Source organism: Marnyiella aurantia (assembly GCF_014041915.1).
Taxonomy (GTDB): Bacteria; Bacteroidota; Bacteroidia; order Flavobacteriales; family Weeksellaceae; genus Marnyiella; species Marnyiella aurantia.
In genome coordinates this window covers 2,420,460-2,478,130 of record NZ_CP059472.1, presented here as the reverse complement: position 1 = coordinate 2,478,130, position 57,671 = coordinate 2,420,460, and the positions used below count along the sequence as shown (strand labels likewise).

Genomic DNA, 57,671 nt, shown 5'->3' with positions numbered 1-57,671 from the left:
ATATAAATTTCTGGAAGAAGACTGGATTTTGCTGGTAAGGAAAGAATGATTACTTTTGCCCACGAATTCGGGATGTAGCGCAGCCTGGTAGCGTACTTGCATGGGGTGCAAGGGGTCGCTGGTTCGAATCCAGTCATCCCGACTGATAAAAAAGAGCAGTTCTTATCACTGCTCTTTTTCTGTTTACTGAGTTGAACGTTTCAGGCATAAAAAAGGACTGAAAATTCAGTCCGATATTTCTATTCGCCTTCGTTTACCAAACGTATTTTATCTTCGAGGATTTCAATCTTCTTGTCGCGGTAAAGTCCACCAATGGCTTTCTTAAAATTCTTTTTACTCATCTGAAGTTCCTGCTTAATTTCCTCAGGCTCAGATTTGTCTGAAAGATACAAAAGACCATAATTGCTTTCCAGCTTTTCCAGGATGACCTGCTGGAATTCATCGATATTATCATAACCTTCGGGCTGAAGGGAAACATCAATCTTACCGTCTTCGCGGATGGTTTTAATATAACCCACCTCATCAGACAGCGGGAAAAGCCTCTTATAAACATCGGACGTATAAATGAGCCCGATATATTTTCTGTTGATGATCACGTTCCAGCCCAGTTCACTCTCCCCCATGATGATAAGATTCACCTTATCTCCTTTGCGGAAAGGCAGATCCTCATACTGCGGATTCCTTTTGAACTTGGTAGTGCCGGTAATAAGACCCATTTTTTCATCCACATAAACATAGACAAGATAGCGCTTACCTTCAAGGATTTTTAGCTTCTGCTCCTGATAGGGAATGAAGAGATCCTTAATGATACCCCAGTCCATGAAAGCACCGCTGGGCAGCGCCTGTACACAGGTCATTACCGCAAACTCCCCTATCTCGGCGGTTGGTTTTTCTGTTGTAGCTTTCAGTTTATCATCGTCCTGATATACGAAAACTTCCATCTCGCTGCCAACTTCAGCATCTTCTGAAGCAAAAATTTTAGGAAGGAAGGCTCTTTCCCCGTTTTCATCTTCCAGGAAAAGTCCGGAATAATTTTTTTCTGCGATCTTAAGAAGTTGCGTTTGCCCTATGTTCATATATTCAATAATAAGCAGCAAAGGTATGAAATCTAAAGGAACAGATATTGCACCACACGCAATATGCCTTCGTCAGTCATCAGTAAATATTATTACAAGCCGGAACTCCGGATCCTGACCATCGTTTATATTTCCGGTGCCGTGTACGACTATTTGGACGTTCCCCAGGAGGTTTTCGACGAATTCCGCTCGGCCTACTCCAAAGGAGTATACCTGAACACGGAAATCAAACCGAGATTTGCTTTTAACAAAAGGGAATAACCAGTCAGCTTCCGGCAACTTCCAAAACTGCTGCGCTATACTGATCCTATTTGCTAGTACGACAGGGAAATTCCTGCGTTAAAGTACAGATTAGGCGTTCCCGGGTAACCGGTTTGATGCTGAAATTCCTTACTTATTGCGTACAGTGCTGCAAAACTGGTAAAGATCCTCAGATTTGTTTTTGCAGTAATCGGACTGTAAAAATTCAGGCCGAACTGCGGACCTAACTTCGTGGCTGAATCATAAGCGTAATCGGGCGCAATCACATTATTGAACATCAGGTCACTGGACGAGGCAGGTGTATAGTTCAGGCTTTGGGAAACCGGGATATAGGAGTTCAGCCCGGCTTCAAGATTAAGTTTAAAACCCGGTGAATAAAGCAGATCGCGGTTGGCTGTCAGATTTAATTCAATAGATTTGACGTACTTATAAGTAATACCCAGCAAATCGATGGCTGAAAAGTCTGTGTACGATGCACTCGTATTTAAACCAAGAATCACCCGCTTGCTGTCCTTCCACACCACCGCATTGGAAAATCCGGCCTGGTCTAATGTCATCCGGAAATTCTGCCCTTGTTCCGGCACACTGTAATTGTCACCCGTAATGCTTTTAAAATGTGCTGAGGAAATAATATCCTTTTCAGCTCCGCTGTGCAGCCAGTTGGCCTGTGCGTAAAAATTTCTAAGCCTGTATTTCATATTTTCCAGACTTTCGTCGAAATAGACGGCTCCGCCGGCATCTTTTGTAAATAAAGTTTCAATCGATTTTGAGTAGTCCGAATTAAGAGTTATCAAATCACGCTCACCGCGGAACGCATAACCGGCGCCATAGCCTCTGCTAAAAGTTTTATAGACAAAATCACTGTAAGACGGGAAGTTGATTATCCGGCCATATCCGGCCGAAAATCTTACGAATGTATCCGGGAACGACGGAGCGCTAATATATTCGTTGACCGAAATTATATCATGCTCTTCTGTCTTGCGGCCTAAATGTCCAAAAAACGAGATTTGATGTTTTCCCAAATTAAAACCTACAAAAGCTTTCCCCGAATAATCGGCTGAGGAGATGCCGGGGCGGGGATCAGTATCCCGGAAGGAGCTGCGGTTTTCGTAGTTAACGGCAGCACCAAAGTCAAAAAATGAAAGCCTGTAACTTGCGCCTCCGATAACGTTGTACTCCTGCGTTTCCCAGTTTCCGGCTTTTGGTACCAGCAGATAGTTGGGGTTCAGTATGAAATTTTCCTCAGTTCGCTGGGCAGTCAGGTTATAGGCCAGATCTTTTTCCGTTCTGAAACCGTAATTGAAGCTGCCAAAAAGCCGCAGTTTTTCGCTGATGTTATAAATACCGTCAGTTGCAAAACCATATTCGGTGATTTGCCCTGCAGTTTGAGCGCGTTTCATATTAAGATCCCGGCTTTCGAACTGCAGGGTGGTTTCTGTGAAATCGGCTAGCGGCAAAGTCACATACTGAACAGGATTTGATTTCAGATTCTCAAAATGCTGCCTGTAAATCTGGTTCTGCATCAAATCCAGGCTGTCCTGTTCCTGTGCGTGCAGAATGATACACGACAGTGTGAAACTTATTGTTAATGCTGCTTTAAACTTTATCATTGTGCAAAGCCACGAGGATTGGCCATTGAAAGTTTAACAAAATCATTAGCAGAATTATTGGTGTCTTCCAAAATGCGGCGGCCATCGGGCAAAACGGTTTTTGTTTTTCTGATGACAGACTGGGAATTAAACGCTGCATCTGTATTGATGAACGAAGCATCCACCGCAGAACCGAGCATCTTCGGTCTCTGGGAATTGGGATTAAAATGCTGAAGTTCCACTCCGTCTATAATTAAAGAGACCGGAATCTGCTTATAGAACTTAGTGTTAAAACCAATTACCGACACAGTTGGGTCTGAATAGTCCGGTAACGTATCAAAATCATTCATCCTGAATATTGCGAAGCTGTCCCTTCCTAAATTGTCTATGAGGAAATCATTATTGCTGTTCCAATAGCCTGTTCTGCCCCAGTAAGCAATGGTAAGATCTTTAACAGCAGGGTTCTGAAGATCGTATTTATAGACCGTATCTCCGATGGAGAGTTTGAAATCACCCAGATAGGCTTCAAAATCCGCTGTACTTAAATCCACAGTGAGCGAAGGATTCAGAACAGTAACCGGCACTCCCGTATTATCTACAAGCGGCGCCTTGTGATTGGAACCGTTTTGTGCAATTACCAGCGACTGTCCGGGCTGAATCGGATATTGCGTACCGCTGCCCGGAATCTGCAGTACATAATCTGCATATACGTAATCAGTATTAGCAGCACTTCCGGCAGTCATACCCAGAGATTTGCTCCAGTCGAACTGCCCGTTTGCAAGCGAAGTGGCGTTTACGGTCATATTGTTCTTCCCGTAGAGTTGCGCAATATAAAGCCCGTCGGCATAAATCACTTCATTGGAATTGTTATAAATTTCGATGAACTGGTCACGAAAGGAGGCACCCTGGGTGGCGTGTGAACCGGCATAAAATACCTGTTTGATCACAAGATCGCCCAATCGGGCCGATTTAATCTCAATAGTGGTTGCAGTCACATTCGCATTAACAATCACATTTTCCTGAACACCATTAAAATGTACGTCAGGCACCGGAGAAGCATAGCCAAAAGCTGCCAGGAATTCTGCAGCCTGCATTGTTTTGGAAACCGTGGCCTTATACGTACCCGGTATAACAGTTGCAAAAACTGCGGCACCGTTATCTCCCGTGGTTTGTGTATACGTATCACCCGAACTGTTATTTACAAGAGTTACCACGGCATTTTTAGACTGTGCATTGCCGAAGTTGCTGTCGTATTTTACCTGAACTGTAAAAGCAACCGGTGCAAGCATACCGCCACCGTTTCCGGAGCCAAAATCATCACTCCTGCAGGAGAACAGCATCAGGATTATGGCAAAAAAAGTTATAATCTGTTTCATATTCACAATGTTAAAATTCGTATTCTATCTTGGCACCAAAAGACAGATCCAACAAACCACCTTTAGGTCGTACTTTATAGACACCGGACTCAAAGTAGGTCTCAGTTTGTTTAAGGTCCAGGAAATTATTTGCGTAAAAGGAAAACTTAAACCCATTCCGGAAATCCTTGGAAATCTTAAGATTCATATTGTGGTATACCTTATCCAGGCTGGTATCTACCTCATCCACATTACCGGACTTGATATGAGCAAATTGGGAAGGGTCATCGATCTGCTGTTGGTTAAGTTCAACCCTGTTAAGATTGGCATCGATATAGGCGTACAGAAGACGGGGATTACGGATAAAGGCATCATCAACAATAAAATGCTGGGTGCGCAGCGTAACCAAAAGTCCGGCACCCGGCAAATGGTAATTCAGTGCGGCGCCAAACATCATCTGGCGGTATTTACTTGTAAAAGGCCGGTACAGACCGTAGATTTCATCTTGAGTAAGGTCTGTTGTTTTGAAGTATTTATCGGTTCCGGAATTGTTCGTGGTTTCCACATAACTTCCGCTCAGATCCAGTGAAAGATTACTTACAGGTAAGCGGTTGAACCCTATCATAAATTCCAGACCTTTATCGGTAGAGGTAAGTGCATTTACGATACGGTTCTGCAGAAAGAAGTAGTCTTCATAACCTGTAATCTGAAAATCGGGCGTATTGGTGCCGTCCGGCTGTACAGTAACAAGGGCTAAATCTCTTTTGGCCGCGAAGCTTTCGCTGGTGAAGCCATCTTCCAGTTTATTATAATAAGCTGTAAGACTTATATTTCCGAAAGGCAACCGGTAATCCACACCTACTTCCGAGCGGTTACTTCTTGTAGGCTTCAGATCTCTGTTATCGGAATAATCGATAAACGTTTGCACGATTCCAAAGTTATAAACTCCCGGTACCCGAACATCAGCCAAAATCATATCAAAATAGCGTGGACCTGTATAAATCATGTTGATACCGGGTGCTTTCGAGGCAATACCAAAGCCTCCCCGCAATTTCAGATTTTTCCAAAGCAGATAAGAATTGACCCTGGGCTGCAGAATAGTGCTTCCAGCCTGACGGTCGAGCCTGGCACCCGCGTTCAGGTTGAAAACAAATTCACCGAACTTTTTAAACATATTATCTTCGGCAAAAAGAGATAACTGATATTCCGCCTTTACATTTTCGCCAAAATTATAAGGCCTGAAAGCCTGACCGCCGCCCTGGAAAGGGGCAATAATCGTCTCAGGACTGCCCAAACGTCCGGCTCCCCGGTTATCACTGCCGCGTGCCGAAGTACCGACAAGAAAATTATGGATCCAGCCTTTATCGGTTTTCAGATTTTTCTTTATATCAGCGGAAAAAAACATGGAAATAGGTTTTCCTTCCACTTCTTTTGTCTGTCTGTATACTACCGGCGAATAGGTACCGAGGTAAACGCCTTCCACAAGACTGGTACCCACAACTTCACCACCCGAGTTGTAAATGCTGGATTCATGGGTATTCTGGTAGCCACGGGAATAACTTGCACTGATATTCAGGTTATCAATTACTGTATTTTTAAAACGCCAGTTGAAGCGGTTGGAGATCACGAAATCCCGTTTCCTGTTGTAAACGATCTTCTGGTTCTGGTCCTCAGCTTCGAAATTGGCGTCATCCAGATTATTGCTGTAATTTACCGAAAGAGAGTTGCTTATATTACGGTTACGACCGTAAACCGTCCATAACAGACTGCTGCCCAGCCTCTGATATTTGTTGAATTTGGTACGCGGATCTGAATTGGAACTAAGGTAGTTGAGGTTTACGTTCAGGAATCCCAGACGTTCGGTTAATTTAAAACCTTTGTTCAAATTATACTCCTGGGTTCCTTCGCGAACTGCCAGATAGGCGCGGTAAGGTGTACTGCCGCTTTTCTGGTGAATATGAACAAGGCCCGAAGTAAGGTCGCCGTAGCGTGCAGAAGGAATACCCTGCACAACTTCCACGCTTTCAATATTTTCCACCGGAATTTCACGAAGATCTGCACCGAAATTAGTATTTGAAAAATAACCGTTATAGCCGTTGGCAACCCCAAAGCCAATTGTATTAGGAGAAAATACAGATCCCTGATTCAGGAATGAGTTTGAATTGGGGGCGTAATTTCCCACATAGCTCTGCATGTTCTCGTTATTGGACACCGGTATACCGTCTACAACCACCGCCGTTCCGAAAGACTTATTTCCAAAACCTTCCATTCCGTTAGTGGCAATCGCGTTAGGATTTACCGACCGAAAAACAATGGGTTTGAATTCATTCAGTCTCAAGTCCTGAAGTTTCTGTCCCGGCAGCTGCTCCAGCACGTCACTTATAGAAAATGCCTGAATGTTTTTCAGTGCTTCTTCCCTGATTTCAATTTCAGAATAATGTTTCTTCCTCGCGGTAAGTGTCACTTCCTTGATGCGCACGGAAGCTACCTGCATTTCCACCGTCACCCTCTCCGGAGAATCCTGCGCGAAAGTTCTCTTTTCCTCCATCATTCCAACACGCGAGAAAACCACAGTCTCACCGTTACTGTACTTAATCTCGAACGCACCGGAATTGTTAGTCACAGTCCACACACCTGTATTTTCAACCATAACCCGTACACCACCAACAGGCTTGCGGGTATCGGACTCCACAACCACTCCGCTTAACTGTGCCAGCAATGTAGCCGGGAACAGGACAGGCAATAAAATGAAAAATATATTTTTGGTAAACCTCACAACGCAGGATTCGAGTTAGTCAATGAGTATAAACTACCTGCTGCAAACGTGGGTGAGACCCAATTGAGAGCAATGCTTCCTCCAGTAGGAAAAGGCCGGCGCGATAAGCTTGTATTGACGTATTCATAATGTTGAGATTCTGTCATAAGTCAGGTCATTTAAAGACGCTGCAAATGTAAAATTTTTTCTCTTATTTTTAATAATTCTAAATAAAAATTTGAAAACAAAAAAAAGAGGCAAAAAGCCTCTTAAATCCTGAATGGAATATTTTATCTTAGAATGGGTATCCGATTGCAATATTCAGAATCAGGTTATCCCGGCGCCAGGCACTGCTACCGAAGTTGATCCGGTCTAAAGCCCAACGCTCGTCCTCAGCATAATATGGTACCCTCAGCGGCATGGCCAGATCCAGTCTCAGAATCAGTATGGAAAAGTCTAAACGCAAACCGACGCCCGCGCCCACTGCAATTTCCTTCATGAAATCGCCGGAGAATTTACCGCCCGGTCTTTCCGGGTCTTCATTTACGAGCCAAACATTTCCGGCATCTGCAAAAACCGCAGCATTAAGAAATTTGTAAAGATTTGCCCGGTATTCCAGATTCATTTCCAGTTTAATATCCCCGGACTGATCAAAGAAGAATGAAGCATTCTGCGTGGTTGGGTCGTAACTGCCCGGACCCAGAGTCCTGGCACGGAAGGCCCGAATACTGTTGCTTCCCCCCACGAAAAACTGTTTAACATAAGGAATTGTGGTGCTGTTGCCATAGGGATAACCCAGACCTGCGATTACGCGGGAAGCGATTGAGGATTTGTCGCCCACTTTCCTATAATAACGGAAATCATGCTCCATCTTCGCATACTGGCTGAAAGGGATGCCGAACAGTTCCTTTTGCCTGCCTTCTTTAGCATTGGCACCGGTTACTAGACCGGCAATATTACCGGCGAGGTCCAGGAGTCCTTTATAATACATCGTATTTTTTTTGGGCAGCATGGTGTTCGTATAGGTATACGTATAAGTAGGTCCGAAGATTAACTGCTTGTCTATCACCCGTTGCAGCGATGGGTTTGCGGGAATTCCGGCAGCGGGATTACCTTCAATCTGCTCGCGGTATTTATCGCTGATATTCTGAGGGGCCACCAGGGTTACATCCAGAACTTTCAGATTATGCTCTTTTCTTTCATTTTCTTTCCACAAATAGCCGAAAGACGTATTAAAGTTATGCAGCGTATAGAGGCCTGTACGGCTCAGGTATTCATAGCCTAACTCAACATTGGTTCTGGGTACAAACGCGCTGGAAGATTCAAATCTGAACGGCGCCACAATCCTTGGGATTGAAAGCTGTGCATTGGCACCCACCCTGATGATATTATTTGCATCTTTCGGGCCTCCTACCTGTACATCAAAAGCACCGTAAACAGCACCCTTCAGCTGTTCGGCGCCACGGAAAAAGTTTCGGTGTGTCCAGTTCAGGTTCACCTCGCCACCCGTATAATTGGCAGAGCTTGTCTTACCTAAAGTTTCAAGTCTCAGGGATTGGAAAGGCCGTGGAGTAAGCAGATAATAAGCATCAAATTTATGATTGAGGGAATCGGACACGATGAATTCGTTTTTCACAAATTTGAAAACACCCAGACTGATCAGCCGGTTTAAAGAAAGGTTATGGTCCTTACGGTTGTAAAGGTCGCCACGGTCAAAATACAGTGCACGGTCAAATATTTTCGGCTTGAATTTATTCTCAGGATCAATGATATAAAGATCGTTTATCACCTCAACTGAATCCGTATTGTAGGGAATCCCATATTTTCCGACCTTGGCATCAGCAATATTGTAGTCCGGGAAAACGATGGTCTTGTCTATTGTAAACTGCTCTTTAGCCAGTTGTGGAGTGTTGTCTTTCAACTTAACAATAAGCTCCACTTTCGGATCCTTAGTTACAGTACTGTCGGCCTGCACCACAATGTTATCGGCACCGAAATAATAGAAACCTTTATTTTTAAGATGCTCGTCTATTCGCTCGCGCTCTGCTTTTATAACATCAAGATCAAATGGATTTCCAGCTTTGAGGAATGATTTGTCTTTTATAGACTGAATTTCTGCATTAACAATTGTGGAGTCCTCAGGATAAGTGACATTGCTGATCAAATATCTGGCCCCGGGCCTTACCGTGTAAGCCACTTTTGCTCTTTTGTTTTTTGAAATAGTATCTGAAGAAGCCCGCGCATTAAAAAAGCCTTTATTTTCCGAATAATTAACAAGGATTTTCTCATTAAACTCACGGTCTACATCCCCCAGAAGCACGGGTTTTTCACCGATTTTATACTTTAGCCAGTTCCTGAGACCTTTTTCCTTCTTTGGTTCTTTGGTTATATTGTAAATGTACAACTGAGGACGCAAACCCAGAAAAGAGGAGTTGGGTTTTGGCCGCAACTGGTCCTTCAGCGCATCTTTCAGATTCGATTTTTCCCTTTTGCTAAGGGTATCGTTCACGATGTCGATGGTGGCGCCTGTGTAGAGGGTTTCACCTTCTTTCAGAAAGCGCGTATTACTGCACGATGAAACTGCCAGGGCTAAGGCAACTGCCGCTACAGGCGAATAAGTTATTCTGGATTTCTTCATTATTTTGTAGTCGTGTTTTCGGTTTTAGTTTTTCTTTCTCTCTGCTTGCGGCTTCTTTCGAATATTTCCCTGAATTTATCGTAATCCAAAGTAATAATGAAGCCTACGCCAGTCTCGATAACCTGACCCTGCAGGGCTACCTGATAATCATTCTTGCGGTAAGCACGAAGCATATACCTGCCGTCTTTGGACAGGCTATAGTCCAGGGTTACATCGCCGGCAATATTGGTAGTCTGTTCATTCTGGCGGGTATCTCCCAAGATGCCGAAGTTATTTCCTACTGTTACTTTAAGTCTGTCATCGAATAATCTCTTGCTGAGATCCACATTAAGGTCAGTCCTTTCGTTACGGCTGCCGCTGGAATAATCTTCAGTAGATTCCAGGTCAAAGTTAAGTTCTACACCTCCAACCAGATCTGCTGCCAAGTTGTTAAGCTGTTCCGAAAGTATTCGGCTTACACTTTGTTTTGCCAGTGTTGAAGCCGATAGTCCGGTTTCGCTCTGGAACGGGTTTTCGCCGATAAAACGGTTAAGCAACAGAAGCGCGAAAACCTGTTTGTTCATTTCCGCTTCCTCACGTCTAAGCTGATCCAGTTTCGCTCTGGTATTGTCCAGCACCGTAGCCGAAACTGAACTGTTTTCCTCATCCGTTGTAATATCAAAAGTAATAACAGGTTTCATTAGCTCACCCCTCATGATCAGCAGAGTATTAAAAGGTATGCGTTGTTTATACTGATTAAGCTCGTTGCCGGTAACACCTGTGAGCTGCTGCTGCAGAAGGTCCAGCGGAGCCGCATCTGTTTTGTAGACGGCGGTAACATCCAGATTGGCGGTGGTTGGTTCGCCGGTCCAGGTTATTGTACTCCCCTTCTGGATTTCGAACTTCCTCCTCAGCAGACTAACCGACATCTCATAAGCGCCCTGGTCTACCTCATAAACTCCTACAAGCGTTGTCTTTCCTGATGGATCTATCCCGCCCGTGAGCTGTGCTTCGCCCTGAAGAGCCACAAAATCTCCGTTGGCCTTGTCAATAAGCAGCGATATCTTTGCTTCCTTAGTCACTTCAATGTTCACATTTACGTCCAGGCCTTTTATATCGCTCTGATTGGTAAGTGAATCTGCGGTTACTGTTTCGCGTAGCGCAATCTGGTCCTGGTCTATGAACTCTACTATTCCTTCCCTGTCTTCCAATGCTGGTGAGGACTGAGGCAGAACGAAGGTGAAGTCAGTAACATCTGTTACCGCTATGCTGCCATCTACACGCGGTAAATCCAGGTCGCCGCGGATACGAAGGCCGGCATCAACTGCAAGTACGCCGTACATAAGTTTGTCATTGTCTTTTTTGGAATCTACAACTTTAAAATCGTCTGCATCAACATCAAGATTAAATGCAAAATCGCGGTAGCTTTCTGTTAAAACCGATCCGTCAATTGTTATTGCGTTACCGCTTTCATCTTTAATTTGGAAGTCATCAAAATCAATCCCGCGAGTTGTAAAGTTGATCTCATCATTAATATTACTGAACTTACTACCGAGCTGGGTGATACCGAGACCTACATCATTAAATTTAACATCACCGAGAATAGAAGGCGCATCCAGATTACCCGCAATTTTCAGATCGCCCGAAAGATAGCCCTCCGCATTTTCAATGGCGTTAAGCGACAGCCCCTGAACCGTCTGCATCTGCAGCCTGTTCATGTCCAGATTCATATCAAGGTTTCCGGAGGAAGTATTGTAGGTACCCAGAAGCTGAACATCATTATCATTTCCGGAAATCTGCACATCGGCTCTCAGCAACTGAGAACTTTCGCTGTTCACCTTTACATCAACATTACCCACGGGGTTACCGTATACAAAAAGGTCTGTTACAGCCAAATCAGAAGTAAAGGTCATATTGTTCTTCAGGTCCCGCAACTGTGCAGTTCCGTTTATGTTTCCCTTTGCCAGAAGCGAGTCCTTTTTTAAGATTTCCGTAATGGATTCTATCTTAAAATCACGAATGGTCACATTTAGCGGACTGTTAGGAACATTAGTTTCGGACTGAAGACGTATTTCGCTGCCTGCGTTTGATACCGCAAAGTTATTGGCCACAATACCACGACTTCCAATCTGGAGTGAATTTTCTGCAGCGACCTGCCAGTTGGTATAATCCAGGATGAGTCCGTCTGGATTAAGGCTTATTTCAGTTAGATCACCTATTTTTTCCGCAGTACCTGCCAGGAGGAATTTGGTAGCATCCTTTTCGTCTTTTGTAGAAGCATTATAAGTGATCAGATTGTCCCTTACGTTACCGTTCAGGTTTACCTTCATCAACGCAATACTTTCATTTTTAAACTCGTCCAGACTCACATCATATACCAATGCATCGTCTGCGTTGCTTACGGTGATCACCCCGCCCCGTATATTGTTCTTTCCGTAAGTAACCTGCGGAATCTGTCCGTTTACCTGAAGCTGGCGCGTATCTGCCACATAATTCCCCGTAAGTACAACTGGTTCAAAGGATGTTAATTGCGGTACAAAACGTCGAAGCAAATCATCATCTTTTACTTTGGCATTAAAGGAAAAATACTGATTAGGATCAACACTGGCGGTCGCCGTACCTGGACTCTGGAACTGGTAATACTGGTTTACAGTCTGCATAAGTGAGCCGAAAATCTGTGTAAGTTTATATTTACCGGTAAGATCTACATCTGCAATCTGAGACTGCAGACTGATACTGTTACTGTCAGCTGTGGATCGTGCTGTAAGCGCTACTTCCTGCAGAGGAAATACATCTTTAGTATCTGAAACAGCAAAGTTGCGCAGGTACAGATATCCGTTTGGTGCGTCAGGATCCAGACTGGTAAAATCGCCATCCAGCTCACCGGCAAGAATCATCTGATCCTTATAAAAGCCGAGTTTATTAAGATCCAGTTTCTGAATATTGCCGTTCACCTTAATACTTGGATTTTTTTCGCTGAATACACCTGAAGCGCGGAGTTTTAAGTTGGCATTCGGATCTTTGGAATCCAGGTTAACGATGTAAGCTCCGCGGTTTACTGTGCCTGCAAGGTTCATGTTCCTGTAGGTATAGCCGTTATAATGGACTGAGGAAATATTTCCTTTCAGATTGGCAATAGCACGGTTCGGATCAAAACCTTGCCCTTTAACAGCAATCTGACCGGTGACGGAACGCAGATCTTTGTTCTGTATAATTGTTCCGATCTGAAGATTTTGCAGGTTCGCCAGGATATCATAACGTTCCTGATTTTTACGCCTCATATCAACAGAGGCCCGGATGGCGGCATTTCCAAGAGTTGTAGTTAACTTCAAATTGGTATTTACAACTTGTGTACTGCCTTTGGCAAGTCCTGATATCCGGAAAAAAGAAGGTAAAGTGATGTTGGACGGAAGCGTATTTTCAGGCAGCAGATTCTGCACGGTGCGCGCATCAGATGAAAGTTCGCGAATGTTGAGATCATAAAGCAGATTGTCCGGATTCATCGCATTCTTTACATTTCCCGACGCATTCACTTTGAGCCTGTCAATCCCTGAAAGTTGCAGATGCTGGATCTGTAGGTCATTCAGGCTGCCTTTGAGTCTTGTGTTTACATTTACAACGGCATTTGGGTATTTGTTAAAGGGAACAGTACTGCTTAACGACGGTACCAGCATCAGTATATCTGAGAAACCCACTTTGGAATTCTGCAGGTTAGCAGATATACGTGCAGCACCCGGATTCGCAGACAGCTGCTCAGGAGAGTTGTAGTTCAAGACAAGTTCGTCGCGCAGAAGTGTCTTTGAAGTTTGCAGATAAAGGTCCTTCAGATAAGCCTGTTTCTCACCGTAAACAAAATCGGTTTCGAAACGCCTGATATCCAGTCCGCGGCCTTCCCTAACCACCGCTGAATTTACAGTACCGGCAAAAGTTCCGTCTTTCATCTGAAAGTTACGGACTTCCAGATCAAGTTCAGAGAAGTTAAGATGGTTAAAATCCATACCGCGCCTCGTAACCGGTATTGCCGTATTGTCGTACACTACGCGCACATCGTCAAATGTTAATCTGTTAAGCTGAAGTGCGAGAGACTTATCCGTGTTCTGATTATTTGTCTCAGTGTTATCATTGGTTGCAGCGTCACCGGAAGCCGGCATAAAGAGTTTCGCATTGATGTCTGCACCTTTCAGGGTTACATTATCAACAACAAAATCACTGTTCTGAAGATCAAGTTTATTTACTTTAGAACTGAGTTCAGCAAACTTTACCTTCCCGAAGGTCTTTGTATTATCGTCACCATAATCTATGTCGAAATTGGTCAGCTTAATTCTGTTGAGTCCCAACTGCATGGGCTTGCGCTGATTCAGAGAATCTACGGTCTGCTCCACTTCTTCTGCCACTTCTTCCAATAAATCCTGCTTCAGGCGGAGCCGGAGCCCGTCCATTATAATATCATTTACGGCGTAGGAATTATTCTGAAGGTCAAAAGTGCGTACTCTTGTATCAAAGGACTTGAAATACATTTTCACATCGTTGCGCGCCTGCAGATCTTCAAAGCTGACGCCGATGTCATTAAGTTTTATCCTGTCCAGTGAAATTATAAAAGGCTTGGATTCGCTTTCCTCTGCATCTTTTGTGGCAAAGGCTTCAAGTATATAATCAAAATTAAAACTTCCGTCCTGCCTGCGCACGACGTTCGCCCGTACGCCTGCGAGGTCAACAGAGGTAAGGTCGGCGGTGCTTTTAAGAAGCTTGGGGATATTTAAGCCCACATCCATCTTGCGGGCAAAAAGTAAGGTATCCTTTTTTTGATCCTGCAGATAAAGGTTTTCCATTACAAGACTGTTCGGGAAGGCAACGAAGACACGGTCCAGCGTTACCTTAGTGTGGATCTTCTCTTCAAGATAATTTACAAGTTTACCTTTAACGAAATTCTGTACGGTGGGTAACTGCAGGCTCAGCACGGCCAATACAATTAACAGGATAAGCGATCCTATAGCTATACCTGCGTACTTTACGACTTTCTTGAAATTTTTCATGGAATATCAAACATTTAGCAACAGTCGTGATGACAGCTATATCAAAGATATCCTAAAAAAATTACAATTAATTCTCTGTTACACTTTTATGAAACAATTTATTTCAAAAAAGTTATTATAAAACAACCAGACACACACTCACGAAAAAAGCTGAAGCGTGCGCCTGGTTTAAGCAAAAAAGTAAGTCGGTAATTTTTTTATCATATCTTCAATTGTGACAAGCATGAAAACATCAGACCAAAATGGTCAGGAAGTGCGATAAAATCACGAATTTTTTAACATTTCAGCGGGCTGTAACCCGTGCTTATATTAAAAATATTAATGCTTCTTGTGCATTTAAATCAGTTAATGTTAAATTATCCGATCTATCAGCGCCAGAACTCATCTTTATAACCATCGGTTTGAGGTTGATGAATAAGGTCCAGCTGTTTGCCTACTTCCGCGAGTTCGGGTTCAGTGAGAATAGTTTCAAAATGAGGAAACAAAACCCTCTCCTCAAAACGGATGTGCTCCTGAAGAAGTTCCGAAAATTCCATCAGGAGAGTTTCCCGGGGATCATCCGTAATACGGTTTACCAGGTGTTCAATTTGCCTGTGCTCATCCAAAGCCTTCATTGTAAGCGCATCTTCTCTTTTAATGAAAAGCACTTCCTCCTCCTCCTTAAAATGAGTTTTGAGGTGAGTGTTCCAAAAATAATCCAGATAAACGGAAATGCGCTTTGGGTCAATCTTTTTGCTTAGTCCCTGACGGATTTTCCAGCTGCACAGGAGACCGAAATGATGATCACGGGACAGCGGGACGATATTGGAATTTCTTTTCATTTTTATTTTCTTTAATTCGGTACAGTCATCAGCAGAACGGCTTAACAGGTCATTTTAGAACTGACTCAACATTTTTTGCCAAAGTTTTGAAACGGACCCCACTATCCTGTACAACAGTAATTGTTAACTGACCTGTTTTACTGACATTGGAATCCTGCACACTACCGGATTTCCCCTTATGTGTACCTCCGGTCACCCGGCACTGATCGCCGTTCTTTATAATTGAAGGTTCTGTTGAGTTCATTTCAGTCTTGCTTTCAGTAAATCTAAGGAAAATTCTGATTCTAAATGAAATCAGATTTATACAGCGTTCACAAGGAAGCAATACATATTGTACGGCGTCCCGTTAAACGCTGGTAGTATTGTCAATATTTCAATAAATTTGCAAAAAATATTCTTGAAAGATCTTCTCTTAATCACTCCCCCTTTTACCCAGCTGAACACGCCTTACCCCGCCACAGCCTATCTGAAGGGATTCCTGAACACAAAAAACATCTGCTCATTTCAGATGGACTTGGGTATAGAGGTGATTCTTGAGCTTTTTTCAAAGGACGGACTGGCGAAAGTGTTTGAAGGTGTTAGTGATGTATCCGCTCTCTCAGAAAACAGCAGTCGGATTTTTGCGATGCGCGATGAGTATGTTAATACTATCGATCAGGTGATTCTTTTTCTTCAAAACAGCAATCCTACACTCGCCAGACAAATCTGCACAATGAATTTCCTGCCGGAGGCGTTCCGTTTCAATCAGCTGGATGATCTGGAATATGCCTTCGGGAACATGGGTTTACAGGACAAAGCGAAACATCTGGCCACGCTCTATCTGGAGGATCTTTCCGACTATATCGTTGAAAACATTGACCCTGATTTTGGTTTCAGCCGCTACGCAGAAAGGATCGGACAAAGTGCAAACTCATTTGATGAACTTTATGCGAAGCTGCAGGATGCTCCAACTTTCACAGACCACTTTACCTTAAAAATTCTTCAGGAGAAAATCGAAGCCGTAAAGCCAAAACTGGTATGCTTTTCTGTGCCGTTTCCGGGAAACCTGTATTCGGCATTCCGGGCAGCAAAATTCATCAGACAATACTATCCCCATATTAAGACCGCAATGGGTGGCGGCTTCCCCAATACTGAACTCCGCGAACTGAAAGATGCCAGAGTATTTGAATTCTTTGACTTTATTACACTGGACGACGGCGAACTGCCCGTTGAGCTGCTTCATGCCCAGGTTTACGGAGAGAACCATGATTCTGAACCGGAACTTAAAAGGACATTTTTAATGAGGAACGGCGAAGTGGTGTACCTGAATAACTCGCCGCGCCCGGATTATAAAATGGCATTTACCGGCACACCTGACTATAGTGACCTGCTGCTGGAAAGATATATTTCAGTCATTGAAGTAGCTAACCCGATGCACAGCCTGTGGAGTGACGGGCGGTGGAATAAACTTACAATGGCACACGGCTGTTACTGGGGCAAATGTACCTTCTGCGATATTTCACTGGATTATATAAAGACCTACGAGCCTGTTTCAGCGAAAATCCTGGTAGACCGTATGGAAACCCTTATTTCGGAGACCGGGGAATCGGGCTTTCATTTTGTTGATGAAGCTGCTCCACCGGCACTTATGCGGGAAGTAGCGCTGGAAATCCTGAGACGGAAACTGGTTGTAACCTGGTGGACCAACATCAGGTTTGAGAAAAGTTTCACTTCTGACCTTTGTTATCTGCTGAAACTTTCAGGCTGCATTGCCGTTTCCGGAGGTTTGGAAGTAGCCAGCGACCGCCTGCTGAAACTTATAGATAAAGGAGTTTCGGTAGAACAGGTAGCGAAGGTGACGCGAAACTTCACCGAAGCCGGAATTATGGTTCATTCCTACCTTATGTACGGCTACCCAACACAAACCATACAGGAAACTGTTGACTCGCTTGAAATGGTTCGTCAGCTGTTTGAAATGGGCATTGTACAGAGTGGGTTCTGGCATCAGTTCGCCATGACAGCACATTCGCCGGTGGGCCAAAATCCAGAAGAATTTGGTGTACGGCCTATTATTGCAGACATACAGTTTGCGAACAATGATGTTCAGTTCACTGACAGTACAGGTATAGACCACAGCCGTTTCAGTGCGGGACTGAAAAAATCACTTTTCAACTACATGCACGGAATTAATTTCGACATTCCGCTTCGTGAATGGTTCGGTTTTAAGATTCCGAACACAACCATCTCCCCCAACTACATTCACGACTGCCTTGTGCAGGAGGAGAATTTTATATTTAAAGGTAATTCAAAGGTGGTTTTCTCTATCAAAAATTTTGTTTCAGAATATTTCGTCAAAACAAAAAAAGGAAATTCAACCTCATTCACGCAGCTCACTTTCCATTTGAAAACCAATATTGTTAAAATTGAACTGGAAACCGAAAAAGCGGACTGGCTGACGAAGATCATTGGCGAATATTCCATTGAAAATGCACGCAAGACAACATTGGCGGAACTGAAAAACAGTTTTGAAATGGAATTTGAGGATTTTGAACTGTTCTGGTTTTCAAAGCCTATTCAAAAGCTAAAACAAAACGGTATTATTTTGCAGCTATAACCAGTTTGCCTACTCGAGATCTTAAATGTTAAATGCTGTCTGGTTCACGCTGATTCACGCAGATATTTATTTATTATTCCGCAGATATCGCTGTTTAAGCAGATTTTTCTGTGAACTGTATATTTCACGCAGATTATCGCAGATCTATCTTCCGGATTCCCGCAGATAGTACTGATTAGGCAGCTTTTCATCTGTGTAAATCTGTATAATTTGTGAGCTGCATATTGCACGCAGATTATCGCAGATCTATTCTTCCGGATTCCCGCAGATAGCACTGATTACGCAGATTTTCATCTGTGTACATCTGTATAATCTGTGAGCTGTATATTTCACACAGATTATCGCAGATCTATTGTTCCCGCAGATAGCACGGATTAAGCAGATACGTATTTGTAGGTCTAAAATTCATTAATCTAAAAGAAAAATCTGCCTCAATAAAGTATTGAGACAGATTTACTTATTTTATTACCGACTGATCAGCCTACGATTACATGTGGATGGCAATTTTTGCCGTAGCATCCAGTGCCGCTTCCTTAATGGCTTCAGCAAATGTTGGGTGCGCGTGAGACATTCTTGCAATATCTTCAGCACTTGCGCGGTATTCCATGGCAGTTACAGCAGCAGCGATCATGTCAGCCGCTCTGGCACCAATCATATGAACTCCCAGAACCTCATCTGTCTTTTCGTCCGCAATGATTTTAACAAAACCATCAATATCGCCAGAAGCACGGCTTCTACCCAAAGCACGCATTGGGAAATTACCTACCTTAACAGCTACACCTTCTTCTTTAAGCTGCTCCTCAGTCTTACCAACTGCGGCAACTTCCGGCCAGGTATAAACTACGCCAGGAATGAGGTTATAGTTAATGTGCGGTTTCTGTCCGGCAATCTGCTCGGCTACAAGTACACCTTCTTCAGATGCTTTATGGGCCAGCATGGCTCCGGCAACTACATCACCGATTGCGTAAATATTGGAAACGTTGGTCTGCAGGTGCTCATTCGTCTTCACGCGGCCTCTTTCGTCCATATCAACACCGGCTTTCTCCAGTGCAAGACCGTCGGTATAAGGTCTTCTGCCCACGGAAACCAAAACGTAATCGCCTTCCACAACAACCTCGGCACCTTTCTTATCTTTAGCAGTCACTTTTACAGTGTCACCATTTCTTTCAACAGCCTGTACCGCAGTGGAAAGCATGAATTTCATACCCTGCTTCCTTAGTACTTTGTTAAGCTCCTTGGACAAAGCTCCATCCATTGTAGGGATAATCTTATCCATAAACTCCACAACAGTAACTTCTGAGCCTAATCTCTTATAAACAGAACCCAGTTCCAGTCCGATTACACCGCCACCGATTACCACAAGGTGTTTCGGAATTTCCTTCAGTTCCAAAGCTTCTGTAGAAGTGATTACTCTTTCCTTATCCAAAGTGATAAACGGAAGTGAACTTGGCTTGGAACCGGTTGCAATGATTGTATATTTTGAGTCGACGGTTTCTGACGAACCGTCATTCTTGGTAATTTTGATCTGAGTCGCGGATTCAAAACTTCCCACACCTTCAAATACGGTGATTTTGTTTTTGTCCATCAGGAAGTTGATTCCTTTGGTTGTTTGCTCCACTACTTCATTTTTTCTCTCGATCATCCTTGCAAGATCAGCTTTAGGCTCATCGATGATGATTCCGTGGGATGCAAAATTATGTTTTGCGTTTTCAAAATGTTCTGAACTGTCCAGGAGCGCTTTGGAAGGAATACATCCTACGTTAAGGCAGGTACCGCCCATAGTTGGATATTTCTCAATGATCGCGGTTTTAAAACCCAATTGTGCGCAACGGATTGCCGCAACATAACCACCGGGACCTGAACCGATAACGGTAACATCAAATTGACTCATTTTATTTTGATTTGATAATTAAAAATTAAGTGGCACAAAATTACGAAAATTTTGAAGCAAAACTGTACGGTTACGCACAATTAACAAATGCAGGAGATGCTAATTCAAAAGTAAAAAATTCCGGCAGCCATGGGATACCGGAATAAATTTTTTGTCTTCCACTGGAAGCCGCGCACATTAATTGGCTACATCAGATATAAACTTGATGCGGAGGATGCGAACCTCATCGTCACTGAGGTCATCACCAAATTCATTCAGCAAAACCTTCATACTGTCGCTTTCGGAACCTTTCATAAAATCCATGAATTCCTCCACGATATCCTCATCAAAATTCTCGTCGATATAATAGTCAATCTTAAGTTTGGTACCCTGATAAACGATGCTTTCCATTTCCTTCAGCAGGTCGTGCATACTGAGGTTCTTGGCTTTGGCAATATCTTCCAGATCAATTTTCTTATCAGTACTCTGGATGATGAACACTTTATGTGAGGACTTATTGGCCACTTGCTTGATCACCATGTCCTGAGTGCGCTCAATGTTATTTTCCTCTACATAACGGCTGATGAAATCAGCGAACTCTTTTCCGTATTTTTTAGCCTTGCCCTCGCCTACACCGTAAATCTTACCTATTTCCTCAATCTTTACAGGATACTGCACGGTCATATCTTCCAGACTGGGATCCATGAATACCGTGTAAGGTGGAATTCCGTGTTTTTTTGCGACTGTTTTACGCAGATCCTTGAGCTGGGCGAACAGGTTCTGATCCAAGCCGCCGCTCTGCTGACCCTGCATCTGGTCTGAGTCAGCTTTGGTCTGCGCCAGGTCGTACTGCCGGTCTTCGGCGATGTGGAAGGGTTCGGTATCCTTACCTTCTATCATGTTCAGTCCTTTCAATGTCACCTTCAGTACACCGTAGGTTTCAATATCTTTCTGAAGATAATTCTGCACCGTAGCCTGACGGATGATGGATTTCCAGAAATTCTCCGGTCTGTCCTTACCTAAGCCGAAATGACTGACAGACTCCAGTTTATAGGATTTTGTTACCGAATTCTCCTTACCTACAATAACGGAGATAAGGTCTTTGGTCTTAAATTTTTCATCAAGTTCCTTTACCATTTCAAGAACCATGTTCAACTCAGCTGTGGCATCCACCAGCTTGGGTGGATTTACGGAATTATCGCACATTTGCGCTCCGTCGCCGTTTATGGGGTCAAATTTTTCGCCGAAATAATGAAGTATGTACTGGCGGCGGCTCATGGATGTTTCTACATAGCCTACGACCTCATTCAGCAGCTGCAGACCGATCTCACGTTCTGAAACAGGTTTTTGCGCCAGGAATTTTTCAAGTTTCTCAATATCTTTGGGATCGTAGAAAGCAAGGCAGATTCCCTCGCCACCGTCCCGTCCGGCACGTCCGGTTTCCTGATAATAACTCTCCAGCGACTTTGGAATATCGTAATGAATCACGAAGCGCACGTCCGGTTTGTCTATACCCATTCCGAATGCAATGGTAGCCACGATGACGTCGGCCTCCTCCATCAGGAACTTATCCTGATTGGCAACCCTGGTTTTCTGGTCCAGACCTGCATGATATGGGAGGGCATTGATGCCGTTTACCTGAAGCAACTGTGCAAACTCCTCCACTTTACGTCGGCTGAGACAGTAAACGATACCGGATTTTCCTTTATGCTGGTTAATAAAGCGAACGATCTCCTTGTCAATGTTAACCTTTGGGCGTACTTCATAAAAGAGATTAGGTCTGTTGAAGCTTTCTTTATATACTTTGGCGTCATTCATACCCAGAGTTTTCTGGATATCGTCCTGTACCTTAGGTGTGGCGGTAGCAGTAAGTGCAATTACCGGTACATCGGCGATTTTATCGATGATAAGCTTCAGATTGCGGTATTCAGGCCGGAAATCATGTCCCCATTCGGAAATACAGTGAGCCTCATCAATTGCTACGAAGGAAATCTTAACCTGTTTCAGGAAATCAAGATATTCTTCCTTGATGAGCGATTCCGGCGCCACATATAATAATTTGGTGCGCCCGGCAGTGATATCGTCAAAGACCTGCTTGGTCTGGGTCTTGTTCAGTGAAGAATTCAGGACATGTGCTACACCCGGATCAGAAGAAAGCCCGTTCACGGCATCTACCTGATTTTTCATTAATGCGATCAGTGGTGAAACTACAATTGCAGTCCCCTCTGAAATAAGGGCGGGCAGTTGGTAGCAAAGGGATTTCCCACCACCCGTAGGCATGAGCACAAAAACATCATTTCCACCAAGTAAGGTAGTAATGATCTCTTTCTGCTGGCCTTTAAATTTTGAAAAGCCGAAATATTTTTTAAGCTCGCCTGATAATTCGGCGGAAGTTGTTTTCATCTTATAATTCATTTTAAGACCGCAGTGAAGTTCAATTTCTGCGGGTCTTTCTACATCCGCCTGTATCTGGCCGGAGTAATTCGTCTAAAGTTTTCTAAATTTGCAATTAAGCCAAAGTTAACAAATTAAAATCACAAACTCCCTTATAAGGTTTGTTTTTAAAAACTGCTGGTAACAATTTTTAAATGATATTTATCATATAACATCTTCAATCTAATTTCTGAAAATGAATCCGGAAAAAATCCTCGACATTGCCAAAGCAGCAGTATCCACTGAAATACAGGAACTCGAAAATCTTAAAAACCGTCTGGACCAACAATTCCTTAAGGCTGTGGAGATTATAAACTCTGCTACAGGCAAACTTATTGTGGTAGGAATAGGAAAATCTGCACATGTAGGAAATAAAATTGTGGCTACACTTAATTCCACAGGCACGCCGGCTCAGTTTCTTCATGCTTCGGAAGCCATACACGGCGATCTGGGCGTTATCCAGAAAAGCGACGTGGTATTATGCATTTCCAACAGTGGAAATTCACCTGAAATCGTGAACCTTTTGCCGTTCCTTAAAGAATATGCGGCCTCACTCATTGGCATGACCGGTAACCTAAATTCCAAACTTGCAGAGTTTTCCGAGGTTATCCTCGATTCTTCGGTAGAAAAGGAAGCCTGCCCGATAAAACTCGCTCCTACAAGCTCCACTACAGTACAGATGGCTCTTGGTGATGCCCTTGCCGTTTGCCTTATGGAAATCAGCGGCTTCCGCGAACAGGATTTTGCCAAATTCCATCCCGGCGGCAGCCTGGGGAAAAACCTTACGGCGCGGGTAAAGCAATTCCTGTCGCCTCAGAAACCCCAGGTTAGTGAGGATTCTAACATCCGCGAAATCATTATATCTGTAAGTGGTTCCTCACACGGTATTACCGTGGTTACCCAGGGGGAAGAAATTGTAGGTGTCATCACTGACGGTGACCTGCGCCGCATGCTGATGCGTGAAGAAGATGTCTCAAAAGTCACTGCCAAAGAAATCATGAGCCACAACCCAAAAAGCGTCGACAAAGAAGAACTTGCCCGCATGGCCATGGCCATCCTGAAAGAGCGGAATATAGGCCAGCTTATCGTCACAGATAACGGTCAGTACTTCGGAATCATCGACATTCACAGACTTCTTGATGAAGGCATAAACTAGACTCAGGATTCACGGGCTCCAGCCTCCGATTATAGCGCAGAAATCAGTATTTTTGCAGCTTCCGATTTTACCTATTGCAAACCGGAACATAAAAAATGAGCGAAGGAAAAGACATGTCCTTTATGGGACACATTGGCGAACTGCGTGGGCACCTCATCAGATGCATCATTGCCATTGCCATTGGTGCATTTATCGTAGGATTCAATATTGAATGGATTATGGACCAGGTATTTTTTGGTCCGGTGCGAAACGATTTCCCTACTTTCAAAGTTATCAATTCATTGTCCAGACAATTCAGTGGCGTTGATGCCATGGTACTCCCGGATGATTTCCCAGTCCGTGTACAGAAGCTCTACCAGCAGTTTAATGTCATGATGTCCGTTTCATTTCTGGGCGGCGTAGTGTTGGCCTTCCCCTATATCGTGTGGGAACTTTGGCGCTTTATATCGCCGGCACTCAGACCACAGGAAAAGAACAATTCGCTGATGCTGATTAACTCGGTGTGGATTCTGTTTCTTACCGGAATCCTTTGCGGATACTATCTTATACTGCCCTTCGCCATTAATTTCGCGGTCCTCTTTAAGATTTCAGATATCATTGAGCCGCTTTACGACCTTTCTGATTACACCGCGCTGTTTTTTCAGATTGTACTAGGCATGGGAATCGTGTTCCTGTTCCCGGTAATCGTTTATTTCCTGACAACAATTGGAATCCTAACACCCAAATTCCTAAGGACTTACAGGCGACATGCCATAGTGCTCATCATGGTGATTGCAGCTGTTATTACTCCGGCAGATGTCATCAGCATGATGATGGCCGCGATACCGCTTCTGATACTTTTTGAATTCAGCATTGGACTGAGCGCCCGTACCTACAGGCGTATTCAGAAAGCTGAAATTACAGCGAAAAAGGCTGACTAAGCTTTACAGGCTGATATCAGCACCACAGAAATAGTATATTTACAAGAAATTATATAGAAAATGAATCCTTTTATTGAAGAACTGAAATGGCGTGGCCTTTACGCAGATATGATGCCCGGAACTGATGAACAGTTGAACAAGGAAGTTACGTCTGCATATATAGGTTTTGACCCCACAGCGGATTCACTGCATATAGGAAGTCTTATTCCGATAAAGGTTCTGGCCCATTTCCAGCAGCACGGCCATAAGCCTATCGCTCTTGTTGGTGGTGCTACCGGTATGATTGGTGATCCTTCCGGCAAATCAAGCGAGAGGAACCTACTGGACGAGGAAACACTGAACCATTATGTGAGCTGCATCAAGGCACAGCTTTCGAAATTCCTGGATTTTGAAGGCGAAGAAGCCAACAGAGCCGAATTGGTGAACAATTACGACTGGATGAAGGAATTCAGTTTCCTGGATTTTGTACGGGACATCGGCAAGAACCTCACCGTAAATTATATGATGGCCAAAGAATCCGTGAAGAAGCGGATTACAGGTGAAAACGGTGCGGAGGGAATGAGTTTTACCGAATTTACCTATCAGCTGCTGCAGGGTTATGATTTCCTGCACCTTTATAAAAATAATAACGTGAAGCTACAGATGGGCGGTTCGGACCAGTGGGGAAACATTACCACCGGAACAGAGCTTATCCGCAGAAAAGTGCAGGGCGAAGCCTTTGCCTTAACGGTTCCGCTTATTACAAAGGCTGACGGTTCCAAATTCGGAAAGTCTGAAAGCGGCGAGAATTACTGGCTGGATCCAAAAAGAACTTCTCCCTACCGTTTCTACCAGTTTTGGGTGAATGCAACCGATGAGGATGCTGAACGATTTATAAAATTCTACACCTTCCTGAGCAAAGAAGAAATTGAAAGTCTGGTAGAAGAGCACAAACAGGCTCCTCATGAAAGAAAATTACAAAAAAAACTGGCTGAAGAAGTTACCGTTTGGGTACACAGCCGCGAAGATTATGAAAAAGCAGTAAAAGCATCGGAGATTCTTTTTGGTCGCTCTACTGCAGATGACCTTAAAAATCTGGATGAAAATACCTTTCTGGAAGTTTTTGACGGGGTACCGCAGAAAGAAATCATAAAAGATGAACTGATCGGCACTAATATCATTGATCTTATTTCTGAAAAATCAGGTTTCCTGAAATCCAAGGGTGAGGCCAGGAGAGAACTGCAAAGTAATTCCATTTCCATCAATAAAGACAAAGTAAATGACACGTTTGAAGTTTCTGAACAGGATTTGATCGACGGAAAATTTATGCTGCTGCAGAAGGGAAAAAAGAACTATTTCATCGTGAAATCGGTGTAAAAACACGCATTAAAATACCTGTAAAAGCCGCGAATTTTTTGCGGCTTTTATTATATGCATAGCGTAAAGTGAAGTTCCAGACCACTATTTTGCCATATTGGGCGTAACTTTATCACTTAATAATATTTTTTTAGTTAATGACAATACTTATTTTTATCGCAGTCCTCTGGTATTCCGGACTGTTCTTTCAGACTTTTTTCCTGCACCGTTACGCCGCTCATCAGAGTTTTAAAATGTCCCGTTTTGGCGAAAAACTTTGCTATATCCTGACCTGGGTTACCCAGGGATCCAATTATCTGTCAGCCTATGGCTATGGAGTAATGCACCGTATGCATCATGCGTATGCGGACACTGAGAAAGATCCGCACTCACCCAAATACGACCACAACCTGTTCACCATGATGTGGCGTACGAAGTCCATTTATCAGCAGATCAATCAGCAGAAAGTGGCGATTGAGGAAAAATTCACCAAGAATGTTCCGAAGTGGGAAGCATTTGACCGCTTTGCAAGTTCATGGTTTTCCCGACTTGCCTGGGCAGTCGGATACACAGCATTCTTTTATATTTTCGCAACGGCCTGGTGGCAGTGGCTGCTATTGCCGGTGGCCTATATGATGGCACCTATCCATGGCGTGATCATCAACTGGTTCGGGCATATTTACGGTTATGTGAACTTTAAAGTTTCAGATACTTCCAAAAATCTTTTCAGATTTGACTGGCTTATGATGGGCGAAGGTTATCACAATAACCACCACAAACACGGTAGCAGAGCAAACTTTGGCGGCGTAAGATGGCATGAGATAGATGTAACCTACTACATCATGCTTCTGCTGGACAAAATGAGGCTGATTAAGCTGAAACCAGTTGCAAAGGTGGAGCGTGAACTTTAGATTAAAACAGCTATATTTAATATCCCGGAAAGAATATTTCCGGGATTTGTTATTTGGTCCTGCGGGCTACCTGTCAAAAGGATCATTGTGCGGAAATTAGATATAGAATGCACGAATTACAGATTCCGGCTTTAGGATAGCGAAAATTCTTTACTTGGTATAAACCACAGTAACAGAGACATAATAAACAATATCCTAATTACGATTAGTGCATGTCTCCCATCATCTTTATAAAATATGGTATTATTTGCAGAATCGTAAAAAAAATCACAGTCATTAAGTCCTTCAGAAATCTTATTTCTGGAAACATCAATATTTTTATACAATTCACCCTTATAAAAAATATCAGCAGTTGTACTTGATTTCGCATGGAAGGAGATGCTTAAAACCTTAACCCTTTTGGGTATGTTATTCCTGACTATACTCTGAAATCTATCGTACTGAATATATCCTCTACAAAGGAGGATTAATAGTATACTATTTATAATAAGTATTACATGTACCTTCAACATTAATGTATTCTTCATCCCTGACTTACTGGTCTATTCCGATATAACAAAACCGTTTGAGTTCCCCGCTGCGCATTCTATGACAAAAAACAACTCCCGGAAATAAATTTCCGGGAGTTTTATAATGAATAGGTAATTTCTTACTTATTGAAATCAACAACGGTCTTGGCCATCAGGTTGATTCCTTTGGCTGTATCTACGGCTTTCTGCTCGCCGTTTACAAAGATCCTTACGATCAGTCTGGAATCGGCACTTACACCCTCTCCGGTTGCAGCAAGATGTACCGCGCCCACAGAACTGTTTACGATCTGTGGCTCACTGGACCAGGTGGTTCCCGGAACATTGAACTTGGTGCTCTGTACTGTACCTACCTGAGTAACCACCGCATTAATGTCTACCAGCGGTGTGGCCTGCACGGTAAAAGCTACGCTCAGCGTTTCATTAGGGTCTTCTTCACGCTCCTTGCAGGAGGAGAACAGGCTTAATATAGTAACTGAAGCTATTAACGGTAACGTAAAACTGATCTTTTTACGGGTAAGGAGCGTTCTTTTCATGCCAAATTTTATTATTAACGGTCAAATATAGGATTTTTTAGTAATAAACTTTGACATTCTGCTCATTATTTGCAATTAAATTGCGCGAAATTTCGGCCTTAATGGCAATCCGACTGACTGGCAACAGATTTGAGTATATTCGCAAAAAAATTATGGACCTTCAATACCTCATCCGCGAACCGCAGAACATCACTCCCCAAACTACCATTATTTTTCTTCTTCATGGCTATGGCAGCAATGAGCAGGATCTCTTCTCCTTTACACCCACCCTGCCGGAAGACTGGATCGTGGTAAGTTTCCGCGCGCCACACAGTACAGAATTCGAAGGTTTTTCGTGGTATGATATCGACTTCATGGATCCGGAAAAATTTGTGGATACAGCACAGGCCAATGCGTCACTGAACGGCATCCTGGACCAAATGCTCAGGATATCCAACCAATATGGACTCACCGACAACAAAACACATCTGTGCGGATTCTCGCAGGGCGGAATTCTTAGCTATGCACTTGCGCTACGTTTGCCTGAACTGTTCAGCAAAGTAGCCTGCCTTAGCTGTTATCCTGAAGAAAAACTACTGGGCGATATTGTTAAGGACAAGAAAAAACTGGAGCACCTGCGGTTCTTCATCTCCCACGGTACCGATGACACCGTAATTCCGCTGGAATGGGGCCGCAAAGCAGCAGATCTGTTATACGACCTGAGCTGCTATTTCACTTTCCGCGAATATATGAGCGGACACGGAGTGAACCAGAAAAATTATATGGACCTGATGGAATTCTTCAAAAAATAAAATAACATCCTACTATACCAGGTTTTCTGACAGGACTGATCCACAAAACACATGCTGATGCAGCCGACAAATCCAATCCTGGCGCCGGCAATGCCACTTTCGCGCTAACCGCTGACAGGCTATTTGTCGAAGTTGTTAGGATGGCTTTTGCTGATTTCATCCACCGTTCCGAGAACCTTGTCTTTAAGTGATTCCTGGTATTTTTCAAGTCTTTCCGCAACGGATTCGTCGGATGCGCCAATGATCTTGGCGGCCAGGATTCCTGCATTCATGGCACCGTTCAGTGCGACTGTAGCCACCGGAATTCCGGACGGCATCTGCAGAATTGAAAGAATTGAATCCCAGCCGTCAATGGAGTTTGAGGATAAGATAGGTACGCCGATTACAGGAAGCGTGGTACAGCTCGCCACCATTCCGGGAAGGTGTGCGGCACCGCCGGCACCGGCTACGATTACCTTAAGTCCACGGCTTTTTGCAGATTTTGCATAATCGAACATACGTTCCGGTGTTCTGTGTGCCGAAACTACTGTAAGTTCATATGCTATATCCTGTGATTTCAAGAAATCTGCTGCCTGCTGCATGATGGCCAGATCGCTCTGGCTACCCATAATTATTCCGACCATACCTTGTAAAAATGAAGTTTAATTGAAGCCTTAAAGTTAGGAAAATTTAGGAAAAGCGACGGCATGACGTGCGGAATGGCTACTTTTGCAACGTGAAAATCAGCGCAGACATCAGGCTCATCATTGCCGTACTTACGGTGGCCATCGTTTGGGGAACCACCTTCCTGGGCATAAAGATCGGCGTGGAGACCATTCCGCCCTGGTTTGTAGCCGGATTACGGCAGTTGTTGGCCGCACTTATCTTAGTTCTTTTCCTGGTTGCGCGCCGACAGTTAAAATGGATCGGGCGCCGTAACTTCATGGTGCAGATCACCCTTTCATCGCTGATGCTAATCGTTGCCAACGGACTTACCACCGTGGCCGAAGCCCATATTTCAAGCAGTCTGGCCTCCCTTGTAAGTTCAATGTCACCCATAGCCGTTTTGCTTTGCAGTGTAATTTTCGGACTGGAAAAATTTACTTTCCGATCGGTTGCCGGGATTCTTTTCGGCTTTAGCGGCGTGCTGTTTATCTTTTGGAACGGAATGTCAGATTTTGCAAATCCGGATTATCTTTTCGGCATAATCCTGCTTTTCCTGGCCATATTCGGCTGGGCAGGCGGAACCATCTACACGAAGAAAATTCAGTTCCGCAACGATAATCTTTTTCTGAACCTGTTTTACCAGTTTGCCTTCGCGGGAATCGTGCAGCTGATTATCGCCTTCCTTTTTTCCGAAGAAAGTGATTACCGTTTATGGTCGGCCCGAAGTATCGCAGCAACGGTTTATCTGGCCTGTTTTGGCTCGGTGGCTGCTTATTTTGCGTTCAATTATGCGCTGAAGAGACTGCGGCCCACGCAAATATCAATGCTTTCCTACGTCAATACAGGTATTGCCATTTTTCTGGGCTGGCTCGTGCTGAATGAAGAAATCACCGTGAAGTTTATCATTGCAGCGATACTCATCATCACCGGAGTCATCATCATGAACTACCGTCCCGGAATGCTTAAACGGAAGTAACCTTCACCATCGACTTAATGCGGATCAGTTTTTCCATAAGTTCCTCGCGACTGGCTGCCAATACATTGATGTGACCCATTTTTCGTCCGGGTTTCGTGTTGGTTTTTCCGTATAGGTGTACATAAGTCTTTGGCAGTTTCATCACCTCTTCCAAACCTTCATACATTACCTTACCGGAATGGTTTTCATCGCCTACAAGATTCAGCATGCCAGAGTAACCCATGGCGTCTGTATCGGCCAGTGGTACGTTTTTCAGGATCCTGCACAACTGCTCAAATTGCGAGTTGGCATTTCCTTCCTGCGTCTGGTGACCGGAATTATGCAGCCTGGGCGCAGTCTCATTTACCCATACCTTTCCTTCCTTATCGAGGAAGAGTTCAATTGCAAAAAGACCGGCTGAGCAGGCGGCTTTGGTGAACTGCGCGGTGATGTCGGCGATCTGCTTCTCCACCTCTTCAGAAATATGTGCCGGGCAAATATTGAAATCCAGGAGATTCAGTTTTGGGTCTGCCACCATTTCGGTAACCGGAAATGTTTTGGTTTCGCCGTCTTCGCCAATCGCCACGATGATGGAAAGCTCTTTTTCAATATCAACAAGGCTCTCCAATACCGAAGATACATTCCAGAGTTTGGTTAAATCCCCTTCAGTTCGTATTACCTGAACTCCTTTGCCGTCGTAACCACCTGTATTCATCTTCTGCACGAACGGCAGCGGAAAGTCTGCTTCAGACTTATTCTGGATTATCTGAAATTGCGGGCTGGGAATACCATGTTTTTTGTAGAATTTCTTCTGCAATATTTTCTGCTGAATGACCTGAATTATTTCCGGGCTCGGGCATACTCTGATCCCGGAAGCTTTCAGTTCAAAAAGTGCATCAACATCAACATGCTCGATTTCAATTGAAACTACATCTTTTCCTTTGCCGAAATTGAATACCGTTTCATATTCATCAAACCTGCCCTGCGTGAAATGCGAAATAGAACTGCATGGCGCATCTGCAGCAGGATCCAGGGTAAACCACTCATCATCATACTTCAGACCCTCCTGAATTAACATCCGTCCCAGCTGTCCGCCACCCAATATTCCGATTTTCATATATGCTTAATTTTAATGAAGAATAATTCCTGCAGTTCCAGTCAATGGATTGCGCAGGCAGGCAAAAATACAAAAGCAACTACAAGGCACAAAGCACAACTGCGAATAAAATTGGGCGGGAAAGGGTTAATTGTAACTTTTTTATTTTACTTTGCATTAACTAAACTATGGAACTGTTTTTAAACGTACTGTCCGCGCTGCTTATCCTACTGAGCATCCTGCCCTTTATCAGGAATCAGCACTGGGTTTTCCGGGTACCGGAATTCATGAAAATACAACTGCTGATTCTGCAGACCGCTGTTTTCGCTCTAAGTATCATGCTGGTTAGCAAAGACCTATGGTTCTGGGTCCTGAATGCAGCACAACTGGGACTAATATGTTATCATCTGTACATTCTGATACGCTATACGAAGTTCTACAAAAGGAAGAACACGTCCAGGACACCGCAGTCATCTTCTACTGTGAAGGTTCTTTCGGTTAATGTACATCAGTTCAACAGGGATTTCGGGAGGTTCCATGAACTTATTGCCAAACACCAGCCTGATATTTTTATCACGATGGAAAGCGATTCCAAATGGGAAACCTCAAACCGTGTACTGGAAAGTGATTATCCGCACACCCAAAAGATGACGCTGGACAATACTTATGGAATGCATCTGTATTCCAAGCTGCCGCTGCAGAAGTCTGAAATTCATTTTTATGTAGCTGAGGACCTCCCGAGTTTTGAGTCTCATTTTAAAACTGAAGACGGCCGGGACTTTATTATATTCGGCGTACACCCGCCGCCGCCAAGTCCTACTGAAGAACGCACCTCGAAAGAGCGCGACGGTGACCTGCTGTGCGTGGCCAAGAAAATTCGGGGATCAAGAACTCCTACACTCGTTATCGGCGATTTCAACACTGTTGCCTGGTCCGATACTTCCATACTTTTCCGTAAGACCAGCGAACTGATTGATGCGCGTGTTGGCCGGGGAATTTTGGCCACATTCCATGCCAAATACTGGTTTTTCCGCGTGCCGCTGGATTTACTCTTCCACAGTTCGGATATATTTGTAGACAGGCTGGAAACCCTGGAACATATAGGTTCGGACCACTTCCCTATTCTGTGCGAATTCCATATCGATCCGGCCGCGAAATATGTGCAGGATGACGAAGTGAAAACCCTGAAAGAGGAAGAGAAGGAAGTTGTGGATGAACTCATAGTGGAAGGCAGAAAGGAGGAGTCGGACAACCGGGACAGAACCGAACATCCGCATTAGCTAATCAGCAACTTACAAATCAACTTGCTGAAAAGCTTTAAGCTTCGTAAAATTCAATAGGCAGACCGTCGGGATCCTGAGTAAAGAAGAACTTCTTTCCGGTAAACTGATCTGTGCGGATATCTTCGCAAGCCAGTCCTTTGTTAATTAATTCACTGTGTTTTGCTTCAATATATTCTACACTGAAAGCCAGATGTCTCAGCCCACAGCTTTCGGGCCGTGACGGCCGTGGTGGCGGATCAGGAAATGAAAAAAGCTCAATCACATACTGATCACCTATTCCCAAATCCAGTTTATAGGATTTTCGCTCTGCACGGTAAACCTCACGTAAGATCTGAAGTCCTAAAACTTCGGTATAGTATTTTTTGGAAACTTCATAATCCGAGCAGATGACCGCGATATGATGGATTTTCATCAGATGTCTTTTTGCTAGAACTTCATTACATCTTTAACAACGCCGTTATTTTGGGTATGCTGAAGTAGTTGAGCCTCTATAAATTCTTTTATCTGGCCCTCACTTCCATTGTTTGGAAAAAGTAAATGGACATTAGCTCCGGCATCCAGCGTAAAGAACAGCGGTAAACCTGTAGATTTCCTAAATTCCCAAATTTTGTTAATGACGGCCAGCGTTCCGGTTTTCATCAGGATAAAAGCAGGCTCGCTCATCAGCATCATCGCGTGAAGCGTCAGTGCTTCGTGCTCCACCAATTTTATAAAGCCTTCCATATCTCCATTTCGCAGAACTTCCTTCAGCAAAGTAAAATTTTCATGTGCCTCCTGAAACCTGCGCTCAGCGTAAGGGTTGGTATTCATAAGGCCATGACCGACAGTGGAGCTCACCGATTTTTCACCTTCATGAATCAACAAAACCCAATCGTTAAAATTTTTGAATACAGGATGAATATCAGCATCCGGGTATCGCACTGCGAAAAAGTCACTGCTGCCATCCACCTCAGACGTTTTGCCCCAAACCACAAGACCTTCATATAGACTTCTGCACGCGCTGCCACTGCCTAAACGGGCCAAGAAACTGGCTTTATTCACTTTAAATTCAGCCCCGCTTTCTCCGGAGAATGCTTCATCAACTTCCATCAGACATTTGGCAATGGCACCAAACCCCGAGGCTGAACTGGCAATTCCGGAACTGTGCGGAAAGGTATTCTCTGTCCTGATAATGTATTTCCCCTTCAGGATCCAGGGCAAATACGGCTCAATGCTTCTGAAATATTTCTCAATCTTTTCAGCGAACTTCAGTTCTTCTTTTCCTGCCAGGAAAGTTTGAACTGAAAACCCCTCGCCTGCTATAAACTCAAGTTCGGTATTTGTCTTACAATGATTCAGGGTATAGCTTATGCTTGGATTGGCCGGAATCTGCCCGGAATATTTACCCCAATATTTTATAAGCGCGATATTGGACGGACAGCTGGCAGAAACCGTAAAGTCCCTTAATTCAAATGACTGATCCGACAAAAATTCTTTTTCCATTTTATAGTAATCCATTAGGTATTAGCCCATTTTAGCATCGTACATGCTTTCAATAAGCGATTCGTATTTCCGAAGCAGGATATTTCTTTTTATCTTTAGTGTAGGTGTAATCTCGCCATTGCTGATCTCAAATTCAGCCGGCATCAGTTCAAATTTCTTAACTTTCTCAAAACCCGCCAGGCCACTTTGAATCTCTTCAAGTTTCTGGTGGTACAGGTCTTTGATTTGCTGAAGGTTCACAATTTCCTTCCACGATGAAAATGGAATGCTTAGCTGCTCAACATGTTGTTTCAGGTTCTCGAAGTTGGGGACTATAAGCGCGCTGACATAAGGTTTGCCTTCGGCCACTACCATAACCTGTTCGATAAGACTGTTATTGGAAAGCAGATTTTCAATTGGCTGCGGCGCCACGTATTTTCCGTTTGAGGTTTTCATCAGGTCCTTGATGCGGTCTGTAATCGTAAGGTTGCCCTGTTCGTCAAACTCGCCGGCATCACCGGTTTTAAACCAGCCGTCTGCAGTAAAGACCGCTGCGGTTTCGTCAGGTTTATTATAGTAGCCTTTCATAATGCCGCTCCCCTTCGCAAGAATCTCATTATTTTCGCCGATTTTAAGCTGTGTATCACCTAAAGAAATACCGGCAGTGCCATGCCTGTAGTGGGTAAACGGGAAAGCCGTGAGCGTGGCAGTGGTTTCGGTAAGTCCGTAACCAACTGTAATATGAATTCCCATCGCATCAAAGAAGCGGGTAACTTCCGGTGAAATGGATGCACCGCCGCAGGGCATAAACCAAAGTTTGCCGCCCATCTTTTTCTTAATCTTTGCAAAAACAAGCCGGTTAGCCAGTGCATTTTTCAAACTAAGTCCAGGCGGGACATTCTTAGCCTGTCTTTTACGTTCGGCAACCTGCGTTCCCACATCCAGCGCCCAGGCAAAGATTTTCTTCTTTGAGGCTGAGCCTTCATTCACCATATCGTTCACACCGGAATAAATTTTCTGGTAGAATCTCGGAACCGCACACATCATCGTAGGTTTTACCTCTGTGAGCGTATGAGCGATGAGTTTCGTATTCTCCAGAAAAGTCACTTTGACACCCCCTGAAAGGCAAAGCAGGGTCCAGCTTCGTTCGAAAACATGGGTAAGCGGCAGAAATGCAAGCGAATGCTCCCGCTCAAAATCGCGGAATTTAAAAAAGTCAAAATGAGCTTTGAAACATTCCCGGAAGTTTCCGTGAGTAAGCATCACCCCTTTGGGCACTCCGGTAGTTCCGGAAGTATAGATAAGGGTAGCGACGTCATCTTCTTCTTTAGGGCAAATCTCAAATTTAGGCGAACTTTTTTTGATGAAATCTTCGAAATAAACACTTCGGTCCTTCTTAATCCAGTCTTTCTTTTTGGCCAAAATGATCTGTTGCAAATCTGAGCTCTTCTCCAATATAGCATAACAGGAATCATACTGTTCCTGATTTCCTGCCAGCACCAGCTTTGCTTTGGAATCATTAAGGATGTAAGCGGCCTGCTCTCTGTTGCTGGTGGAATATATCGGTACTGTAACAGCACCTAAACTCAGTACTGCCAAATCCATTGTAATCCATTCCGCAGAATTGTCTGAGTAAATGGCTACACAGTCGTTTTCGGCAATCCCTGCATCGCGGAGCGCGTTTGCCGTCTTGAAAACCATGTCGCGGAATCGCGGCCAGTTCAGTTCCTTCCAGTCTTCCCTGACCTTAAAACCAATTGCAGCTTTATAAGGATATTTTTTTGCATTAACATTCAGAAAATCAGCGATATTCATCAGAACTATTATTGTTTGGTTTGGTGTGAAATATAATTTGATAGGTGGAATTCCAGGCTTTCACGGACCGGAATAAATTTCCAGTTAAGTTTTTCAATAATCTTTTTATTGGAAACATGACTGTTGGAGCTCACCGTCTGCAGGTTTGTTTTATTCATAATCCGCAATCCCGGGAAAAGCCCACCGAAGATCAGGTTAAGCAAATATCCGGCATTCAGGATGCTTTTGGTTATCACTTTAGGTTCCGGCTTACCCAGTTTCTTGCGTACAATGGTGGCAATATCCAGATATTTACAGTTTTCGGCAGAAAGAATAAATCTTTCGTTAAATATCTTTTCTTCCATAAGACGTACCGAAATCTGTGCAACGTCCCGGACATCTATGTAAGAAGTACTGCCGGGCATTGCAAAGGGGTACTTTTCAAGCCTGCTGAACAGTTCGCCACTGCTGGCATTCCAGTTACCGCTTCCCAGGATAATACCAGGATTTACAATCACTGTCTTCAGTCCTTCTGCGGAAGCGCGCCACACCTCCATCTCCGATAAATGCTTTGAAATGGCATAAGGCGAGTGTGTAAGCTTAGGATTGAAATCCGAACTCTCGTCCATAAGACCTTCATCATTCAGGCCGTCAAGCACTGCCACAGAACTGATGAAGCAAAACTCCTGCACCGACGAATTTTCGCAGGCATAAAGCAAATTAGTAGTACCAGTTACATTGGTCTTGTAAATCTCCTCCTCATCGGCTGGATAAAAACTCACTTTTCCGGCACTGTGATAAACGCTGGAAATACCTTTTAATGCATGTTCCAGGGAGTGAATATCTGTGAAATCTATATCCACCCATTCTATTTTATCGAAGAATTCATCCGGAGCGTCTGTATAATAGCGCAGTGATTCCCTTACCTCCGCGAGATCACTGGTGCTGCGCTTAGCGGCGCGTACCGTATAACCCCGTTTCAGGAGTTCCAGCATGATTATCCGGCCAAGAATACCTGTTGCGCCTGTGACTAAAACCATAAGGTGTGGTGATCCGTTTGCATCAGTATTTCTTAATGTTGAAAATGAAATCCTTTACTACCTCATTGAAATCTGTTGGATTTTCAGCCTGAACCCAGTGTCCGGCGTTGGCAATGGTAACTACAGCAGCGTGAGGAAACTGCTGCTTGATCTGAAACTCGTCCTGAGGCAGGATATAGTTAGATTTGGCACCACTGATAAAGAGTGTTTCTCCGGTAAAGACGCCAAATTTAATTGCGTTGGATACAAACTGGTCGTACTTTTCGGAAAGCGTTTTCAGGTTAAAGCGCCATGCAAGCTTTTTATCTTCGGTCCAGTACAGGTTCTTTGCGAGGAACTGAATGACCGATGTTTCCGGAATATATTCTTTAAGAGCATCCTCAACTTCCTGACGTGAAGTCAGTTTTTGAAAATCTACCGTTTGGAGCGCCTTAATTATTCCCTGATGATGAGGCGGATAGGCTTTGGGAGCGATATCTACAACTATAAGTTTTTCAACTTTCACCGGATATTTTACGGCGAACTGCATCACTGCCTTACCACCCAAAGAGTGGCCCAGAAGGTTCACTTTTTCCAGGCTATGGGCTTCCATATAATGCGCAATATCGTGCGCCAAGTCATCGTGCGACATATCCTCTGAATGGAAACTTTTGCCGTGATTTCTTAAATCGACCAGATGCACGGGAAAAAATTCGCCCATCACTTTCCCGAAACTCGCCCAGTTATCCAGCATCCCAAAAAGACCATGAAATACGAGCAATGGCATTCCGGATTTATCCTGTCCGTATATCTTTGAGTGGAGAATATTCATTCTAAAAAATTTTAATTCAAAAATAGCAATAAAATTGCCCCTTTTACCACTTAGCGAGCCTTTTCAGGTAGGCCTGTACCGTATTTTCCATTCCCATATAGAGTGCTTCGGAAATCAAAGCATGTCCAATGGACACTTCCAACAGTCCCGGAACAGTATCTGCAAAGTATTTAAGATTGTCCAGGCTTAAATCATGACCTGCGTTCACTCCAAGTCCGTTAAGGTGAGCTTCTTCAGCGGTCTTCACATAATCCTGAACGGCCTGCTCCCTGTTCACCGTATAGTTTTTTGCATACGCTTCCGTGTAGAGTTCAATACGGTCCGCACCTGTTTGGGCGGCATATTTTACCATTTCCGGATTGGGATCCAGAAAAATGGAAGTACGGATACCCGCATCATTAAACTCCCTGATAACTTCTTTAAGAAAAGCGCCGTGTTTTTGGCAGTCCCAGCCGGCGTTTGAAGTAATGGCATCATCGGCATCCGGCACCAGAGTTACCTGTTCAGGTTTCACCTCCAGAACCATATCAATGAAAGCGCGGTGGGGATTTCCCTCGATATTATATTCGGTTGTTACCAATGGCTTCAGGTCATACACGTCTTTTCGGGTGATATGCCTTTCGTCCGGTCTTGGATGGATTGTAATTCCCTGCGCGCCGAATTTCTGAAGTTTTACCGCCGCCTCGGTCACACTGGGCAGTTCTCCGCCTCTCGCATTCCGAAGTGTGGCGATCTTGTTTATATTTACACTGAGTTTAGTCATCGTTAATGTTTAAATTTTGTTAAACTGCATTACTTCCAGGTCAAATTCGCGGGAAGCTACAAGCAGATGGTCAAAAATATCAGACTGAATCTCTTCGTAATTGGTCCACACCGAATTATTAGTGAAGCAATAGATCTCAAGAGGCAGACCCTGCGGCGTATTTTCGAGCTGCCGAACCATCAGAGTACCTTCCTGATCTATATGCGCACTGTTTTTTAAGTAATTGAAAGTATATTCCCTGAAGACCCCAATATTGGTAAGCTGACGGCCGTTTATAAGAAGATCGGAATTCTGCAGACCTGCACGTTCGGCGGCAATTTCTTCTTTTTTCAGTTTAAGGTAATCTGCCACTAAATTTATTTTGGAGAACTTTTCAATATCTTCCGGACTCAGGAACCTGAACGACTTTATATTGAAGCTGATGGACCGCTTGATACGCCTGGTATTACTTTCGGACATCACCTGCATGTTCTTGATTTCAGTGGAAAGCAAGTCGTAGGTGGGTATGGTAGATTTGGTCTTATCGAAATTCTCGATCTTAGTCGTTAGCAAGTTGATCTCTTCAATAGTGCCTTCCAGATTGTATTTTGGGATACCGATCCAGTCGCCCACCTTAAGGTTTTTGGAGGTTGCTACGTGCAAACTGGTCATAAATCCGAGTATCGTATCACGGAAAACCAGCACCAGGACCGCCGTAATTGCCCCCAGACTTCCCAAAATGGTCGTTCCCTGTATTCCGAAGATCACCGAAATCAGCACCACTATGAAGATGAAAATACCTATTGTTTTAAGGGTTTCGGAAATGGCTTTAAGCGCGACAATCTTATAATAATCCTTTTTATAGAAAAAGTAATTCTCTACAGCCTTCAGTGCGCGCAGGCCCATTCTGGCAACTGCCACAATGGCAACCACGTTATACACCCTATGCAGTATACTGAAGGTTTCCTTATGATAAACGCTGAAAAAGGCCGTGAAAAGAATGTTACCAAGCAGGAGCGCAATGATATTAGCTACGGAGCGCGTAATTCCGGAAGTGTGCACCGCTTTGAAGAAGGGATATTTTTCCCCGTCGCGGTAACTGGAAAAGATGGGAAGCAGAATGATCTTAATCAAAAGATCCAAAGTAAATACGATCCCGAACAGCATCAGGAACTTTATGAGCACCTGCACCTCCCACTGGTCAGAAATATTTTCCGCGATAAACCGGTGAATGGTCAAAACCAGATCTGCCAGTAAAGTCTTGGTTTGCTGAATTTCCTCTTTCATTAACGCAAATTTACTAATTATTAACCATCGTAAGCAGTATCGGTAAATCACAAATGAATAGTCGATTGAAAAAATCAATAACAAATTTATATATATTTAATTTTTTAATTAACGCTTTACTAATAATTTTTTATATTTGTTACACAAATCACAATCATTAACCATTAAAAATTAATCTATGAAAAAAACAGTTTACCTTTTTCTCAGTATTTTGCTGCTGTCCCTCTACGGTTGTATACGCAGCGAAGACAATATAGTTGAAGTGACTAATCCCACTCCCATAAGCACCAAGAAAGGTACAGTGAGCGGTAAGGTGATGGCTAAAAACGGAATTAAACCCATAGGTGGCGCTCTGGTGTTCACCTTCGACAGCCAGAATAAACTATATCATACGTACTCCAACTCTGCCGGTGATTTCACACTTGAAGCGCCTGAAGGACCACGTAAGATTCATATCCAAACAGGCGATGGTTCAAATTTCAGATCTGAGTTTACTATTACCGTACCTAAAACCGATAATGTAGTCGCTTCGGCAAATCTTACCAAGTTGAATCAGGTAGCGAACATGGCCTATGTAAAAGGCAGCTATGATGAAATTGAAGATATTGTGACCGGTCTGGGATATCTGGTAACTGAAATTGATTATAATGATCTGAAAGTGATGAGTACGCTTTCGCAGTATGATGTTATTTTCCTGAACTGCGGCTCTCGTGGCCAAAGTCATTCCGGCACTTCAACACCGAATAATGACACTGAAGTTTATGACAACCTGGCTACCTTTGTAAGCAACGGCGGCAGTCTTTATGCGTCGGACTGGGATGTTGCGTATCTGCTCGGTGGGAATAACAATACACCGGCCTGTAACACCTCGGGCGGTTTTATTCCGGATGCACTTATGTGTTCCACCAGTACGGGTTCGGCTACAACTTATACCAACTGCGCTGTGAGCAACGTGAACCTTGCAAATGCTTTAGGTTTCAATACGCTGGACATCCAGTACGATTTGGGTTCATGGCAAAAGATTATCAGCTATGACGTTGCGTTCTGGGAAGTACTGGTACAGCGTAATAACGAAGCCTTAATGGTCCGCACCAATAAATTCCACAGCACCGGCGCACCTGCCATGCCTGTTGGAAACTCGGCAAACAGCGGATGGGTAACGATCTGTCATGATGATAACGGTACACCGGTTACCATTACCGTGAACCAAAGTGACCTGCAGGCACATCTAACCCACGGCGACTCTGTAGGCTCCTGCACGGGAGTATCTACCAGTGGAAATATCTACTATACCACATTTCATAACCATGCAACGGGCAATATTGGAAATACTGCCCCAATCCTTCAGTATGTAATTTTAAATCTTTAATTGAAATTATTATACTGCAAAACGGAGAGCGGCACTTAAATGGCTGCTCTTCTTTTTTTATAATTTAACAAAACACTATATGGATTACGGTCTTATAAGCCTTGTAAGCATTATTTTGCTTGTTCTTGGAATAGCAGGTACTATTCTGCCGGTTCTTCCAGGCCTTTTACTAAGCCTTTGTGGCGTTCTGATCTATAAATTCGGAACCGGTTCCGACCTTTCAATGGCATACATCTGGATATTTTCCATCCTTACGCTGGCCTCAATTGTTCTGAATTACTTGATACCGGCAAAGACAAACCGAAAATACGGCGGCACGCGCTGGGGCAGCATAGGTTCTGTAATCGGCACTATTGCAGGATTTTTCATACCTATACCTTTTGGTTTTCTGATTGGGATGTTTGCCGGTGTTTTTATAGGTGAGTTACTACATGATGCGGGCGACCGAAAGAAGGCCTTCAATTCCATGAAAGGAGCCTTTATCGGTTTTATAATAGGAACCGGCTTTAATCTCGTAGTAGGCGTGGCAATGTTTTTGGTTGTACTGTGGGATATCATTAATTCCTAAAAATCAACCAATGTACCATTTCCTCCTAGCCGGTCTCACTTCACTTTCCATATTGGCCTGTTCTACACAGGAACAACATCTTCAGGAAAAGAAAGAGACTGCGATACAAAAGCCTAATACTGTTTCTTCAAAGAAAACCGACACTGCTGCCATTCTACCGGCGGAAACTGTTGGCGATAATAAAAACAAAATTCCATCACAAACTGAAAAAATGTCGGGAGTGCTATATTTTAAAGAAGGTGAATCAGTTTTTCTGAAAAATCATGACATGACCTTCACATTTGCAAAGATGCTGGAAGACAGCCGGTGTCCTAAAGAGGTAAACTGCGTGTGGGAAGGCGTGGCCACCGCACAGATTGAACTGATGGGAACTTATACACGTCCGGTAAAAGTGAAACTGTCCACCCAGAGTAATCCGCAGAGAGGTTACGATAACAAGGCTTACTTTAACGGCTACCAATATACACTTGTGCAGGCCGACCCCTACCCAACAGCAGGAGCCGGATTTTCGGCCAATTCAGGTAAATATGTAATCGGAATTAAAGTGGAGAAAGTAGCGCAGAACACTGTTGAGCCATCTGTAAGATAACTACCACTTGATCTCCGGCAGGTTGTTCCGGGACAGGTACGCATTCACTTTTGAAAAAGGCTTGCTGCCGTAAAATCCCCGGTAAACGGAGAATGGTGAAGGATGTGCCGATTTTATTATAAGATGTTTGGAGGAATCTATAAGTTCCTCCTTTTTTTGTGCGAAGGCGCCCCACAAAATAAAAACAACATGTTCCTTTTTGTCTGCGATTTGGCTGATAACAAAATCCGTAAACCTTTCCCAACCTAAATCCTTGTGGGAATTTGGTGAGTGTGCCCTTACCGTTAGTGTGGCGTTAAGCAACAGCACACCCTGCTTTGCCCAATCTTCAAGGTCCTTTCGTGTACGTTCGATGCCGGTATCGGACTGAAGTTCTGTAAAAATATTCTTTAAGGAAGGGGGTGCGGACACACTTTCTGAAACCGAAAAGCAAAGCCCGTTGGCCTGTCCGTCATTATGGTAAGGATCCTGTCCAATGATAACAACCCTGACATCCTGAAAAGAAGTAAGTTCCAGGGCGCGGAAAATCTGTTTCCTGGGCGGAAAGCATTGCGTATTTGCATATTCCGACAGAACGTTTTTCCAGAGGTCTTCGAAGTACGCTGATTTTTTTATTGGGGCAAGGATTTCTTTCCAGTCCATTATTGACATTTTTTAAGTTGCAAATTTGCAGATAATTTTCTTTCGGGTTTGCCAGGATGTCTTAATTTTATTCAGGTACTGCGCGCAGATGCGATATTGCAACCGGAAAACATTTGGGGAATATTCTTTGATGGCTAGTTAAAGACTTCAATCGGTGCAGCAACAATATATTACCCCCCGAACTGCTCCCATTGCCTACCAACTTTTAACTTATATTTGCACTGTGCTGATACAACAAGAAGATTTAGATGAACTGGAATTTCCGGCGCTTTTAGCCGAAATCACTCCGTTCGCATACTCACACAAGACGCAGGACCGTATTATGGAACTCCGTCCGATGCCTATAGACGGGGCGGAACTTACCCTTAAAAAAACTGCGGAATTTCTTACTAGCTTTGAAAGTCATAACATCATTCCCTTTAACGAGTTTGAAGATATTGACGATGAGCTGAAACTGATGGTAATTGAAAACTTCCGCCTGGACGCGAAGTCATTTATCAAAATAAAAAACATCACAGCCCAAATTGGCCGACTGCAAAAGTTCCTGCCGAATTTCGCAGATACATTTCCACATCTGATCGCTGAAATCAAAGACCTGGATTTCCGCAAAGAAATCATTGACAAGATTGACAAGGTTTTTAACCGTTTCGGCGATGTAAAAAGTGAGGCTTCCCCTGTACTTAAAGAACTCCGTAACGAAATACAGCTTGCCCGAAAAGCCATTCAGGAAAACTTCAACCGGGCCCTGACCGCGCATGGGCAAAGTGATTTCCTGGACGAAATCCGCGAGACCATTATTGAAGACCAGCGAGTGCTGGCGGTAAAATCCGGATTTAAAAAAAGGATACCGGGACGGGTTTTAGGAATTTCCAAAACCGGGTCTATCACCTATATTCAGCCGGAAAGTGTACTGAAGCATTATTTTAAGCAGCGCGAAAATGAAGAGGAAGAAAAAAAAGAAGTAGACCGTATCCTTCGGAACCTGACAGCGGAAATAGCTGAATTTCAGCCACAGCTCAGCGAATATCAACGGTATATCTTTGATCTGGACCTTATCCGCGCCAAAGCCAAATTCGCTGAGCAGATTAACGGAATTCTCCCCAAAATAAACCGCCATCCTACCCTGCGGCTACGTGAGGCTTATCACCCGTTGCTTTTTTTAAGTAATAAGGCTGAGGGAAAACAGATATTCTCACAAACCCTGACCCTTACAGAACATAACCGGATCCTTTGTATTTCCGGACCGAATGCTGGCGGAAAATCCATCACGCTGAAGACAGTTGGTCTGCTGCAGCTGATGATTCAGAGCGGCATACTTATTCCGGCTCATCCAAAGTCGGAGATGTTTTTCTTCGACAAAATAATGACTGATATCGGCGACAACCAGTCTATTGAGAATCATTTGTCTACCTACTCCTCACGTTTGAAAAAGATGTCGGGCATCATAAAGGAAGCAGACGCCAACACACTGCTTCTCATTGATGAATTCGGTACGGGATCCGACCCTGAGCTGGGTGGTGCCCTGGCTGAGAGTTTTCTGGAATATTTTTACGGGAAGAAAAGCTTTGCCATCATCACCACGCACTACACGAACATTAAACTGGTAGTGGAACAGCTTCCGAATGCTGAAAATGCGGCGATGCTTTTTGATGAAAAAAGTCTGGAACCACTTTATAAACTAGAAGTGGGCCAGGCCGGCAGTTCATTTACCTTTGAGGTGGCCGAGAAAAATAAAATCCCACAGTTTATCCTGAGATCTGCCAAGAAGAAGGTTGAAAAAGATGTGGTTAATCTGGACAAAACCATTGTTAAACTTCAGCAGGAAAAATTCGAGGTTCAGAAACTGCGCACCAACCTTTCGGAACAGCAGGATTCAGTGGTGGACAAACGCGATCATTTGCAGAAGCTGAACGAGCAGCTGCAGCAGAAACTGTTTAACTTCCAGAAACTGTATGAAGAAGAGCACCGCAAACTGCAGTTCGGAAATAAGATTGAAGGATTTATTGACGCCTATATGAAGGGGAAATCCCGGAAAGATGTTGTCCGTGATTTTGTAAAGATTCTGGAGCAGGAAAAATTCAGAAAGCTGGGCGCGGATAAGGATGAAACCAAGAAACTGCAGGTCGTAAAACGCAAGATCACACAGCAGCTTAAAAAGGCTGACATTCAGGAAAAAATTGCCGAAACCCACGAAAAGATTGTGGAAAAGAAAAAGGAAGAACGCGATTTATGGCTGAAACCGGGACAACGGGTTCGCATCACCGGAAGCACAAGCGTTGGGACCATAGAGAAAATTTCCAAAAACAAAATAACGGTTAATTACGGCACCTTTAAAACAACAATCAGTGCAGATGAGCTGGAAAGAATTTAGCCTAATTCCAAACGAAAATCCAGCAATAATCCTTAGCTTAGCTTTATTTAGAACCGAATAACATGAACGAAATAATCTGCCCCCACTGTAACAAAGCCTTTAAAATTGATGAAGCCGGATTTGCCGATATTGTGCGGCAGGTACGCGACCATCAGTTTGAACACGAACTTAAAACCCGGCTGGCGCTGGCCGACCGTGAAAAAGAAAGCGCCGTAAAACTGGCGGAGGCTCAGGTAAGGCAGACACTTCAGGAAAACCTGGCAAAAAAAGACCGCGAAATTTCTGAACTTAAAGCTCAGAGCGAAGTGGCTCTGGCCGAAAAAATTAATCAGAAAGAAGCTGAAATCCTGAAACTAAAATCCTTCATCGATAATGTCGAGATTCAGAAACAGCTGGCCGTTAACGAAGCTGTGCAGAAGATTGAAAAGGAGCGCGATGCCCTCACACATGAACTCCGTACCAAGGATCTGGAGAAACAGAACCTTGAAAGTTCACTGAAACAACATTACAATACGGAACTTCAGAACAAGGAAGCCATCATCAAATATAAGGATGATGAAATCGCACGTGTACGTGATATGAAACTTAAACTCAGCACAAAAATGCTGGGCGAATCACTGGAGCAGCACTGCGAAATTGAATTCAACAAACTGCGCGCTACGGCTTTCCAGAAAGCCTATTTCGAAAAAGACAATGACGCCCGTTCCGGCAGTAAAGGTGACTACATCTACAAAGAGTTTGATGATGCCGGCAATGAAATCATTTCGATTATGTTCGAGATGAAAAACGAGTGCGACGAAACGGCTACAAAAAAAAGGAACGACGATTTCCTGAAAGAACTTGACAAAGACCGTAACGAAAAAAAGTGCGAATACGCAGTTCTGGTTTCATGTCTGGAAGCGGAAAGCGAATATTACAATTCCGGTATCGTAGACGTTTCTCACCGTTACGACAAAATGTATGTGGTAAGACCCCAATTCTTTATCCCCATAATCACTTTACTCCGTAATGCAGCTATGAACTCCCTTCAGTACAAGGCCGAACTCGCACTGGTGCGCAGCCAGAACATTGACATTACCCATTTTGAGGATAAGATGAATAAGTTCAAGGAAGGATTTGCACGGAATTACGATTTGGCCAGCCGCAAGTTTAAGGATGCCATTGACGGGATTGACAAAACCATCATCCAACTTCAGAAAACCAAAGAAGCGCTGCTTTCTTCAGAAAACAACCTCAGACTGGCCAATCAGAAAACTGAGGATCTTACCATCAAGAAACTTACGCACAACAATCCTACGATGAAGGCTAAGTTTGATGAACTGAAAGAAAATCCAAGCGAAAATCCGAATCTTTTCTGATTGGCAGGTGCTTAATCTTCATTGTTTATTTCAGTCATGATTTCCGAGAACAGACGTGCGGATTTTAGCCTGTCCTGAAGGTTAAACATTGTAGAAACTACGATGAGCTCATCCACCTGAGTTTCATCCAGGAACTGCTTGATTTCCCGTTTCACAGTTTCCCGGCTTCCAACAAACGAGTATTTCAGCATTTGCTGCACCGCCGGATGATGGAACATCTCCTCCAGATCGTCGGTCATGGGTCCGGGCGGATAAAGTGGATCTCGGGCGCCTGTAAGTATACCAATAAACATTCGGATCAGCGACGTAAAGAGTTCCTGCGCTTCTTCATCCGTATCTGCGACATATACATTCACACCAGCAATGGTGTAAGGTTTCTCCAAAAACTCTGAGGGTTCGAACTCGTCACGGTAAATGCTAAGCGCATTGTGCAGATGGGTTGTGGCGAAATGGCTGGCAAAAGCATACGGCAGGCCTTTTTGAGCCGCAAGATGTGCGCTGTCGGTACTGGAACCTAATATATAAACCGGAACGTCAGTTCCTTCGGCCATAGGCACGCGGACCTTCGCTGCTTTATTGTCCGCTGAAAAATACTGCTGAATCTTTGCCACCTCTCTTGGGAATGAATGTGCGGCCTGCATAAAATCGGAACGGATCTCACGGGCTGTTTCCTGGTCGGTACCGGGTGCACGCCCAAGTCCTAAATCAATTCGGCCCGGATAAAGATGCGCCAGAGTACTGAACTGTTCAACAATGATAAGCGGGGCGTGATTCGGAAGCATAATTCCGCCCGAGCCTACCCTGAGCTTGGAGGTGTTTTCGGCTACGTATCCGATAAGTACTGAGGTAGCACTGCTGCCTACAGATTCGGAATTGTGATGTTCCGCAAACCAGACGCGCTTATAGCCAAGTTCTTCGGCCTCTTTTGCCAGAACAAGGGAATTGTTTAAAGTTTCCTTAAAACTTTGTCCCTGCGAAACGATCGCGAGTTCCAGGATTGAGTATGATATTGTTCGGTTATTCATATTTATCATTTTCTGTTAAGTGAAATGGTTCTGCAAATTTACCAAAATTAACTTACTTTTGTATAGTGCTTTCCGAGAGGCAAGTGCTATCATTATAATAGATGGCTATGGCAAAGAGAGAATGCAGCAATTGTCTGGACACTTTAAATCCGGTGCGCGATGCACTTTATGTTATAAACGGTAAATGGAAACTGCCCATTATCATCTCTGTTTCAGTAGGTAATGAGAGGTTTAATGCCATACAGGAAAGTATCCCGGGAATCAGTGCACGTGTACTGGCAAAGGAACTGAAGGACCTGGAGCGCCACCAGCTCATCAGCCGGACGGTTTCGGATGATTATCCGTCGCGTATCATTTACAAAGCAGAAGCGTACGCTGACACACTGACGCCGATTATCTATGCCCTGAAAGACTGGGGAATTAACCACAGGAACAGAATGTCGGTTTCCGACAATTCTTCTGATGATATAGAATAAGGGCTGTTTTGGGGCCGTGCACTATCTGAAGCCGTAAATCAAATAAATTTATTAACTTTAATTACGCTGGGAACTGCGTTCGTGAATACGCGGTTTAAGATTCACTTAATTGAAACTTCCGGAACCTTCGCAAAAATTCCGCAATGATAATGTCGAACTTTTAAAACACATGCCATGACTTACCCACTAATTCCAATAGGACTCATCATCGTATTTATCATTTATGTGATTTACCTGGCCTTTGTGAAAAAGGACATGCAGATGCTGAGGTCTGTTCTGTACCCGGGATTATTCTTTATTACCGTTTGGGCATTGATTTACTATTTTATGCTGAGGTAATATGCCAACTTAATGCGCAACAGCGAAGTTATCAGATGGCCTTTCTCACAAAAACCATATAAGCCATATAGATAAGTGGTAGCGACATAATGCCCAGATAACGGATATTGCCCAAGGCAACTTCCGGCAGCAAACCAACAGCATAAACAAGTCCGAAAGCAGCACCACCCAGGTGTGCGGCATGCCCGATATTGTCGTGCGGTTTTGGGTTCAGCATCATATAAACGGAATACGCAAAATACAGGAAACCAAATATATAACCCGGAATCGGTATTGGAATGAAGAAAAAGTAAATTCCCAAATCAGGAATCATCGCTATAGACGCAAACAGGATTCCCGAAACTCCGCCACTCGCACCGATCGCCGAGTACCACGGTTGAGCTTTGTACAGATATAGGGAAAAAAGGTTGCCTAAAAGTATAGAACCGAAATAGACGATCAGAAACCCAATTTCGCCAAACGCCTGCACCACGATGGGCCCAAAAAAGTACAGGGTCATCATATTGAAAAGCAAGTGCATCATGTCTCCATGCAGGAATCCTGCGCTGATCAGCCGGATATACTCCCGGTTATTGGTGATCGCGCCTACATTGAATTTATATTTCTCGAACAGCGGCTGGTTGCTGAAGGCTATGAAACTTATAAGGGCTGTAGCCGCGATAATTATAATCAGTACTAAACTCATATATTTTTGTTGATGCAATAAGATGCATGCGTATTTTATTACTCTTCAAACAGACTTCCGATAGCACCCTCTTCCGGGAAATCTCCATCGGGAATGTCGTGGTCTATAAATGCCACACTGTCTTCATTCTGCTCCACTTCATCAAAGCCTGGATTCAATTCCTCAGGCTCGGGCAAAGTGATATTTATTGTTTTCACCTTACTTTTGGTAAGCTGGTTACCGATAGCCTTAATTCCTTTTACCGAAATAAAATCATCAATTATAATGGTTTCGGGCTCGCGCTGTTTGTCTTTCTCCTTGGCAAAAACAATCTCTGCCTGTGCCCTGTCCACCGTAATAATCTGTTCAATAAAGGTTTTAGGATGTTCAGACGGTACAAAATGCTGAATGTTGGGTGTATGATCCAGCAGGAATCGCTTGATGAAATAAATTCCTTTCTCACCATCAAAATAAATACAGGTGACCGGCTGTTCCGGATTCCACTTCTCCAGCACCAGATATTCATCGTCAAACCTGTTCATCAGGTCAAACGAAACAAGTTTCGCTTCACCGTTGCTGTTTATTGTAAGGATGCGGTCGTCACCTTTAAAGTTACCCAGCAGCGTACCTCGAGCATCGACATTCAAACGCCGAACAGTTTCGTCAAACCAGATTTTCCTTGGTGCAAGGGTGCTGTGACCTTCTTCCTTCAGGTCGATCTTTTTAATTGTATACTTGGTTACCAGGTTCCCGCGGGAGGCGCGGCCTTTTATGGCCAGTTCGGAGAAATCAATATCAATCCTGCTCTTGCGGACGCGAGCATTAGGCTTAAGTAAAACCGTAACCAGTTCTGCCTCGCCGTTCGGATTGGCCGAAAAATAAAGGAATTCTGATCCCTTTTTCTCCGAAGCCAGCGGATAATCGGTATTCCGCGTGATGCTCGTTACCGAAAAACGTTTCATATAATAAGGACCGTCGCGTCCTTCGCGGTAAATGGTATTGTAAACAGTGCGCGTATCACCCTTTTTCCAGATGCCTACGTGAACAATGTCTTTGCCGATAAAGGTCTTGGCTTCCACCTTCACTACCTTCATGGTACCGTCGCGACGGAAGGTAATGATATCATCAATATCGGAACAGTCGAAAAGGAACTGGTCCTTCTTAAGCGAAGTACCAATAAATCCTTCAGCAAAATTCGCGTAGAATTTCTCATTGGCAACAGCAACTTTGGAAGCATCAATCGTGTCGAATATCCTGATCTCGGTCTTTCTTTCCCTTTCCTTGCCGTATTTCTTCTGAATATTGAGGAAATAATCAATTGCGTACGGAATAAGATGCGCCAGATTGTATTTACATTTTTCAATCTTATCTTCAAGTGCGGCAATGGTTTCCTTGAACTTATCCAGGTCGAACCTTGATATTCTTTTGATCCTAATCTCGGTTAACCTTACGATATCCTCTTCAGTTACCGCCCGCAGCAAATGTGCTGTATGCGGTTTCAGACCGGCATCGATCGTTGTAAGTACTTCTTCCCAGGATTTTACCTCTTCAATATCATGATAAATACGGTTTTCGATGAAGATACGTTCCAGTGAGGCAAAGTGCCAGCTTTCCTGAAGTTCGTGCAGTTCAATTTCCAGTTCCTTCTTTAGTAGGGAAACAGTGTGGTCTGTATTCATCCGAAGGATCTCGGAAACACTGAGGAACATCGGTTTGTCGCCAACAATCACACAGGCATTGGGAGAAATGGACACCTGGCAGTCGGTAAAGGCGTAAAGCGCATCAATTGTTTTATCCGGCGATACATCGTTGGCAAGGTGAATCAGGATTTCAACCTTATCCGAGGTATTGTCTTCAATCTTTTTGATTTTGATCTTACCTCTTTCAGTTGCCTTTACAATACTGTCAATAAGGTCTACCGTGTTTTTGGAGTATGGAAGTTCGGTAATGACCAGCAGATTTTTTTCCCGCTGAACAATCCTGGCTCTGGCTCGGACTTTGCCGCCCCTTTCACCGTCATTATACTCGGCCACATCCAGCATGCCGCCGGTAATAAAGTCGGGGAATACCTGAAATTTCCGGCCTTTCAAATGCGCCACAGACGCATTAATAAGTTCATTAAAATTATGAGGAAGGATTTTTGTTGAAAGTCCAACCCCAATTCCTTCCACGCCCTGTGCTAGCAGAAGCGGGAATTTTACGGGCAGGTCGATAGGCTCGTTATTCCGGCCGTCATACGACTTGGACCAGTCGGTAGTCTTTGGGTTAAAAACGACCTCCAGTGCAAATGGTGTAAGCCGCGCTTCAATATAACGTGCGGCCGCGGCAGAGTCGCCGGTGTAAATATTTCCCCAGTTACCCTGGGTATCGATCAGAAGTTCCTTCTGGCCTATCTGAACCATCGCGTCAGTAATGGAAGCATCGCCGTGCGGGTGATACTTCATGGTATTACCAACAATATTGGCTACTTTGTTGTACCTGCCATCCTCCAGTTCACGCATAGAGTGCATGATCCGGCGCTGTACAGGTTTAAATCCGTCGTAGACCGATGGAATGGCACGGTCCAGAATTACGTAAGAGGCGTAATCCAGAAACCAATCCTTATACAGCCCCGAAACTTTCCTTAAACTTTCCCCTTCATGGAGGTTTTCTTCAGTCATATATTGGTCCGCGTTTCCGCGAAATTAATTCTCTATTAATTTAAACAGTGCTGATTTTCAATCTGCTGTCAGGCTACTACTTCTTCAAGCTTCTCCTTTTTGTCGATTTCCGGATCCTCTACCACAAGATTTTCCAGGATAAATACCTGGCGGTCCGGTGTATTCTTGCCCATATAGAACTCCAGCAATTGTTCAATGGTCTGATCTTTCCCGATGACGACAGGTTCTAAACGGATATCCTTACCGATAAAGTGCTTGAACTCGTCCGGAGAGATTTCACCAAGCCCTTTGAACCTTGTGATTTCAGGATTTTTTCCCAATTCATTCAAGGCTTTAATCCGCTCAGCATCAGAATAACAGTACCGTGTTTCTTTTTTGTTGCGGACTCTGAACAAAGGTGTAGAAAGGATATACAAATGACCGTTCCGGATAAGGTCCGGGAAGAACTGCAGGAAGAAGGTAATCATCAGCAATCGGATGTGCATACCGTCCACATCAGCATCGGTGGCTATAATCACCTGGTTGTAGCGGAGGTCCTCCAGCGAATCCTCAATATTTAAAGCGGCCTGCAGAAGGTTGAACTCTTCATTCTCATACACCACTCTCTTAGTCAGGCCATAGGAATTAAGAGGTTTTCCACGCAGCGAGAATACCGCCTGCGTATCTACATCTCTGGATTTGGTAATGGAACCGGATGCTGAATCTCCCTCAGTGATAAAAATCTGCGACTCAGATTTCCTCTCGGCTTTCTGGTCATTGTAATGCTGACGGCAGTCGCGAAGTTTCTTATTGTGCAGTGAAACTTTCTTGGCCCTTTCCCTGGCCAGTTTCTGGATACCTGAAAGTTCTTTTCTTTCACGTTCTGAAACCAATATCTTTTTGTGTACCGCTTCAGCTGTCTCAGGATTTTTATGCAGGTAATTATCCAGTTCCTTCTTCAGGAAATTACTCATAAAAGTCCGGATGCTTTCCTTACCCGGCTCCATATCGTTGGATCCCAGTTTGGTCTTGGTTTGGGACTCAAAAACAGGTTCAATAACCTTTATAGAAACAGCTGCTATAATGGATTTACGGATATCGGATGCCTCATAGGTCTTATTCAGATATTCACGAATCGTTTTCACATATGCTTCTTTGAAGGCGTTCAGATGAGTACCACCCTGTGTTGTATTTTGTCCGTTAACGAATGAAAAATACGTCTCCGACTGTGATTTATCCGAGTGGGTGACAGCAATTTCAATATCCTCGCCCTTTATGTGGATGATTGGGTAAAGAATGTCGCCTTCCAGCTCTTCCTGAAGAAGATCTTTCAATCCGTTTTCGGAGAAGAAGGTCTCTCCGTTGAAGATAATTTTAAGCCCGGGATTCAGGTACACATAGTTGCGTAGCATCCTTTCGATATATTCTTTCCTGAATTTAAAATGCGGGAAGATCTCATGATCCGGAATAAAGGTGATTTCAGTACCGTTACGGTCCGAAGTCTCAGCCTCATCATGGTCGTGAGTGACCACCCCTTTGGAAAATTCGGCTACCTTCATCCTGCCCTCACGTACAGATTTAACTTTAAAAAAATCTGAAAGTGCATTAACAGCTTTGGAACCTACTCCATTCAATCCAACCGACTTCTTGAAGGCCTTACTGTCGTATTTACCGCCGGTATTCATTTTTGAAACCGCATCCACTACTTTCCCCAGGGGAATACCCCGACCGAAATCGCGGATCACTGCTTTACCTTCGTCAATCTTGATTTCAATCCGCTTACCGGACTTCATCACAAATTCATCAATGGAATTATCGATGATTTCCTTCAGAAGGATATAAATACCGTCATCGGCGGAGGATCCGTCGCCCAGCTTGCCGATGTACATACCGGGTCTCTGGCGCACATGCTCCTGCCAGTCCAGTGTCCGGATATTGTCTTCTGTATATTGAAAATTGTTGTTTTCGCTCATATAAATTGCTGCGGGTACCACATTGCAGCGTTGTTCATGTTTTCAGTAATTCACAAAAATACTGATTTTTAAATTTTTATGCAAAAATTTAGCATCCTGATTCGGGCTTTCCAAAGTAATTGAGAGCGGAAATTAAAAATGAAAAAAAGCGGACATTTGTCCGCCCTAAAATTCTGTAAAGTGAATTTTATATTAAAATCCGTCGCCATCCAGAAGGTTACCTAATTTTCCCAAGACACTTCCTTCTTCACCTTTTTTACCGGTACCGAACTGAAGTATACGGGCAGCAAGCCTGGAAATAGGAAGAGTTTGAATCCACACGGTTCCGGGACCCCGCAGTTGAGCAAAGAAAAGTCCTTCGCCACCAAATATTGAATTCTTTATGCCACCCACAAACTGGATGTCATAATCCACCTCTTTTGTAAATGCCACAATACAACCAGTGTCAATCTTGAGAATTTCGCCAGGTTGCAACTGCTTCTCGATTACATGTCCGCCGCTGTGCACAAAACTCATCCCGTCACCCTCCAGTTTCTGCATAATAAAGCCTTCGCCACCGAAAAGGCCTGTACCAAGTTTCTTCTGGAATTCAATACCTACCGATACTCCTTTGGCTGCACACAGAAAACTGTCTTTCTGACAGATTACCCGCCCTCCCAACTGCGACAGGTCCAGCGGAATTATTTTACCTGAATAAGGTGCCGCAAAAGACACCTGCCTCTTTTGGCTGGAAATATTGGTATAAGCCGTCATAAAGAGATTTTCGCCCGTGAGAAGCCGTTTACCGGCTGAAAACAGTTTACCCATAAGGCCTTTCTCGTTACCGTCGCCAAACATGGTTTCCATCTGTATGCCGTCGGTCATCATCATAAAACTGCCGGGCTCGGAAATCACGCTTTCGTTAGGATCCAGTTCAATTTCTACACACTGCATTTCTTCACCGTGTACTTTGTAATCAATTTCGTGGTTGTTCATAGTTTATTTTTAAAGTTTAAAAGTAGTAAAAAACCACTTGGATTCAAATTTTGGCTATAGAAATCAGCATGATTCTGTACGAAACTGTATATCAGAAAAATTTCCATGAAATTTTTTATGTTGATAATCAATACTTTAAATATAATATCTAAAATATTTCACTACTTTGTATTGCATATTACTTAAATAATAACATATCTTTGTATAGTTAAGTTATAACAGATTAGAAGTATTAACCAAATCAACATCAAAATAGATGAATACCGAGAACACGAAAGCGCAGATGCGCAAAGGAATTCTGGAATTCTGCATTTTGAGTCTGATCCATGAGCGTGAAATGTATGTTTCCGATCTTATAGATGAGCTTAAAAAAGGAAGACTGGATGTGGTGGAAGGAACATTGTACCCACTGCTTACCCGACTGAAAAACGGCGAGTTTCTTTCCTACCGTTGGGAAGAATCTACCGGAGGGCCGCCAAGGAAGTACTACCAGATTACTGAAAAGGGAAATCTCTTTCTGGCAGAACTGCTGACTACCTGGCGCGAGCTGAATGAATCTGTAAACCAAATCACAAAAAACAATCCGACAAACGGCACTGAAAATCCGTTTCAAGCAAATTCTTAAAACTATGAACAAGACACTCTCAATTGGACTCGCCGGTTTCTCATTTACGATTGAGGAACACGCCTATATAAAGCTCAGCGATTACCTGGCAGCCCTAAGAAGTTCTCTGGAGCCTACAGAAGCTGACGAAGTGATGCACGATATTGAAATCCGGATGGTGGAAATCTTTAACGAGACTCTGGGTAGAAGAGAAGTTATTAACGATGCTGATGTGGAAAGGGTTATTTTCCAAATTGGCAAGCCTGAAGTTATTGAAGAGCAGGAAGAAGCGTACTATTCTGACTCTAACCAGAAAACCAACCGCAAATCTTTTGGAAATCCAGGTGCCAAACAGCTTTTCCGGGATCCTGAAAGACAAAAAATTGCCGGCGTATGCGCAGGTTTGGCTCACTATACCGGTCTGGACATGACTGCGATGCGGGCAATTTGGCTCGGAATCGCCATCCTTGGTATATTTACAGCAGCAATTTCAACCACATTAATCGTTTTGGTTTATATTATTTTCTGGATCGTTCTGCCAAAAGCTCAGACCGCCGCAGATTTCCTGAAGATGAAAGGTAAACCGATGAATTTTGACAACCTTAAAAATGAATCCAATAAACTGGTACAGTTTGCAAATGAATCCACGCAGCGTGTTGGCGAAATTTACACCGAGAATAAGCCTTATATAAATAATGCCGGAAACGGTATCTGGAACGTAATCCGCTATATACTTGGAGGAATCTTTGGTCTGATCGGACTTTCCATGCTCCTGGCATCAATAAGTGTCTTTGGACTTGCAGGTACCAGCAATATCAATTTCTTTGACAATTTAGGATTTTATCTGCAGGACAGCAATCTTGGATTTCTGGCTCTGGCGCTCGCATTCCTGACGGTTTTCATCCCGGCACTTATCTTCTGCTATCTGGCAATCAAGCTTTTTTCACCAAGAACAAAACTGAACAATACGGGTTACGTAATTGGGGGTCTGGTCCTGATTTGGATTGCACTGGCGGCATTTACCGGCGTGAGCGCAATAAAATTCAACACACAGTATAGCGGAAATAATGACGAAACCGAGAATGTAGCCATAAATTCTACTTCTGATTCAATACTAGTGGATGTGAAGAAAGTGATTATTCCGCAAAATTTCAAATCCTACTGGGATGATGTCTATTCGGACGGGAAAACCATCTACAAGCAGGACTATCCTGATATTCATGTACGCAGGGAAAATGTAGCTGCACCCTATCTGGAAGTGAAGAAAAGAGCAGATGGTTACAATCTGCCCCTTAAAATGAATATTCCTGTTGAGATTGTAGGCAATAAAATTCTGCTTCCAAATTACTACGCTTATCCGTATGAATACCGGTTCCGCGATTACCGTGTAGATTATGAGCTTGTAGTTCCACAAAACATGACTGTAATTGCTATGAATGACGAGCGTGGCTTCTCGCTCAGCGACGATCTGGATAATGATGATGACCAGTATGGCACAACAGTAACCTCTGGGCAGAACAGTATCGTTGTATCTTCGGACAATGCAGATTCCATTATAGTAAACGGTAAAAAAGTTTCAAAGGAGGAAGCAGAACTGATGATAAAAAGGATGAAAATTGACAGCGACAGCGTAAAGGACATTAATATCTCTATAAACGGAGAAAAGAAGGAGGTTTCCATCAAGACCAAATAGAATGTGATTTGGCAACGGGCAGAGTTTTAAGGGCTCCCTGTTCAGTTTTATCTGCCCGTTCCTTATCATTCAGATTATTAATTAAAATTTTAACATCATCTGTTTTTTAGTTATTTAAAATAAAATTGTAAATTCGTTTCACCAAAACCACAAAAAATTTGACCTATGGTACAGCTCGTTTTAGAAATCGTATTTAAGATTGTTTATTTAGTAAGCAGTTTGTTTTAGGAGAGTTAATATTTCAATATATTTGTAAAGTATAGCCTTGCTGGTTATACTTTTTTGTTTTTAAACAATACACTTCATGAAGAAAATTATTGGTGCGCTGGCACTGAAGATGCTGGGTTGGAAAGTGGTTTTGCACGGTGACTCCAAAGTTTTGGAACGCTGTATCCTGGTAATCGCCCCACACACCCACAATATGGAATACATCCTGGGTAACTTCGCTTACTGGGCGCTGGGTAAACCATTAAAAATTATAATTAAGGATTCGCATACCAAAAGCTGGTATGGCGGCATTGTAAAAGCCCTGGGGGGTATTGGTATAGACCGTAGCCAGAAAAACGATTTGGTAAAGTTTGTAGCCAGACTGTTTGAGAAGGAAAATTTCAGTCTTGTAATCACTCCTGAAGGCACAAGAAGCTGGGTACCTAAATGGCGCAAAGGATTTTATTTTATGGCGCTTGAAGCAAA

At 43.7% G+C, this 57,671-nt stretch carries 46 protein-coding genes and 1 tRNA gene (2 of these 47 cut by a window edge); 21 read left to right on the top strand and 26 right to left on the bottom strand.

Features of this window, described 5'->3' with window-relative positions; translation table 11 throughout:
* Window positions 1-49, top strand: the end of a protein-coding gene (locus H1R16_RS11500) for a DUF2116 family Zn-ribbon domain-containing protein (RefSeq protein ID WP_181886405.1). The gene continues 299 nt to the left of window position 1, outside the view; 49 of the gene's 348 nt are visible here — the last part of the coding sequence; the start codon falls outside the window, past its left edge; the stop codon is at window positions 47-49.
* A gap of 19 nt (window positions 50-68) precedes the next feature.
* Window positions 69-142, top strand: a tRNA-Pro gene (locus H1R16_RS11495).
* Between the two features lie 97 nt (window positions 143-239).
* On the opposite strand, the gene H1R16_RS11490 is transcribed toward H1R16_RS11495, so the two are convergent.
* A complete protein-coding gene (locus H1R16_RS11490) occupies window positions 240-1,076 on the bottom strand; it encodes a CvfB family protein (protein ID WP_181886406.1) in 837 nt (278 codons plus the stop codon).
* Between the two features lie 63 nt (window positions 1,077-1,139).
* Between H1R16_RS11490 and H1R16_RS11485 the strand changes: the two genes are divergently transcribed.
* The gene (locus H1R16_RS11485; RefSeq protein ID WP_181886407.1) at window positions 1,140-1,337 is read left to right on the top strand and encodes a KTSC domain-containing protein; all 198 of its coding nucleotides are present in this window, start codon (window positions 1,140-1,142) and stop codon (window positions 1,335-1,337) included.
* A gap of 53 nt (window positions 1,338-1,390) precedes the next feature.
* Here H1R16_RS11485 and H1R16_RS11480 read toward each other — a convergent pair whose 3' ends face one another.
* From H1R16_RS11480 to H1R16_RS12425, 7 genes are all read right to left on the bottom strand, one after another.
* Window positions 1,391-2,947 (bottom strand): DUF6850 family outer membrane beta-barrel protein, encoded by a 1,557-nt coding sequence (locus H1R16_RS11480; RefSeq protein ID WP_181886408.1) that lies wholly within the window; start codon window positions 2,945-2,947, stop codon window positions 1,391-1,393.
* Window positions 2,944-4,302, bottom strand: coding sequence for a DUF4876 domain-containing protein (locus tag H1R16_RS11475; protein WP_181886409.1), 1,359 nt, complete (start codon window positions 4,300-4,302; stop codon window positions 2,944-2,946). The genes H1R16_RS11480 and H1R16_RS11475 overlap by 4 nt, the downstream gene beginning before the upstream one ends.
* Window positions 4,303-4,312: 10 nt before the next feature.
* Window positions 4,313-7,024, bottom strand: coding sequence for a TonB-dependent receptor (locus H1R16_RS11470; protein WP_181886410.1), 2,712 nt, complete (start codon window positions 7,022-7,024; stop codon window positions 4,313-4,315).
* A 307-nt stretch (window positions 7,025-7,331) separates the two neighbouring features.
* Window positions 7,332-9,674: a translocation and assembly module lipoprotein TamL gene (gene tamL / locus H1R16_RS11465; protein ID WP_181886411.1), complete on the bottom strand. Its 2,343-nt coding sequence runs from the start codon at window positions 9,672-9,674 to the stop codon at window positions 7,332-7,334.
* Window positions 9,674-14,686, bottom strand: a complete 5,013-nt coding sequence (locus tag H1R16_RS11460; RefSeq protein ID WP_181886412.1) for a translocation/assembly module TamB domain-containing protein — start codon at window positions 14,684-14,686, stop codon at window positions 9,674-9,676. The genes tamL and H1R16_RS11460 overlap by 1 nt, the downstream gene beginning before the upstream one ends.
* Before the next feature lie 368 nt (window positions 14,687-15,054).
* Window positions 15,055-15,507: a hemerythrin domain-containing protein gene (locus H1R16_RS11455; protein WP_181886413.1), complete on the bottom strand. Its 453-nt coding sequence runs from the start codon at window positions 15,505-15,507 to the stop codon at window positions 15,055-15,057.
* 49 nt (window positions 15,508-15,556) lie between these two features.
* Complete coding sequence (locus tag H1R16_RS12425; RefSeq protein WP_158063707.1) at window positions 15,557-15,751, bottom strand: KOW motif-containing protein; 195 nt, start codon at window positions 15,749-15,751, stop codon at window positions 15,557-15,559.
* Window positions 15,752-15,904: 153 nt separating this feature from the next.
* Between H1R16_RS12425 and H1R16_RS11450 the strand changes: the two genes are divergently transcribed.
* The gene (locus H1R16_RS11450; protein WP_181886414.1) at window positions 15,905-18,100 is read left to right on the top strand and encodes a B12-binding domain-containing radical SAM protein; all 2,196 of its coding nucleotides are present in this window, start codon (window positions 15,905-15,907) and stop codon (window positions 18,098-18,100) included.
* A 487-nt stretch (window positions 18,101-18,587) separates the two neighbouring features.
* Here the strand turns inward: H1R16_RS11450 and lpdA are convergent, their stop codons facing one another.
* Together lpdA and recQ are read right to left on the bottom strand one after the other, a co-directional pair.
* Entirely contained in the window at window positions 18,588-19,991 is a 1,404-nt protein-coding gene (gene lpdA / locus H1R16_RS11445; RefSeq protein WP_181886415.1) for a dihydrolipoyl dehydrogenase, read from the bottom strand.
* A 177-nt stretch (window positions 19,992-20,168) separates the two neighbouring features.
* Entirely contained in the window at window positions 20,169-22,373 is a 2,205-nt protein-coding gene (gene recQ, locus H1R16_RS11440) for a DNA helicase RecQ (RefSeq protein WP_181886416.1), read from the bottom strand.
* A gap of 226 nt (window positions 22,374-22,599) precedes the next feature.
* Here recQ and H1R16_RS11435 point away from each other — a divergent pair, with 226 nt between their 5' ends.
* The 4 genes from H1R16_RS11435 (at window position 22,600) to H1R16_RS11420 (ending at window position 26,725) form a co-directional block, all read left to right on the top strand.
* Window positions 22,600-23,559, top strand: coding sequence for a KpsF/GutQ family sugar-phosphate isomerase (locus tag H1R16_RS11435; RefSeq protein WP_181886417.1), 960 nt, complete (start codon window positions 22,600-22,602; stop codon window positions 23,557-23,559).
* Window positions 23,560-23,654: 95 nt separating this feature from the next.
* Window positions 23,655-24,479, top strand: coding sequence for a twin-arginine translocase subunit TatC (gene tatC, locus H1R16_RS11430; protein ID WP_181886418.1), 825 nt, complete (start codon window positions 23,655-23,657; stop codon window positions 24,477-24,479).
* Between the two features lie 60 nt (window positions 24,480-24,539).
* Window positions 24,540-25,835 carry a tyrosine--tRNA ligase gene (gene tyrS, locus H1R16_RS11425; protein WP_181886419.1) on the top strand — a complete coding sequence of 432 codons (1,296 nt, stop codon included), beginning with the start codon at window positions 24,540-24,542 and terminating at the stop codon, window positions 25,833-25,835.
* Window positions 25,836-25,972: 137 nt separating this feature from the next.
* Window positions 25,973-26,725 (top strand): acyl-CoA desaturase, encoded by a 753-nt coding sequence (locus H1R16_RS11420; RefSeq protein ID WP_181886420.1) that lies wholly within the window; start codon window positions 25,973-25,975, stop codon window positions 26,723-26,725.
* A 649-nt stretch (window positions 26,726-27,374) separates the two neighbouring features.
* On the opposite strand, the gene H1R16_RS11415 is transcribed toward H1R16_RS11420, so the two are convergent.
* On the bottom strand, window positions 27,375-27,788 hold the full coding sequence (locus H1R16_RS11415; protein ID WP_181886421.1) for a hypothetical protein: 414 nt from the start codon (window positions 27,786-27,788) through the stop codon (window positions 27,375-27,377).
* 152 nt (window positions 27,789-27,940) lie between these two features.
* Between H1R16_RS11415 and H1R16_RS11410 the strand changes: the two genes are divergently transcribed.
* Complete coding sequence (locus H1R16_RS11410) at window positions 27,941-28,579, top strand: alpha/beta hydrolase (RefSeq protein WP_181886422.1); 639 nt, start codon at window positions 27,941-27,943, stop codon at window positions 28,577-28,579.
* A 119-nt stretch (window positions 28,580-28,698) separates the two neighbouring features.
* Here the strand turns inward: H1R16_RS11410 and purE are convergent, their stop codons facing one another.
* Window positions 28,699-29,202 carry a 5-(carboxyamino)imidazole ribonucleotide mutase gene (gene purE, locus H1R16_RS11405; protein WP_181886423.1) on the bottom strand — a complete coding sequence of 168 codons (504 nt, stop codon included), beginning with the start codon at window positions 29,200-29,202 and terminating at the stop codon, window positions 28,699-28,701.
* Between the two features lie 92 nt (window positions 29,203-29,294).
* Here purE and H1R16_RS11400 point away from each other — a divergent pair, with 92 nt between their 5' ends.
* Complete coding sequence (locus H1R16_RS11400) at window positions 29,295-30,200, top strand: DMT family transporter (protein WP_181886424.1); 906 nt, start codon at window positions 29,295-29,297, stop codon at window positions 30,198-30,200.
* Here H1R16_RS11400 and H1R16_RS11395 read toward each other — a convergent pair.
* Window positions 30,187-31,296 (bottom strand): 5-(carboxyamino)imidazole ribonucleotide synthase, encoded by a 1,110-nt coding sequence (locus H1R16_RS11395; protein WP_181886425.1) that lies wholly within the window; start codon window positions 31,294-31,296, stop codon window positions 30,187-30,189. The two genes, H1R16_RS11400 and H1R16_RS11395, sit on opposite strands and share 14 nt — an antisense overlap.
* Window positions 31,297-31,463: 167 nt before the next feature.
* Here H1R16_RS11395 and H1R16_RS11390 point away from each other — a divergent pair, with 167 nt between their 5' ends.
* A complete protein-coding gene (locus H1R16_RS11390) occupies window positions 31,464-32,555 on the top strand; it encodes an endonuclease/exonuclease/phosphatase family protein (protein ID WP_181886426.1) in 1,092 nt (363 codons plus the stop codon).
* Window positions 32,556-32,592: 37 nt separating this feature from the next.
* On the opposite strand, the gene gloA2 is transcribed toward H1R16_RS11390, so the two are convergent.
* The 7 genes from gloA2 to H1R16_RS11355 are packed head-to-tail and all read right to left on the bottom strand — an operon-like array spanning window position 32,593 to window position 39,693.
* Complete coding sequence (gene gloA2 / locus H1R16_RS11385; RefSeq protein WP_181886427.1) at window positions 32,593-32,970, bottom strand: SMU1112c/YaeR family gloxylase I-like metalloprotein; 378 nt, start codon at window positions 32,968-32,970, stop codon at window positions 32,593-32,595.
* Window positions 32,971-32,984: 14 nt separating this feature from the next.
* Window positions 32,985-34,040 carry a diphosphomevalonate/mevalonate 3,5-bisphosphate decarboxylase family protein gene (locus H1R16_RS11380; RefSeq protein ID WP_181886787.1) on the bottom strand — a complete coding sequence of 352 codons (1,056 nt, stop codon included), beginning with the start codon at window positions 34,038-34,040 and terminating at the stop codon, window positions 32,985-32,987.
* A gap of 21 nt (window positions 34,041-34,061) precedes the next feature.
* Entirely contained in the window at window positions 34,062-35,834 is a 1,773-nt protein-coding gene (locus H1R16_RS11375) for an AMP-dependent synthetase/ligase (protein ID WP_181886428.1), read from the bottom strand.
* Between the two features lie 8 nt (window positions 35,835-35,842).
* The gene (locus tag H1R16_RS11370) at window positions 35,843-36,853 is read right to left on the bottom strand and encodes an NAD-dependent epimerase/dehydratase family protein (protein WP_181886429.1); all 1,011 of its coding nucleotides are present in this window, start codon (window positions 36,851-36,853) and stop codon (window positions 35,843-35,845) included.
* A 22-nt stretch (window positions 36,854-36,875) separates the two neighbouring features.
* Complete coding sequence (locus tag H1R16_RS11365; protein WP_181886430.1) at window positions 36,876-37,664, bottom strand: alpha/beta fold hydrolase; 789 nt, start codon at window positions 37,662-37,664, stop codon at window positions 36,876-36,878.
* Between the two features lie 43 nt (window positions 37,665-37,707).
* The gene (locus H1R16_RS11360; protein ID WP_181886431.1) at window positions 37,708-38,427 is read right to left on the bottom strand and encodes a pyridoxine 5'-phosphate synthase; all 720 of its coding nucleotides are present in this window, start codon (window positions 38,425-38,427) and stop codon (window positions 37,708-37,710) included.
* 9 nt (window positions 38,428-38,436) lie between these two features.
* Window positions 38,437-39,693 carry a mechanosensitive ion channel family protein gene (locus H1R16_RS11355; protein ID WP_181886432.1) on the bottom strand — a complete coding sequence of 419 codons (1,257 nt, stop codon included), beginning with the start codon at window positions 39,691-39,693 and terminating at the stop codon, window positions 38,437-38,439.
* A 178-nt stretch (window positions 39,694-39,871) separates the two neighbouring features.
* On the opposite strand from H1R16_RS11355, the gene H1R16_RS11350 reads away from it, so the two are divergent.
* From H1R16_RS11350 to H1R16_RS11340, 3 genes are all read left to right on the top strand, one after another.
* Entirely contained in the window at window positions 39,872-41,062 is a 1,191-nt protein-coding gene (locus H1R16_RS11350; RefSeq protein WP_181886433.1) for a lacto-N-biose phosphorylase central domain-containing protein, read from the top strand.
* Window positions 41,063-41,141: 79 nt separating this feature from the next.
* The gene (locus H1R16_RS11345; RefSeq protein WP_181886434.1) at window positions 41,142-41,630 is read left to right on the top strand and encodes a DUF456 domain-containing protein; all 489 of its coding nucleotides are present in this window, start codon (window positions 41,142-41,144) and stop codon (window positions 41,628-41,630) included.
* Between the two features lie 10 nt (window positions 41,631-41,640).
* Window positions 41,641-42,219: a hypothetical protein gene (locus tag H1R16_RS11340; RefSeq protein ID WP_181886435.1), complete on the top strand. Its 579-nt coding sequence runs from the start codon at window positions 41,641-41,643 to the stop codon at window positions 42,217-42,219.
* Here the strand turns inward: H1R16_RS11340 and H1R16_RS11335 are convergent, their stop codons facing one another.
* Window positions 42,220-42,861 (bottom strand): uracil-DNA glycosylase, encoded by a 642-nt coding sequence (locus H1R16_RS11335; protein WP_181886436.1) that lies wholly within the window; start codon window positions 42,859-42,861, stop codon window positions 42,220-42,222.
* Window positions 42,862-43,084: 223 nt separating this feature from the next.
* Here H1R16_RS11335 and H1R16_RS11330 point away from each other — a divergent pair, with 223 nt between their 5' ends.
* The gene (locus tag H1R16_RS11330) at window positions 43,085-45,232 is read left to right on the top strand and encodes an endonuclease MutS2 (protein WP_181886437.1); all 2,148 of its coding nucleotides are present in this window, start codon (window positions 43,085-43,087) and stop codon (window positions 45,230-45,232) included.
* Window positions 45,233-45,294: 62 nt separating this feature from the next.
* Window positions 45,295-46,590, top strand: coding sequence for a DUF2130 domain-containing protein (locus H1R16_RS11325; RefSeq protein ID WP_181886438.1), 1,296 nt, complete (start codon window positions 45,295-45,297; stop codon window positions 46,588-46,590).
* A gap of 11 nt (window positions 46,591-46,601) precedes the next feature.
* Here H1R16_RS11325 and H1R16_RS11320 read toward each other — a convergent pair whose 3' ends face one another.
* Window positions 46,602-47,615: an LLM class flavin-dependent oxidoreductase gene (locus H1R16_RS11320; RefSeq protein WP_181886439.1), complete on the bottom strand. Its 1,014-nt coding sequence runs from the start codon at window positions 47,613-47,615 to the stop codon at window positions 46,602-46,604.
* A 107-nt stretch (window positions 47,616-47,722) separates the two neighbouring features.
* Here H1R16_RS11320 and H1R16_RS11315 point away from each other — a divergent pair, with 107 nt between their 5' ends.
* Window positions 47,723-48,091, top strand: a complete 369-nt coding sequence (locus H1R16_RS11315; RefSeq protein ID WP_228451045.1) for a winged helix-turn-helix transcriptional regulator — start codon at window positions 47,723-47,725, stop codon at window positions 48,089-48,091.
* Between the two features lie 174 nt (window positions 48,092-48,265).
* Window positions 48,266-48,430, top strand: a complete 165-nt coding sequence (locus H1R16_RS11310) for a hypothetical protein (protein WP_181886441.1) — start codon at window positions 48,266-48,268, stop codon at window positions 48,428-48,430.
* 31 nt (window positions 48,431-48,461) lie between these two features.
* On the opposite strand, the gene H1R16_RS11305 is transcribed toward H1R16_RS11310, so the two are convergent.
* The 4 genes from H1R16_RS11305 to H1R16_RS11290 form a co-directional block, all read right to left on the bottom strand.
* The gene (locus H1R16_RS11305) at window positions 48,462-49,115 is read right to left on the bottom strand and encodes a rhomboid family intramembrane serine protease (RefSeq protein WP_181886442.1); all 654 of its coding nucleotides are present in this window, start codon (window positions 49,113-49,115) and stop codon (window positions 48,462-48,464) included.
* Between the two features lie 38 nt (window positions 49,116-49,153).
* A complete protein-coding gene (locus tag H1R16_RS11300; RefSeq protein ID WP_181886443.1) occupies window positions 49,154-51,754 on the bottom strand; it encodes a DNA gyrase/topoisomerase IV subunit A in 2,601 nt (866 codons plus the stop codon).
* 68 nt (window positions 51,755-51,822) lie between these two features.
* Window positions 51,823-53,706, bottom strand: a complete 1,884-nt coding sequence (locus H1R16_RS11295) for a DNA topoisomerase IV subunit B (RefSeq protein WP_181886444.1) — start codon at window positions 53,704-53,706, stop codon at window positions 51,823-51,825.
* A gap of 192 nt (window positions 53,707-53,898) precedes the next feature.
* Window positions 53,899-54,681 carry a TIGR00266 family protein gene (locus H1R16_RS11290; RefSeq protein ID WP_181886445.1) on the bottom strand — a complete coding sequence of 261 codons (783 nt, stop codon included), beginning with the start codon at window positions 54,679-54,681 and terminating at the stop codon, window positions 53,899-53,901.
* A 256-nt stretch (window positions 54,682-54,937) separates the two neighbouring features.
* Here H1R16_RS11290 and H1R16_RS11285 point away from each other — a divergent pair, with 256 nt between their 5' ends.
* The 3 genes from H1R16_RS11285 to H1R16_RS11275 form a co-directional block, all read left to right on the top strand.
* On the top strand, window positions 54,938-55,306 hold the full coding sequence (locus tag H1R16_RS11285) for a PadR family transcriptional regulator (RefSeq protein WP_181886446.1): 369 nt from the start codon (window positions 54,938-54,940) through the stop codon (window positions 55,304-55,306).
* A 4-nt stretch (window positions 55,307-55,310) separates the two neighbouring features.
* A complete protein-coding gene (locus H1R16_RS11280; RefSeq protein ID WP_181886447.1) occupies window positions 55,311-56,978 on the top strand; it encodes a PspC domain-containing protein in 1,668 nt (555 codons plus the stop codon).
* A gap of 304 nt (window positions 56,979-57,282) precedes the next feature.
* A protein-coding gene (locus H1R16_RS11275; protein WP_181886448.1) for a 1-acyl-sn-glycerol-3-phosphate acyltransferase crosses the window boundary here: on the top strand, window positions 57,283-57,671 show its 5' portion. It continues 184 nt past the right edge of the window; only the first 389 of its 573 coding nucleotides appear in the window; its start codon is at window positions 57,283-57,285; its stop codon lies off the right edge, out of view.

Coding starts and splice junctions, on each gene's coding strand:
- H1R16_RS11395 (WP_181886425.1), bottom strand. CDS start 31,296: ATGAAAATCGGAATATTGGGTGGCGGACAGCTGGGACGGATGTTAATT.
- tyrS (WP_181886419.1), top strand. CDS start 24,540: ATGAATCCTTTTATTGAAGAACTGAAATGGCGTGGCCTTTACGCAGAT.
- H1R16_RS11305 (WP_181886442.1), bottom strand. CDS start 49,115: ATGAGTTTAGTACTGATTATAATTATCGCGGCTACAGCCCTTATAAGT.
- H1R16_RS11410 (WP_181886422.1), top strand. CDS start 27,941: ATGGACCTTCAATACCTCATCCGCGAACCGCAGAACATCACTCCCCAA.
- tamL (WP_181886411.1), bottom strand. CDS start 9,674: ATGAAGAAATCCAGAATAACTTATTCGCCTGTAGCGGCAGTTGCCTTA.
- H1R16_RS11455 (WP_181886413.1), bottom strand. CDS start 15,507: ATGAAAAGAAATTCCAATATCGTCCCGCTGTCCCGTGATCATCATTTC.
- H1R16_RS11415 (WP_181886421.1), bottom strand. CDS start 27,788: ATGAAAAGAACGCTCCTTACCCGTAAAAAGATCAGTTTTACGTTACCG.
- recQ (WP_181886416.1), bottom strand. CDS start 22,373: ATGAAAACAACTTCCGCCGAATTATCAGGCGAGCTTAAAAAATATTTC.
- H1R16_RS11375 (WP_181886428.1), bottom strand. CDS start 35,834: ATGAATATCGCTGATTTTCTGAATGTTAATGCAAAAAAATATCCTTAT.
- H1R16_RS11480 (WP_181886408.1), bottom strand. CDS start 2,947: ATGATAAAGTTTAAAGCAGCATTAACAATAAGTTTCACACTGTCGTGT.
- H1R16_RS11460 (WP_181886412.1), bottom strand. CDS start 14,686: ATGAAAAATTTCAAGAAAGTCGTAAAGTACGCAGGTATAGCTATAGGA.
- H1R16_RS11280 (WP_181886447.1), top strand. CDS start 55,311: ATGAACAAGACACTCTCAATTGGACTCGCCGGTTTCTCATTTACGATT.
- H1R16_RS11490 (WP_181886406.1), bottom strand. CDS start 1,076: ATGAACATAGGGCAAACGCAACTTCTTAAGATCGCAGAAAAAAATTAT.
- H1R16_RS12425 (WP_158063707.1), bottom strand. CDS start 15,751: ATGAACTCAACAGAACCTTCAATTATAAAGAACGGCGATCAGTGCCGG.
- H1R16_RS11420 (WP_181886420.1), top strand. CDS start 25,973: ATGACAATACTTATTTTTATCGCAGTCCTCTGGTATTCCGGACTGTTC.
- H1R16_RS11380 (WP_181886787.1), bottom strand. CDS start 34,040: ATGGAAAAAGAATTTTTGTCGGATCAGTCATTTGAATTAAGGGACTTT.
- H1R16_RS11365 (WP_181886430.1), bottom strand. CDS start 37,664: ATGAATATTCTCCACTCAAAGATATACGGACAGGATAAATCCGGAATG.
- H1R16_RS11355 (WP_181886432.1), bottom strand. CDS start 39,693: ATGAAAGAGGAAATTCAGCAAACCAAGACTTTACTGGCAGATCTGGTT.
- H1R16_RS11295 (WP_181886444.1), bottom strand. CDS start 53,706: ATGAGCGAAAACAACAATTTTCAATATACAGAAGACAATATCCGGACA.
- H1R16_RS11335 (WP_181886436.1), bottom strand. CDS start 42,861: ATGGACTGGAAAGAAATCCTTGCCCCAATAAAAAAATCAGCGTACTTC.
- H1R16_RS11435 (WP_181886417.1), top strand. CDS start 22,600: ATGAATCCGGAAAAAATCCTCGACATTGCCAAAGCAGCAGTATCCACT.
- H1R16_RS11325 (WP_181886438.1), top strand. CDS start 45,295: ATGAACGAAATAATCTGCCCCCACTGTAACAAAGCCTTTAAAATTGAT.
- H1R16_RS11485 (WP_181886407.1), top strand. CDS start 1,140: ATGCCTTCGTCAGTCATCAGTAAATATTATTACAAGCCGGAACTCCGG.
- gloA2 (WP_181886427.1), bottom strand. CDS start 32,970: ATGAAAATCCATCATATCGCGGTCATCTGCTCGGATTATGAAGTTTCC.
- H1R16_RS11360 (WP_181886431.1), bottom strand. CDS start 38,427: ATGACTAAACTCAGTGTAAATATAAACAAGATCGCCACACTTCGGAAT.
- H1R16_RS11475 (WP_181886409.1), bottom strand. CDS start 4,302: ATGAAACAGATTATAACTTTTTTTGCCATAATCCTGATGCTGTTCTCC.
- H1R16_RS11320 (WP_181886439.1), bottom strand. CDS start 47,615: ATGAATAACCGAACAATATCATACTCAATCCTGGAACTCGCGATCGTT.
- H1R16_RS11310 (WP_181886441.1), top strand. CDS start 48,266: ATGACTTACCCACTAATTCCAATAGGACTCATCATCGTATTTATCATT.
- H1R16_RS11300 (WP_181886443.1), bottom strand. CDS start 51,754: ATGACTGAAGAAAACCTCCATGAAGGGGAAAGTTTAAGGAAAGTTTCG.
- H1R16_RS11345 (WP_181886434.1), top strand. CDS start 41,142: ATGGATTACGGTCTTATAAGCCTTGTAAGCATTATTTTGCTTGTTCTT.
- H1R16_RS11370 (WP_181886429.1), bottom strand. CDS start 36,853: ATGGTTTTAGTCACAGGCGCAACAGGTATTCTTGGCCGGATAATCATG.
- H1R16_RS11390 (WP_181886426.1), top strand. CDS start 31,464: ATGGAACTGTTTTTAAACGTACTGTCCGCGCTGCTTATCCTACTGAGC.
- H1R16_RS11290 (WP_181886445.1), bottom strand. CDS start 54,681: ATGAACAACCACGAAATTGATTACAAAGTACACGGTGAAGAAATGCAG.
- H1R16_RS11285 (WP_181886446.1), top strand. CDS start 54,938: ATGAATACCGAGAACACGAAAGCGCAGATGCGCAAAGGAATTCTGGAA.
- H1R16_RS11315 (WP_228451045.1), top strand. CDS start 47,723: ATGGCAAAGAGAGAATGCAGCAATTGTCTGGACACTTTAAATCCGGTG.
- H1R16_RS11350 (WP_181886433.1), top strand. CDS start 39,872: ATGAAAAAAACAGTTTACCTTTTTCTCAGTATTTTGCTGCTGTCCCTC.
- H1R16_RS11340 (WP_181886435.1), top strand. CDS start 41,641: ATGTACCATTTCCTCCTAGCCGGTCTCACTTCACTTTCCATATTGGCC.
- tatC (WP_181886418.1), top strand. CDS start 23,655: ATGAGCGAAGGAAAAGACATGTCCTTTATGGGACACATTGGCGAACTG.
- purE (WP_181886423.1), bottom strand. CDS start 29,202: ATGGTCGGAATAATTATGGGTAGCCAGAGCGATCTGGCCATCATGCAG.
- lpdA (WP_181886415.1), bottom strand. CDS start 19,991: ATGAGTCAATTTGATGTTACCGTTATCGGTTCAGGTCCCGGTGGTTAT.